Here is a 55,203-nt window from a genome sequence, read left to right on the forward strand (position 1 = left end):
AGTAATGCTATTATTTAATGAAAATCTGTTGCTGAAACCTCCAAATGCTTTTGGCTGTGTATTTCCAATTGGCTCCCAGTCTGCATTTGTAAATAACTGACTGTATGTTGCAGAATCGTAAACTTGACCATTTTTTCTAATAAGATCTCTACCAGTTGCAGGATCTACGCCAATCCAGTTTACGCCCCAGATGGTACTTGTACTGTAACCAATTTTTTGTGCTAGAGCGATATTAGCCTGAGAATATTCACTTCCTAATCCTTTTAAATCGGTAACTTTATTTTCTACTGTTGAGATATTAAAAGAGGTTGACCATTTAAATTTTCCTTTTTGAAACCACTTTATTCTCGTAGTAAATTCAAGACCTTTATTGTACATACTTGCAGCGTTTAACTCCAAAGAGCTATAACCATTTTCTACCGGAATATCTCTGCTAACGATCAAATCAGATAAATCGTCATAGTAATATTCTAGAGACATTTCAATAGTATTGAATATATTAAAATCGACCCCTGCATTAAATTTGGTATTTTTCTCCCAGCTTAAATTTCCGTTAGGAGCGTCGCCTACAGTAGCATAATTATCACCATTATATCCGTTTTGCGCAATATTGTACAAACCTTTTGAGCGGTAAGACCCAATTCTAGAGTTACCTGTTGAGCCATAACTCACTTTCAATTTTAAGAAGTCAATCCAAGAAGAGTTGTTTAAGAAATCTTCGTTAGAAATAATCCATGCTAAACCTGCACCGCTATTTAAAGCGACATTAGTATCATCTCCAAAAACAGAACTTTCGTCACGTCTAATATTTCCTAAAACAAAGTATCTCTTTTTGTAATTGTAATTGATTTGAGAAAATAAGGATACTCTCGAATTATTGCTGATATCAGATCTATACGTTTGTTTTTTGAAGGTTTCGTCTTCTACTGTTAAGAGGTTATCATCTTGTATTGCATCTGCTACTGCATTTACAATATTCGGATTAACAAATCCTGTAGCCTGAGCATAGTGAAACCTTCCTTTTTCTTCAGCTAGTTCAAAACCTAAAACACCGTCTATGGCATGGTTTTCAGTAATTTTTTTATCAAACAATACTTGTCCCTGCCAGTTCCATTTGGTAGAGTTACGGTTATTGATAGCTCTTCGTCCCCAACTAGGATAAGTCTGTCCATCTAAAATAAAAGTACCACTGTTTCTACCGCTTTCATTTTCTCCAGAAAAATAGCGGTCTTGTTCTTTATCTTTATAATCAATTCCGAACAAGGTTTGAAACTTTACAGCCTTGTTTAGCTCGTAGCCTAAATTAATGCTTCCCAATAAACCGTAAGTATCTGTTATATTTCTATTTTGAGCAATAGCTGCCAAAGGATTTCCACCAGTAATTCCCGTCACACCAGATAAAGCATAAGATCCGTCTGCATTATAAGGTGACATTGTCGGAATATAAGCATAAGAGAAATAGGTGTTAGGCGCATCTTTTTTGATGTAACTTGGGTTCAATGACAAATTCACATCCCATTTAGAATGTCTGTAACCAAGATTTATTCCTGCATTCAATTGTTTTGTCGAATTGCCAAGTTGCGGTTCATCAATATCTAAATAGGTAATATTGGTTCTATATGAAAATTTAGAATCAGCTCCAGAAACATTAAAATTATATTTATTGTATATTCCTGAATTGTTTAAAAGATCAAACCAATCAGTATTGACTCCGCTATAAGTAAGCAGGGCGCTGTTTGGAGACGTATTTCTTAAATATTCGTTTCTCATTTCAGTATACTGCTCTCCGTTTAAATATTTGATCTGATTGATAGCAGACGAAACGCCCAGCTGATTCGAAAAACCGAATTTAGCTTTACCCATTTTTCCTTTTTTGGTAGTAATTAAGATTACACCATTTGCACCATCTGCACCATAAAGTCCAACGGCTGCGGCATCTTTAAGAACTGTAAAAGTTTCAATATTTTCAGGAGCAATTTGCGCTAGCGGATTTGATAAATCTTCAGAAAATGAAGTTTGTCCATTAAAAAAAGAACTGTCAATATAACTTTCTTCAGACATAATAACCCCATCAATAATAATAAGCGGTTGTGTCGAAGTTCCAAAAATTGTATTTCCCAAAGGTTTTAAAGTACCTTGCCCACGAATATTGATTTTTACAGGTCCGCCAACTCCAGAAGTGTTTTCGATAAGCACGCCGGCAACTTGTCCTTCTAACATTTTATCAACACTTTCAGAAGCCTGATTTACTGGAATATCTTTTGAAGTTATGGTCGAAATACTTCCAACAATTTCTTCTTTCAACTTTGTAGTTCCATAAGAAGAAGTAATAATTACAGGATTTAATTCATCTGTAACTTCCTGAAGATAAAAAACAAAATCTTTTTTATAGCCAGCTGTTTGCGATTGCGATTCCATTCCTAAATAAGCAACTTCAAGAATCTGGTCTTTAATATTATTTCCTTTCAATTCATAAGCAAACTTTCCGTTAGCGTCCGTTATAGCGCCCATTCCGGTTCCGCTTATGCGAATAGTTGCACCAGGAAGTGGCTGTCTATCTTTTGCACTGTAAACAGTTCCTTTTATAACACGCTCCGTTTCTTGAGCAGCGTCATTAGATCTGTCAACACGAGTAGCATCTGTAAGCAAAACTTGCTTTTTCTGAATATAGTACGAAATATTGGTGCCTTTTAATAACTTCTTTAAAACAGTTTCTAAAGCCGCATTATCAACATCCAAATCGGCTAATTGCTCTGTATCTACTTTTTTTGCGTTATAAATAATTCTAAAATCGCTTTGTTCTTCAATTGATTTTATGATAGAACTGATTGGTTTATTTTTAACATGTATGGTTATTAATTTATTTTGCGAGAAACCTTTAAAACCGGATATAAGGAGGGCTAAGAAAAACAAAGTTTTTCTTAAGTTATTGGGTATCATTAAAGTCATGTTTTATTTAGTTATGGAAAATTGGCGTAATTGTAATTGTTTTTTGTTTAATAGAATAATTAAAAGGCGTGTCGCGTTTTAGCAGGTCTAAAATGTTTTCGACACTAGATTCGCTAATTTTAATGGTACCCGTAAAATTCTGTCTGGCCAAATCAGAATTTTCGTTGATAATCTCAACGTCGTAGGTACGCTGAATAATTTTAGCGATTGTAGAAAATGGGGTGTCTTTAAAAGCAAGTTCGCCTTTTGTCCAGGCAGCGTAAAAGGCAGGATCGACTTCTTTTAAAACCAGTTTTTTTGAATTATTTTGCCATGTCGCCATTTGATTTGGCTCCAGCAAAATAGCGTTAGAAGGATTAATAGCTTCAGACATTCGGATACTTCCTTCAATTAATGTACTGTTAACTGTAGGGTTTTCAGGATAAGCGCTCACATTAAAAGTTGTCCCGAGAACTTCGATGTCTGCCTGATTCGCATGTACAATAAACGGATGGGTTTTGTCTTTGGCAACTTCAAAAAATGCTTCACCGGTTAAGTAGACATTTCTGTTTCCGTTTAAACCAAATTGCTCTGGATAACGCAAAGTTGTTCCCGAATTTAAACTCACAACAGTACCATCTGAAAGTTTAAGCTTGAAACGTTTTCCGTACGGAACCGAAAGTGTATTATAAATTACTTTCTCATCCTGAACTTTACCAAAGTAAATAATTTGAGTCGGAAATTTTTTGGCAACCAAATCTCCTTTGTCATTTAACAAAGTAGTCTGCGTTTTTCCAGAGAAATATTCCATACGGCCGTCGCCTAATTCTAGAACAATTTCTTTTGGAGTTTCAGATCTGCTGTTAAACAAGTAAAAAGTCGTTCCTAAACCCAGAAACACTAAAAAAATCGCAGCGTACTGTAAATACGATCTGATTTTGTTTTTTGGTTTCATCTGGATTACCGGAACAGTTTGAATAGATAAATCAGAAGTAAGAGTGGTTAATGCCCAAATCTTCTTCATTTTTATAAATTGCTCCTTGTTTTCTTCTGATGCTTCGATCCAGTCAAAAAGTGCCTGAACTTCTTGCTCTGAAGCTTCGTTAGAAAGGTATTTGTTTATTATTTCCGATGTCATATATGCGTTTTAAAACTTCTCGCCATTATAAGTACACTTCAGAATTAAAATACCCTACCTTTATTCTTAATTATTATAAATAAGGATAAAAATTAAGAACAAATAATCGGATAATTTCGTCTTTAAAATCTTCAAAGCCTTTGTCATATGGGCTTCTACAGCTTTTAAAGAAACGCCTAATTCTTCTGCGATTTCTGCATTTTTTTTATTCTCAAAGCGTTTTTTAATAAAAACTTCTCTGGTTTTTGGTGGCAAATCACTGATAGATTCCTGAATTATACGTTCTAATTCGGTTAGTTCTAAAGTGTCAAACTGGATCGAATTTAAAACTTCGATATCCAATTCTCTTTCTTTGTGGTTTAAGAGGTCATTTTTGAATTTATCCTTCACTTTATTGTGACGAATTAAATTCAAGCATTTTGATTTGGCATACGTAAATAAGAAAGCTTGGATTCCGTTAACAGATTCCACATTTTCTTTACTTTGCCAGAGGTGTAGTAGGGCTTCTTGAGCGAGGTTTTCAGCTTCGTCTTGATCATAAATAAATTGGACGCTGAAAGATTGGATTCTTCTAAAATATTTATCGTAAAAAAACTTAAATGCAGTTTCGTCGCCTTCCTTAAAGGAATGGAAAAGATCTGATTCGAAACGGGCATTATTATTCATTAAACGAAATTTTGGAGAAAGCAATATTAAAGTTAATTTTAAAAAATACTCAGTTTTGCTCAGAAAGCGGCAAATATAAAAGTTTATTTAAATTAATTCTAAATAAAATAAAATTATTGAATGATTCTCGAAAAATTATTCAGAAAAGGTTTGGTTTAGGTGTTTTTAAATGTTTTTTTACCGCAAAGGGCGCAAGGATTTTTGATATGCTAGGTCTATAAATAAACGCAAAGTTCGCAAAAGCTTTGTGGGTACGTTTTGTGATTTTCTTTGGGAATAATTTTTTTTCTCGCAGATTTAGCAGATTTTGGGGATTTTGTTGCGGTTGAAAGATTTACGCAGATTTTCCCAGATTATGTGGATCTTTTTTATTTTTTTAAGCTCAATAAATAAAGGCAGAGTAAATAAATTTTAGGAGTCAAGCAGATTTTGTTGCAGTTAAAAAATCTGCGCAAATCTTCTCATCTCAGTAAAAATCCCCAAAATCTGCTAAATCTGCGTGAGAAAAAAATCTAGAGAAAGAGTAAAAAAATAACCGCAAATATTTTGAGTATTTTATTGCTGCTGAAAGAATTACGCAGATTTTTGAATAAACGCAGAGTAAAGAAATTTTAGGAGATCGAGCAGATTTTGTTGCAGTTAAAAAAATCTGCGCAAATCTTCTCATTTCAGTAAAAATCTCCATAATCTGCTAAATCTGCGTGAAAAAAATCTAGATAAAGAGTAAGAAAAAATAACCGCAAAGAACAAAAAATCTCAAAGTAAACAATGAGAAATTTCTTCACGTCCTTTGCGATTACAAATAATTTAAGCAGTCGTAAGACTTTCTTTAAAAAGCTTTCGCAGCTCCCAAATTAAAATGAACTTATATCACTTATATGGTTTAAAATAATTTAAACAGTCTTACGATTAAAATTAAACCATCCAAAACCAATCAAAAGCAAATTGAAAAGCAACAACGGAACAAAAGCTTTTGCAAAACTTATTTTTGTGCTATCGTTAAAAGTTTCGACTTTAAATTTGCCCCAATTTTCTGCGTTTACAGCAGCATTGTCAAATATTTTCGGATAGAAATACAATCTCAGTTTTTCGTGAAATTTAGAAGTTTCTTTCAAAAATAAAAGCTGATTTCCTAAATCGGCATGAGCAATTTCATTCAGTTGCAATTGAGTATGCAGTGTCGGAATAAATTGTGCAATGCTTTGACTGGCAAGGTTTCGCTGCTGTAATTTGCTTTCTAATTCTCGAGATTGCACTGCCGATTCGTCGTCGCCCATTTGCTGCATGGCATAATACCAAAGCCAAGTAAATTCTTTGTCTGCCGGAATTTTATATGATCTAAATTGCGGATAATGTTTGTAAAACTTCTCCATAGTTTCATTTTTGTCCGTATCCCATTTTTCATGATATGCATTTCGCTGTTTCAAAGTCAACTCCAAAGCTTCTGGAACTTTATATTTCGTAACTATATAAGCATTAATTCCAGCAGGAACGATAATAATTAGAAACAACCATATTGTTAGCAAAATGACAGCATTAAAGTTGGAATGTTTTTGAAGTGAAACAATAAAGAAACAAACGGCAAACCAAAACAGAATGTACAAAATACCAAGTCCGTAAAAGACAAACAAGGAGGTATCGAATGGAATATTTAAGAATAAAACCGCTATAAAAAGCAAGATAGTAAGCAATGCGATTAGACTTAAAATCCTAACATAGAATAGTTTTAAGATGTAGAAAAAGGTATTCTGGCTTTGCGTTGCTACAATTTTCCAAGTGCCACTTTCTTTTTCTTCAGAAATAAGATTGTAGGAGAAAGCAATGATCAGAAGCGGAAAAAGATAAATAAGAACAAAACTAAAATCAATGTTTCCAGCCAAAAGATTGTTCGGATTATTGAGTTCAGCATCATATTTCTGACCTTCTAATCCGCGAATTGTTACATTTTGAATGGAAGGATTAACATCGCGTTGTCCGATGGCTAAACTATTTATAGGCAGTGTTTTATTGACTAAAGAAAATTTGATGTAATACAATAAAAGCCCGATTTCGTCTTTATGAAATGCCGCATTTCGAGCAATATGTTCTTTCTGATAAACCGTTGCTTGTTCGATAGTTTGGATTTGTTTATCCTGAAACTGTTTTCCGATCAATAAGCTGATAAAACCAATGCAGAGTAAGAAAAGCAAACCAATCTTAGTGCCTTTTGATCGAATGAAATTTTTGAATACTAATGATAACATATTAAATGGCTTTAAGTTTTTGTGCTGCAATTCGAATTAAAACAAAAAGCAGTGTAATCCATAGAACAATAGAAATGATCGAAATGATTTCGTTTTCCAGCACTGTTCCGATTTTTTTAGGTTCATAATGAAAATCTTCAACATCTGCCCAATGTTCCTTGCTGATTGAATACGGTTTATCTCCCGCTGAAGGCTTTTTATTGCTGATGTATTTGATTTGCAAGCCGTTCATTTTCTGCGCCATCATATAACGATAATCTTCCGCCTGTTGCTGAAAATCCACATAAGATTCATAATCAGTATTCGACAATCCCATCGATAGATTTTTCATTGCGATGTAAGGATTCAAAAAAGAAACCGTTTTAGAAAAACTATTCTGTTTTTTGTAAATCTGAAGCAATTCGGCTAAATGTTCATTGTAAATTCTAGAACTTATTTTCTCGCCCTCGGTCATAATAAAACCAGAATAATTAAACGGAAGTTTCTGTACAGAATCGACTTTGTAAACGCTTAGGAGCGAATCTTTTATAGCCTTATAATGCGGATCATTCGGATTATGGCTGTCGCCTTGCTTTAAAATATCTTTCTCAATATCACTAGTAAACTGTATTTTAGAAGGCGCTTCGTAAATATAAGCTCCAATGGCTTGTGTAGTTCTTGGGAGAATAATCGTAAAAAGAAGCCAGATGCCAATAAGCGTGATAAGCGCTTTTTTGGAAGTTTTGCTAATTGCGGAAACTAAAACCGCAATAACGCAGAAAAACAGAAGATAAACCAAATGAAAAAACACAAATAAAATCATCTTAACCGTTTGATCTGCCGTGATAGAAAAGTCTTGAAGCAGCAGCCAAACGAAAATTAAAATCACAATAGCAGGAACAAAAAGCATCATAATAACACTTGCAATTCCTAATGTTTTTCCAATTAAAAGCTGTTTCCAGTTAATTCCTTGCGTTAAAAGTATTTTTAAGGTACCATTTTCACGTTCGTAAGCAATCGAATTAAAACCTAGAAAAAAGATTAACAAAGGCAGTAAAACCTGCAATACCAAAGCGATACTGATTTCACCAAATCGGAGCATACTGTTAGAAAAGCCTGCTTCGGAGAAATTGGCTGTGTTTTGCTTGTGGGCTTCCAAAAAAATGGCATTTCCAAAAAAAGGTTCCATTCCGAATTCAAAAACACTTAACGGAGTACTTTTTCTAAAAGCAAAATTCCCGTAATGCGCCATTCTATGCGGATTCTTATCTGGATTTTTCAACCAGTCTTCTCTCGATTCGTGCTGGTATTTTTCGCTCGTTTCGTTTTGGCTTTTATAGTTTTCCCAACCCGAAAATGTGGCGTATAAAAGCAAAATGCCTATAAAAAGCGTGATAATAAAAACAGCGGCGTTTTTAAAAACAGAATGCCTTAAATGTCTGGCAATTAAAAGTTCTGAGTGTAATATTTTCATATAAATTAGAATTTATAAGTTACGGTAAGGCTCGCATTTCTTGGACTTCCAGGAAATAATCTCAAATAATTCTGAGCGCCTAACCAATAGGTTTTGTTTAGCAGATTTCCTGCATTTACAGCAATTTGTATATCGCTATTATTGGGTTTGTAATAAAGCGCAGCATCAAAAATGGTAAAATCAGGAAGGGTAAAATCTCTAGTAAACCAAGGCACTTTACTGCTTTGGTACTGCATTCCGAATCCAATTCCGAAATCGTCTAGAACTGAATCTGAAGAAAAGTTATAGCGCGTCCATAAATTGGCGCTGTTTTTTGGTGTGTTTTGTTTTCGCTGTCCTATTAATGAAGCATCTGCATCATTCGTAATTTTAGCATCGATATAGCTGTACGAAACGTTAATTTGCCAATCTGGAGTGATATATCCAGCTAAATCACATTCAAAACCACGACTTCTTTCTGAACCTCTTGTTACCAGCAAATCGGGATTCACAGGATCATTCGCATTCATCAAAATATTACGCTGATTGATTTCGTAAACCGCAGCATTAAAACTTACGCTATTGTTGAAGAAAACAGCTTTCATTCCAAATTCCTTTAAATCACTTTCCAAAGGTTTAAATAGACTTCCAGCAGGCAGACTTCCCGTTTGCGGCATCAAAGTAGTGGTATTCGATTGTGGCTGATAGCCTTCTAGATACGTTGAGTAGACGTTTATCTCGTTGTTTATGGAATAAGTAACCCCAATTCTAGGCAATAAAGCCGATTTTTTAACGGTCAACTCGTTACTAGATTCATAATTTGTAATATCCTCAAACCATTCGCTTCTTAATCCCAATAAAAAACGAAACTTTTCCCATTGAATCTCATCCTGAATATAAACCGCATTGGTCGTTGTTAGGGCAGAAGGAAGCGCTGTACGAACATTTAAAACATAAGATTGTGTATCTCTTAAAGCGTACGAAGGATTATTCAAATCAAAGAAATTGACATTTGGTTTTGGCAAAACAACTCCGTTTACCGTAATCGTCTGATAGTTGGATGCATTTGCAGGAACAAAAGAACTCGCTACAGTACCATCATTCAATAAATAGCCTCTCGCAGCGTTTTGTCCGCCTCCTATATTTTTATTCCAACTGCTTAAATCGTAACCCGTCAATAATTTATGATTGAGTTTTCCGGTTTTAAAGTCAAAGTTGAAATAAGCGCTCAAATTGTCAATATCCCAATATTGTTTGCGCTGTACATACTGCATCATCGCCAAACTTGTAACAGGCTGATTGTTCATATCTACCGCAAAACCGTTTGTTGTGCGATGTTCTTGAAGATCTTCTGTCCAGGTTTGCTTCATATATGAGGCATTGAAACCAATTTTTGACGAAAATTTATGCGCTAAATTCGTCATGAAAATCATTTCTTTCGATTTAAAATAATCGCCAGAAGCGGCCAAATTTAAGCTAATTGGCGTTTGCTTTAAATTGGTTACGCCAGCAACAGCTCCAAAAATAGGCTGTCCGCGATCTAGTGTTCCTGTCATGTCGCTCAGAATCAGTTCGGTGTTAATTGCCGTTTTCTCATTTGGAACATAGCTGAACGAAGGAGAAATTAGAAAAGACTTATTGTTTACAAGATCACGAAATGATTTTGCTTCCTGATACGCTCCGTTTACGCGGTATAAAAGTGTTTTCGATTCGTTTAAAGGGCCTGTAAAATCCAAAGTACCACGAATCGTACTAAAACTTCCCACCATCAGACTTACTTCTTTTCGGTCGGTTGCCAAAGGTTTTTTGGTCACCATATTAATGCTTCCTCCTGGATCAACAGAAGAAAACGTAGCGCTAGATGGGCCTTTAATAACTTCAACGCGCTCGATATTGCTTGTTAATGGTTGCAGGAAATAATATTGTCTAGTGCGCATTCCGTTAATAATCTGGCCTTCTTCATTTTGACTAATTCCTCTTATGGTATATTGATTGTAAAAACTCGAAGGAATAACTCCACTAGCCATTTTGACAACATCGGCGAGATATATAGCACCTTTATCTGCAATTAATTCTTTTGTAATGCTTGAAATAGACTGCGGAATATCTTTGTTTAAAGAAGCTGTTTTGGTTGCCGAAAACGAATAATCGCTGTTGTATTTTCGCGTGGAGCGCCCAACAATTTCAACAGTTTGCAGTTCGTTTCGGTCAATTTGTAATTCGATATTTAAGAAATTGGAACTCGATTTTATCTGAATGGTTTTAAAACCCGCAGCAGAAATTTGAAGTGTTCCCTGACCTTCCAATGAAAATGCTCCATTTTGATCGGCTGTGGTTTCTTTATTCGAATTTAATAATTGAATAAAAGCATTCGGAATCGGTTCTTTAGTTTCTGCATCAATAATTTTTCCGCTGCTGTTTTGGGCATTTAGAAAAGAAAAACTGCTTACTAAAAAGAGTAAGGAAAAAACATGTTTCATGGTATGGAATGGAAAAACTAGGTTTCCTTTAAACCGTTTGTAAATACAAATTTTCTAGTTCGTTTGCCGAAATTTTCTCGGCCTCAATTACGGTTACCAAGTTTCCTTGTTTCATAATTCCGATATGAGAAGCCACTTCACGCGCTCTGAAAATGTCGTGAGTTGCCATTAAAATCGCCGTTCCGTCTGCAGAAAGCTCTTTTAGAATCTGAGAAAATTCATTAGAAGCTTTCGGGTCTAAACCGCTTGTAGGTTCGTCGAGCAAAAGCACTTTTGCTTTTTTAGCAATGGCAATCGCAATTCCGACCTTCTGGCGCATTCCTTTAGAATAACCGCCCAAATTCTGATCGTGTGCTTTAGGCTGTAATCCTGCTTTGTTTAAAAAATAGGTAAGTTCTCCTGTAGAGTATTTAAAACCTGCCAGAGAAGAGAAAAATTTTAGGTTTTCTAATCCAGTCAGATTTGGGTAAAGCATTACCGTTTCTGGAATGTAGGCAACAAATTCTTTCGTTGTTTTGGCATTCAGTGTAACGGGTATATTGTTGATTGTTAAAGTTCCGTCGGTTGGTTCTATAAAACCTAAAAAAAGATTAATTGTAGTGGTTTTTCCAGCACCGTTTTGACCTAAAAGCGCGAAGATTTCGCCTTCTTTAATCGTTAAATTTAAAGCATTCAAAGCAGTATGATCGCCATATTTCTTGGTCAGATTTTCAGCTGTAAGCATAGTGGTATTTTATTTGGATTAAATATTCGGAAAATAATAATTCAGACTTCAGAGCATACAGTATGAATGCCTGAAATTCTTTTTTTCTAATGAAAGGGAAAGTCTACAGTTGATTATCCGCGAAAGCGAAATAAGAAAACACAAAATGCTTCTTACTCTTTGCACTGAAAGCGAGAGTTTCTAAAAAGAGATAATCAAGTGACTAGAATAGAGCAGGAGGTGCCCTTAAAGCAAATAAACTGCCTTTGAAGAATGTGGAAACCGACTGTGTAAAAACATAGATCGGTTTAATGGTTATTTCTGTTTTTTGAAAAACTACCGTTTGAAAAGTACTGGGAATGTAAGTGCTGAAAGCAAAATGACAAATATGGCATTGCGTATCTGTCGCGTGGCTATGTGTTATTTCCTTTTGATTTTCGCTGGTATGATGTTCACAAGGTTTTTCTGAAAACTGTTTGATAACATGCTCATAGGAATGTACGGTCTGAAACAGCATTGAGGCCAATACTATTAAAGACATTAAAAAATTAACAGCGATAATTCTTTTTTTCATTCCAGATTTATCTGTCCGTTTTTTATTAAATTAAAACGCAACAGTGTTGCAAAGGTAGCGATCTAAATTTTAAAACCTAAAAAATAGGCGATAATTTTAAATTTGATAACATTGCAAAGCCTTGTTTTACGCCCACTTTACAGGTTATTGTATAATAATTGAAGGGTATGGAAATCAGAAGAACCGTCAAAATGTTTATGAAGAACTTCCTGAAAAATAGACTCTGAATTTTGTACGCTTGCAAATAAAGTCATGCAAGATTGCAATCTTTCTACATCAAGACTTTCGAAAATATCAGAAACATTTTCTTCTTTTTTAATAAGTTCTGAAGTAATTTCTACAAGATGTTTTCCTAAAATTGGATGTTCAAGAAAAGCAATCGCTTCGTCGGCATTTTTGATTTCGTAAAATTTGGATGTATCGCTTGAACCCATTCCTTTTATCTGTGGAAATATAAACCACATCCAAGGAGATTCTTTTTTGCCATTTTTGATTTCGTCCAGAGCCGTTAAATACAATTTGTTTTGAGCATCTAAAAAACGAAGTAATTCATTGTTATTGTAAGCCATTATTTACGATATTAATTTGGGGATATCAGGTGATAAATCTAGTTAAAATATGTTTACTTGTATGTGATGAAATCTTTTTTTTAAAGTCATTTTTTAACATTTTCAGCAGAATAATTTAAAAGGATGATTAGATGCAAAATAGCATGTCGGAATTTTGTATTAACAGAAAAAGTAGTACTAATAAGAGTTTTTATTGTTATAAAACAAAGTTTTTGTTGGCTATTCTGTTATGATTTTCCTATTTTTATGGACAGACGGTTTTACAACTGTCGCAAAAAAATAAAATTAAGATTGATATTGACCACTTTACAATATCAATATTTTCAACCGGGCACGCTTCGCCCATAAAAAAATACATGCTTATGAAAATAGGATTAATCGGATTCGGAAAGACTGGAAAATCAGTAGCTTCAATATTATTAGAAAATAAAAAATTCTGCTTAGAATGGGTTTTAAGACAAAGTACCGTTTTAGAACACAGATCGGTTCCAGAATTTTTTGGAGTGGAGTCAGAAGAACCCGGTTTAATCTATTCTAGTTCAAAAACTTCAATAGAAGAATTATTAGAAAAGCATCCTGTTGACGTTATTATCGATTTTTCGTCTCATCAGGGAATTTATACGTATGGAGAAGCTGCGGCAAAAAAAGAGGTGAAAATTATTTCTGCGATTTCACATTATAAAGATAAAGAGCTGGCATTTCTTAAAAAATTGGCTCAAAAAACTACCGTGTTTTGGTCACCAAATATTACGTTGGGTGTAAATTATCTTTTATTTGCTGCGAAATTTTTAAAGAAAATTGCGCCGTGGGTTGATATCGAAGTGAATGAAGAACATTTTAAAACCAAACAAGGAACGTCTGGAACAGCAGTAAAAATTGCAGAAGCGCTAGATGTTGACAAAGAAAATATTAATTCGGTTAGGGCAGGGGGAATTGTCGGAAAACATGAAGTCATTTTTGGTTTTCCTTTTCAGACAGTACGTTTAATACACGAGTCTATTTCGAGAGAAGCTTTTGGAAACGGGGTTATTTTTGTTGCCGAAAACCTAAAAGAAAAAGAAAAAGGACTTTATAATTTTGAAGATATTTTGTCGCCTTATTTTACGGTTTAGTTTTTTTGAAGGTGCTAAGGTTCTAAGATGCTGAGATGCTAAGGTTTTTGCCACGAAGGCGCTAAGACACAAAGATTTTTATCATAGACATTGTATTGTAGAGACGCACTGCAATGCGTCTACGCAACGAGAGCAAATACCTGAATGGTTTAAATCGCGCAAAGTCGCGAAGTCGCGAAGTTTTTTTAGCTTCTGAGATTTTAAGCCACGAAGTTTTTTTGCCACGAATTCACGAATTTTCGCTAATTAATGCTTTGCGTTAAAATTGCTGACGATTAATTTCTCAAATTTTTATCACTCAGAATGGTAAACACAACGTTTGTCATCCTGAGCTTAGTCGAAGCACACGGACGAAACTCTACAAAGATTGTCGAAATGCATTGCGGAGCTACTTGCGTGTCCTTCGACTCCGCTCAGGATGACAAAAAATGAGAATATATATTTAGTTTTTTTGATTATAAGGCTAAAAGAAAAATCCTATTTAATCATTTAATCTGTGGCAAATGAATTTCATAAAAAAAATTCGAGAAATATATTTGCAGTATAAAATTAGTGCAATTAGTGAAATTCGTGGCAGAAAAACACACAGCATAGGAACTTTAAAAAACTTCGTGCCTTAGCGCCTTTGTGGCAAAAAAGTAGCGTTTTAGCAGAAAACCTTAGCACCTTAGTATCTCAGAACCTTAGCACCTTAAAAAATTACTTCTCAATAATCATCGTAACGCCTTGTCCGCCTGCAGCACAGATCGAAATTAATCCTTTTCCAGAACCTTTTTCGTTGAGCAATTTGGCCATTACACCAATAATTCTTCCACCGGTTGCAGCAAAAGGATGCGCAGCCGCTAAACTGCTTCCTTTTACATTTAATTTATTTCGGTCAATTGCTCCTAAAGCTTTCTTTAAACCGATTTCTGCACTCAATTCTGGACTTTCCCAAATTTTTAAAGTGGCTAAAGTCTGAGCCGCAAAGGCTTCGTGAATTTCATAAAAATCAAAATCCTGAAGATTTAGTTCTGCTTTCTCCAACATTCTAGAAACCGCAAATAAAGGCGCCAATAAAAGATTCTGCTGATTTTTGACATATTCTATAGCCGCAATTTCGCCAAAAGTAATGTAAGCCAAAACAGGAAGACCTTGTTCTTTAGCCCATTCTTCGCTTGCCAATAGAACACAAGAAGCGCCATCGGTAAGGGGAGTTGAGTTTCCTGCGGTTAAGGTTCCGTTTACTTTATCGAAAGCTGGTTTTAGTTTAGCCAGTTTTTCAAGTGTAGAATCGGGTCTTAGATTATTGTCTTTTGCAAGACCGTTAAAAGGAGTAATCATATCATCAAAGAAACCTTCATCGTAGGCTTTTGCCATATTCAAATGACTTTTTAATGCCAATTCATCTTGTTCTTCGCGAGGTATTTTATAGTATTTGGCTGTAATTTCGGTATGTCCGCCCATCGAAAGTCCAGTTTGAGATTCTTCGTTTCTAGGAACTAATGGAGTAAAATCTTTTGGACGAAGTTTCAAAAACGTTTTAATTTTAGCGCCCAAAGATTTAGCCTGTCTGGCTTCTAACAACGTTTTTCTTAATTTTTCGCTTACCGCAATTGGCATATCACTGATAGAATCAACACCACCGGCAATACCAGAATCAATTTGTCCTAATGCAATTTTGTTGGCAATATAAAGAGCGCTTTCAATTCCCGTGTCGCAGGCCTGCTGTAAATCGCAAGCAGGAGTGGCAGGATCTAGAGTCGTTTTTAGAACACACTCTCTAATAAGATTCATATCATAAGAATGTTTTATCACGGCACCACCTGCAACTTCGCCTAAAAGCTTTCCGTTCAAATTGTATTTGTCAATAAGACCATTGAGTGCTGCAGTCATCATTTCTTTGTTTCCTACATTAGAATAAGCGGTATTAGCTCTTGCAAAAGGAATTCTGTTATAGCCTACAATGGCAACCTTTCTTATCGTATTTGATTTCATACAAAGTGTTTTTACGTGGATTTATTTTTATTTTTTGGAATGATAAAGATAGAAATAGAATTCGGTTTTAAACTTAATCTAGATTAATATTAGAAAGAAATAACTTAAAAAATCTGGGTTTTTAAATTTATTTCTTTGTTAAAGTATTACAAATTGTTAGATTAATTTAGAACGAATAAAAATAATTTGGAAAACCCAATATTTGAATTTACTTTTGCCGAACAATTATAAAATCAATCCAAAATGAAAATAATTTTTAATACCAAAGCTTACTTTTTAATGCTGCTTTTAAGTTCATTGCAAATGATGGCTCAGCAGGATTTTGGAAAAGTAGCTGGAAAAATTTCGTTAAGCGGTAATACTGCTGCTGAGAATATTTCAGTAACACTTAAAGGAACAAAATATTCTGACGTAACAACAGTTTCAGGACAATATGAAATTACAAGAGTAAAACCAGGAACTTATACAATTGTGATTCGTGCTGTAGGTATTGCACCATTAGAAGATAAGGTTGTAGTAACAGCAAAACAAACTACGACAAAGAATTTTTCATTAAACGAAAGTCAAGAAGATCTTCAAGAAGTTGTAATTACAAAAAATAAATACAAACAAGACAAACCATCAATGTCTTTGCGTCTTCAGACTCCAGTACTTGAAATTCCACAGAATATTCAAATTGTAAGCGGTCAGACTTTAAAAGACCAGCAGATTACAAGTATGAGCGACGGAGTTATCCGTAACGTGAGTGGTGCTGTACGTTTGGAGCACTGGGGAGATTTGTATACTAATATTACAATGAGAGGTTCTCAAATTCAGGCTTTTAGAAACGGATTTAACGTAGTTTCTTCTTTCTGGGGACCTTTAACAGAAGATATGAGTTTTGTAGATCATATCGAATTTGTAAAAGGACCAGCAGGTTTTATGCTTTCAAGCGGTGACCCAGCCGGATTATACAATGTGGTGACTAAAAAACCAACAGGAGTTACAAAAGGAGAGGTTAGTGCTTTGGTAGGAAGTTATGATTTCTACAGAGTAAGTGTAGATCTTGACGGAAAATTAGATAAAAAAGGAAAATTATTATATAGATTTAACGGAGCGGCTCAGAAAAAAGGTGCTGTACGTCCGTTTGAGCACAATGACCGTTATGTAATTGCTCCGGTAATTTCATATCAGTTTGATGACAAAACAAAATTGACATTTGAGTACAATTTCCAATATGCAAATATGACTGAAGTTGGTTCTTACTATGTTTTTGGACCAGAAGCGGGCGGATATGCTACACTGCCACGCAGTTTTACAATGACAGCGCCTGGGTTGCCAGATACAAATATTCAGGATCATAGCGGTTACTTGCAATTTGAACATAAGTTTGATGATAACTGGAAATTGACTGCACAGACTTCTTATTTCAAATATATTCAGCAAGGGTACAGCTCTTGGCCTGGAGTTGTAGGACCAGGGCCTGCTGACAGAGATTTTGATGGTGTTCCAGAAGGTAACCTTGCTTATGGTGAAATCATCAGAAATGTTGGAATCTGGGATGCAGAAAGTAATATGTACTTAGGACAGATTTTTGTGAACGGAAAATTTAATACAGGTTCTATTTCTCATAAAGTATTAGGGGGAGTAGATTTGGGAGATAAAGACTATATGGCAGATTGGGGACAATCTCATGATTTGGATACTGTTGATAATCCTTTTAATGTTTACAATCCAAATTATGGAACTCCTTCAAACGGATTCCCGCAGTTTGATCACGAAACACCTTTAAGCCAGAGAGCAGGAGGGCTTTACGGTTCGCAGTATGCAGCTGGATATTTGCAGGATGAACTTGGTTTTTTTCAAAATAAATTAAGATTGACTCTCGCTGCAAGATATACATGGATTAGCCAGACTAGTGCCTATGATGTACCTCAAGAAGACAGCCACATTACACCTAGAGCAGGTTTAAGTTTTTCTATTACTGATGATTTTGCGGTTTATGGACTATATGATCAAGCCTTTACACCTCAATCTGGAATTACTCAAAATGGAGATCCTATAAAGCCACTTACAGGTAATAACATAGAATTTGGTATCAAAAAAGACTGGTTTGACGGCTCATGGAATACTACTTTGTCCGCTTACAGAATTATAAAGAAAAATGAGCTTACTGCCGATCCAACAAATGGCCCGAATGATATTTATAAAGTTATCTTGGGAGAAAAAAGGGCAGAAGGTGTGGAGTTTGATGTTAGAGGAAAACTTTTTGAAGGTCTTAATTTAATTGCCAACTATGCTTTTACAGAATCTATTGTAACAGAATCAAGATTAAGCAGTATTGCTGTGGGAAGCACAGTTCCGGGATACGCTAAACATACTGCAAATGCATGGTTAAACTATACAGTGCAGTCTGGAAAAATTAAAGGTTTCGGAGCTTCTATCGGAGGAACTTTCCTTGACGGACGTCAAACGGATACTTGGAGCGAAGGACTTCAAAGATTGCCTTCTTACTTCAGACTTGACGGAGGTTTATCTTATGAAATTGGTAAAGTAAAAGTTACAGCAAACGTATTTAATATTTTAGACAAATACTTATACAGCGGTTCATACTATTCTTGGTTAAGTGCTTACTACTGGCAAGCAGAACCAGGAACAAACTTCAGAGTTGGTGTTTCTTACAAATTCTAATATGGTTTGTTTTCGTTGAAAAATTACAAATCACAAAAAAAAAGCATCTGTTAATTCAGGTGCTTTTTTTTTGAGGTTCTAAGGTGCTGAGCTTCTAAGATGCTAAGGTTTTTTCCTCTTTTTTGTCATCCCGAGGAACGAGGGATCTCCATGAGTAGCTCGGCAAAGATTGTCGATTTAGATTGTGGAGTTTCTTGTCGAGACCCCTCGTTTCTACGGAACTAATTTCTGATTCGGAAATTTTTCATCAACGGATTAAAAATCGTCGCTACAAAATTCGTCATTACTAACGGAATTCTTTAAAGAGCCATCGGCTCGATTTATATTGTAGCCCGGGATTTTAATCCCGGTTAGGTGAATTCCCAAATTAAAAGATCGTTAGGATCGAAACATTTTATTTATATTTTTCGATTTAGATTGTGGAGTTTCTTGTGGAGATCCCTCGTTCCTCGGGATGACAAATTATGCGATTAAAAATGCGTAAAACAAAATTGCGTGTTTATGTCAAAAAAAACTTAGGACCTTAGCATCTCAGCATCTTAGAACCTTTAAAAAGCTATCCTTTTCTAATCAACGGAATCAATTTTGTTCCAATCAATTCTATGGCGTTCATTAATTGAGAATGAGTCAATCCAGCGTTATCCATTTGGAACGTAAATCGATCAACGCCGCCAAGAGCTTCACTATGACGCAGGATTTTATCTGCTGCACGTTCTGGGCTTCCTACGATTAAAACGCCTAAATCATCAATTAAGCCGTCAAATTTTCCTTTTGTGACAGGAGGCCATCCTCTTTCGTATCCTAATTTTGTCCATAATTCGGCATAACCTGGATAATAATCGGCAATGGCGCTTTCTGTTGTTGTGCCCACATAACCAGGCGAATGCAAACCGACTTTTAATTCGTCAGGCGAAAAACCTGCTGCTTTTCCAGCTTCACGATACAAATCGACTAGAGGTTTAAAGCGATGCGTTTGTCCGCCAATAACAGCCACCATTAACGGAAGTCCGAGCGAACCTGCTCTAACAAAAGATTCAGGTGTTCCGCCAACGCCAAGCCAAATCGGCATTTTTTCCTGTAAAGCTCTCGGATAAACAGGCTGATTGTCTAAAGCTGGACGAAATTTTCCTTCCCAAGTTATAAATTCATTGTCGCGAATTTGTAATAGCAATTCCAATTTTTCGCTGAAAAGCGCATCATAATCTCGAAGATTATATCCAAAAAGAGGATAAGCTTCTATTGCAGAACCACGTCCCGCTACAATTTCGGCTCTTCCTTTAGAAATCAAATCTAAAGTCGCAAAACTCTGATATACGCGAACAGGGTCTGCTGCGCTCAAAACCGAAACAGCACTTGCCAGTCGGATATTTTTGGTTCTTGCCGCCGCCGCACTCAAGATGACAGCCGTAGCAGAATCTAAAAATTCTTTTTTATGATGTTCACCAATTCCGAAAACATCAAGACCAGCCTGATCTGCAAATTCAATTCGCTGCAACAACTGCTCCATGGCATCAACACTACTCAAAGTGTTGTTATCGCCGTACATTGCCGAAGCAAAACTGTCTATTCCTATTTCCATAAAATTTTCAATTTTATAAATTCCAATTTTTAAATTCCAAATTCCAAATTCCAAATTCCAAATTCCAAAAATCTCAAATTACCTGATATGCAATTATTTTTCAACACATAGAATCATAGGATTGTTGGTGCGTAAAAAGGCGTTTCACTTATTTAAAATCACATAGCTATGTGTTAAAATCTAGATTTTTTTAATTTACTCTTTTAGAAATCTAAATCTATGTTTCTATGTGTTGAAAATTGCAATTCGTTAATCTCAAATTCCAAAAATCTGCAATCTTAAATCTAAAATCTACAATCTTTATTAATGCGAGAATCCGAACGAAATACTCGTAATGATAATCATTATTACAATTAAAGTAATGCCAACATACAAATAATCTTTCTCTAATAAAAACGAGAAAAGCGAAAGTAAAACCCTTAAAACAGGCGTTAAAAACAAAAATATAATTCCTGTAAAAATTAGCGATTCACCGTTCCCTTGAATTGCTCCGTTATAAATTGCGGCGATAACTTCAAATATATTTCGGTCGTTTTCTTTGAAAACAGAATAATCTTCAATCTGGTTTCCGTTATGAAGCAAATAAACAATTCCGCCAAGAAAGGCTACTGATAATGAAATCCAAACGCCATAACGGAGTAAGTTTCCGATAATGGTTTGAAAATCTTTTTCTCCAAATTTTTCTTCCTGTCCCATATTAGATTTTTCCATTTAGTCCGTTATAAATCATGTTAATTGCCAAAACAAAAATCAGGCAGGCAAAAAATATTCTCAATTTCTTCGGATTCGTTCTCACTAAGATTTTAGCTCCAGCCATTGCTCCGAACAAAACGCCAATAACAACCGGCATACAGATCCCAGGTTCGATATATCCTTTCTGAATATAGATTACAGAACTCGCCATTGCCGTAACACCCATCATGAAATTGCTGGTTGTGGTCGAAACTTTAAACGGAACTCGCATAATATTATCCATTGCAATAACTTTAAAAGCACCAGAACCAATTCCGAGCAAACCAGACATCATTCCGGCAACGCCCATCATACTAAAACCGCCAATTACATTTTTGGTTCCGTATTTTACAACTTCGCCGTCGTGCGTTGGATATGTTCCTTCTAATTTTAATTTTTTAGCCAGCGGACTCGATTCTAAAACGATATGTTCTTCTTTTTTTCGAAGCGAATTAATAGCCGAAAAAATCAAGGTTAAACCAAATAAAACAGCAATAAACGAAGTAGGGGCGATCGTAGAAAGTAAAGCGCCACAAACTGCTCCGATAGTAGTAGCGATTTCGAGGAAAATTCCCATTCGCATGTTGGTAATTCCTTCTTTTACATAAGCAGCGGCAGAGCCTGAAGAAGTGGCGATAACAGAGACCAAAGCGGCTCCAATAGCATAATGAATATCGACACCGAGAAGAATAGTAAGAAGCGGAATAATAATGATACCGCCTCCTAAGCCTGATAATGAACCAATAAAGCCTGCTAAAAAGGCACCGAGAATCATGATCAGCGTAAAGGTAAGTATTGTCATTTAAGAGATGTTTTTGTAATTGCTAATTTACGAATACAAATTTGTTCACGGAAAAATTAGGGGCTTAATAAAAGCTTAAAAATTATTTTTAGTGGTCAGTGGTCAGTTCTTTAGTGTACAGTTTATCTTGGACTCTAGAACTAGAAGCTTTGTCAAAGTTTCAAACTTTGACAAAGTTTGTATTTACTGACTACTAAAAAACTGTACACTGAACACTCAAAAAGTGTTTATATTTGAAAATACAACGATTAAAAAATGAAGAATCAAATCCTGACTTATTCCTTAACGCATCATAAGAGTTTGTTTTCTCATGCCGATCAGAAGGAATATTTCTATATCCAGACGAGTGAGCATCCTTATATAAGCGAACCGTATCGTGCAGAAAGTTATGCGATTGAGTTTCTACGAAAAGGAAGTATAGTGATGCATATGGGACTTGAAAAAAAAGTAGTTCAAGCTCCAGCCATTATCACTTTAGGGCCATCGGTTATTAGAAGTTTTTCTAAAAATGAAGAAAAAATTTTAATCGATATTCTATTTTTTAAACCGCAATTCTTTCTAGAAAATCAGGCCAATGTGTTTTTTCTAACTCAATATGATTTCTTCGAAAACAGTTCTAGCCACTTCTCTGAGCTTACCAAAACAGATGAAAGCAAGTTTGAACGCATTTTTAGTTTAATTCAGGAAGTATCAGAAAAACAGTCTAAACATCAGTCGGCTATTTTGAGAAGTTATCTTTACATTTTAATTTATGAGATAGATGCGATTCAAAGAGAAAAAGAAATTGCTGAAGCGCAAAATCCTTTGTTTGTAAAGTTTAAAGCACTTCTTTTTAAAGATTTTCTAAGTTTTAGAAACGTACAGCATTACGCTGAACAATTAAATGTAAGTAGAAAGTATTTGTCTGAAGTCATAAAAAAGAACAGTGGTAAAACGGCAAGTGACTGGATTAACGAAATGGTAATTTTGGAAGCCAAAGTTTTACTGCAGAATAAAAATATGTCAATCAATCAGATTAGCGATATGCTTCATTTTTCTGATCAATCTATTTTTGGAAGATTTTTCAAAAACTCCGAAGGCATTTCGCCTTTAGAATATCGAAAAAAGCAGATATACTAAAACACCAACGGACATTTTGCACAAAATTCAAGCCGTATAGCTCTTTTTTTAGATTGCGAATCTCTTCAATTTTGCTTTTTTATTATTAAAGAAAAGAAATGAGTAAAATTGCAAAATTTGTTGTCATCATTAACGATAATGTCTTTTGGATGGAAGACAAAGCCGTTCAGTTTTATACCAATTTATTTGGAAAGGATTTAGGAGAAAAATATGCCGAAAAGCATTTGTCTCAAAAAGAATTGTTCGGGATTCAGAATGATTTTTCGATTGAAATTTTGATGGCTTTTCTCGGTGAAACTCCACAAGCGTATCTTAAACTGGATTCATCGAGAATATTAAATGAAAACCTTGGTGCATCAAAAGCAATCAATCTCAGCGAGATTATTTATTTTGATGAAGAAGATTTAACAGCACTTATTAAAAGAGCAGAAGAGATTGCTTTTCAGCGAAAACATGATTTAGTTTGGGTGAAAGCTTTTCCCGCAGATATTGGCTTGATCGAAAAATTACGATCATTAGATTACGAAGAATTTGACTGGACAGAAAGTGCTGAAGATCAATTTCCAGAACGAATTTACTTTCGAAAAGAAATGAAAAAGTAATTTTTAGTGTTCAGTGGTCAGTTTTTTAGTGTTCAGTTTATCTTGGATTCGAGAACTCAAAGTTAGAACATACGACTGAATACTAAAAAACTGAACACCGGCCACTAAGCCTATATTCTATTATCAACCGCAAAAGAGGTTTTTCCAATATTAGCAAGCAGTAAAGCAGCTGCGGCGCTTGTCCAAACCGAATAGTCTAGGGGAGCTTTTACCGAAACCGAAACCGACATGGCAAATGCAAAAGCGCACATTAAGAATGTAGTTCCAATAGCGGCAAGACGCGTTTTAAAACCAAATAACAATAACAAGCTTAGCAAAACTTCGAAGAAAGTGGCAATTCCGCCTAGAATTTCTGCTGTGGATTTGTTTGCCCATGGATTAAGAGATTGTATGTAGATTACAAAATTTTCCCAATTTCCCCAAGCAACGGCGTTAGATCCCGGTGCGCCCCAAACTCCAAATCGGTCTGCTACGGCCGATAACATTGTGATTCCTAAAACAATTCTTAAAATTAAACCTGCTTCTAGTATTGTGATATTTTTCATTCTATAATTAATTTTTTATTTGGAGGTGTTCGAGGTTTTTTTTGACCAAGGTTTTGTTTCCAACTACTTTAAAACCAAGTTTTAAGTACAGTTTTTTAGCACTCGGATTGTCTTCTTCAACCAATAGTCCTAAAACCTCTTTATTTTTATGAACGTATTTATCAATTAAAAATTGCAATAATTGAGAACCAATTCCTTTTCCTTGATATTTCGGATTTACGCCCAATGAATCGATATAATATTCTCCTTCACGCGTTTCAAACTCTGGATCGAACTCTGGATTATAATGTTTTCTGACGTACTCAATAATCGGATTTCGTAATTTCTCAATGTCTCCTCCATTATAAATATTGACGGCGCCAATAATTTCGTTATTTTCCTCCGCCACAAAACAGTTTTGATACGAATATTGGTTGTTTTCCCTCTCAATAAAGTATTGCAGAAAATCTTTCGCGCAAGCGTAATCTTCCTTCGCAATAAATTTGTAGATGATATCTTCCATCGCCAATAATAATATAGGAGCGATATATACTGCGTCTGTTTTTTCTGCTTTTCTGATATTCATTTTGAAGTGTTTTTAGCAAATTTAATGCTTTCTATAGGATCGTTTAAGTAGTTGTGAATAGTTTTTTTTAACGCAAAGCACGCAAAGTTTTTTTTTGCTGAGTGTAAGTTTTGGCAGTAATAAGAACGCAAAGTTTCCTATTGGGTCTATATAAAGCTTTGTCAAAGTTTTAAACTTTGACAAAGCTATTAATGGTTTTCTCTCATTTTATGTCATCCCGAGGAACGAGGGATCTCCGCAAGAAACTCCATCCAGCACTTCACCAATCTTTGTAGAGCTACTTTTGGAAGTCCCTCGTTCAAGATGGCAAAAATGAGAATAAACTTTGCGCCTCTGCACCTTTGCGAGATTAAACAAAACTTTGTGCCTTAGCGCCTTTGTGGCAAAAAATTATCATTTAAAATCTGCTCAAATCAAAATAAATCTGCGTGAAACAAAAAAAGCCGAATATCTACCAATATACACTCAATATATACCAATCAAGAGATTTTAACTACGCTTATATTTGTAGTATAATTTTAATTTAAAAATTAAAAAAGAAATGAAAGCAATAGGATTTAAAACCTCATTCCCCATAGAGAACCCAGAAAGTTTTATCGAATTTGAAACCGTAAAACCAATTCCGGGGCCATACGATTTATTAGTTAAAATTGATGCGATTTCGGTAAATCCAGTCGATTTTAAAATACGACAGAATAGTGCAAAAGATACCGTTTTAGAAACGCCAAAAATAATTGGTTGGGACGCTGTGGGCATTGTGCAGGCTGTCGGACAAGACGTTACTTTGTTTGAAGTCGGAGATCCTGTTTATTACGCAGGAGATATTACCAAACAAGGGAGCAATGCCGAATATCAGATTATCGATGAAAGAATTGTCGGCAGGAAACCAAAATCATTGAGCATTGAAGAATCAGCTGTAATTCCGCTAACTGCTTTAACGGCTTGGGAGATTTTATTTGACAGAATCAGGATTAGTGCCGATAAAGACAAAGGAAAATCAATTTTAATTATTGGCGGAGCTGGTGGAGTAGGTTCGATTGCCATTCAATTGGCCAAGAAAATTGCGGGTTTAACGGTAATTGCAACCGCGTCGCGCCCAGAAACAATTGATTGGTGCAAAGCGCAAGGAGCAGATTTTGTAGTAGATCATAAAGACCTAATTTCGTCAGTTCGAGAAGCTGGTTTTGAGCATGTTGACTTTATTCTGGATTTTGTAGATACCAATGCCTATTGGGATATTATGGTAGAATTGATAAAACCTCAGGGACATATTGCTTCTATTACAGGAAGCAGCGATCCTGTTGCATTAACCAAACTGAAAAGTAAAAGTGTTTCTTTTTCTTGGGAATTGATGTACACACGTTCGATGTATCAGACCGAAGACATGATCGAACAGCATAATATTCTAAATATTGTAGCCGATTTATTGGATGATGGTATTCTAAAAACCACTTTAAATACTACTTTAAACGGACTTACAGCCGAAAACTTGAAAAAAGCGCACGAACTTTTAGAATCTGGAAAAACCATTGGGAAAATTGCGATAAAATTTTAAGCATAAAACCTGTCTGTGATAGCTGTAGAAAGGTTATTTGGAATTGATTTAAATAATATTGTTGTTAGATAAGAAAATTTTGTATTTTAGTCCGCTTACAAGCCAAATTTGTATTTCATTTTTTTAACCTAAACAAAATTATTTATGATTTCAAAAAACACAGACCTCGGATTATTGCTATTGCGTATCAGCACTGGCGGATTAATGCTTTTTCACGGTGTTTCTAAACTGATTCACGGAATTTCGTTCTTAGTAGAAAACATGGGCGCATTTGGATATGCGGTTTATATTGGAGAAGTTCTAGCACCAATTGCTATTTTATTAGGATTCAGAACTAGAATTGCTGCGGTTCTTTTGGCTATCACTTGTGTAGTAGCAGTTGCAACGGCGCATTCTAAAGAAATTTTCTCAATTAGCGAACACGGAGGTTATGCTTTAGAATTATTAGCACTGTACTTTTTTGGCGCTCTTGCTTTGTTTTTTACTGGAGCTGGCAAATATGCCGTTTCTAAAAACAATCAATGGGACTAATTTAAGGTTCATAATATAAATTATTAGAAAGCTCTAAATTTCGATTTAGAGCTTTTTTGTTTTCATTCCTTTCATTCTGATAGACGATCTTATCATTTTGATAAGCTTTTATAAATCAATTATAATCTGATATTTTTATTTGTCTTATAATGAGTTGTTTATAAATGGCTCAAATGCTCTGGCATGCCTTTTGTTTTTTACGGTTAACATAAAAAGTATAAGCAATATGAAAACGAATAACAGAAGAAGCAAAGAAATCAGTAAGACCTATTTATCAAACAAATCAAGACGAAATAAAGATCGGTTTGTCAATTTAATGGTATTTACTACCGTTCTTTTTATTACTATTATGATAATTGCTAAAATAGTTTAGCTTTTACTATGAAAACAGCTCAGCTTAGAATGGAAACAGTCGTTTTTCCTTTTGATGAAAAGAGTGCAGAAACTCCTGATTTTATTATTGAGGAAACTAGCGTCGAACATGTTTTTTATATGAATGAAATCTGTAAAGAAACGCTGTTGTCTGCAGCAGCTCGCGGAACAGGAATTTCTGGACGTCCGCCTGAACTTTTGGCAAAAAAGATGAAAGAAGGTGAAGCCGTTATTGCTTTTGCACCAGACGGTAAATGGGCGGGTTTTGCTTTTATATCTTCGTGGGAAAACGGCCGTTATGTTTCGAATTCAGGATTAATTGTCGCACCCGAGTTTAGACATACAGGTCTGGCTAAAAGAATCAAGAGAAAGATTTTTGAACTTAGCCGTGAAAAATATCCAAATGCTTTGATATTTAGTCTTACGACAGGTCTTGCCGTTATGAAAATGAATCATAAACTCGGTTTTGAGCCTGTTACGTATGCTGAATTGCCTAAAGATGAACAATTTTGGGAAAACTGTAAAAGCTGTATCAATTGTCCGATTTTAGTAAGTAAAGGCAGGAAAAACTGTTTGTGCACTGCTATGCTTTATAATCCGAAAGAGAAGTAAATCTGCTAAAAATAAAGATTTTGTAAAATTAACAGGAAAAAATACTTTTTTATGCTATGTTTGCGCTCAAATTATTCAATCGGTTATCAAAATAGCAATGAAATCTGTATTCGCACTTATTCTTTTTGTTCTTTCTTTTTCTACTCAAGCGCAATCTGTAAATGGTATTGTTAATGACGCAGACGGAAAATCTGTCTCAGAAGTATTAATTCGTGATTTAACTTCCAAAACACACGCACATACCGATGGAGACGGAAAATTTACATTAGAAGGAGTGCAGGTTAATGACAGTTTAGAAATCACTAAAAAAGGATTTGTAGCTCAAAAGATAAAACTGGCTTCTTTTGATTTTCTGACAATTTCCATAGACGAAAAACCATTTTTACTAGAAGAAGTTAAGATTAGCAACAATCTAAAGTACTTGAATACCATTTCTAAAATTGATTTGGAAATTCAGCCCATTTCAAACTCTCAGGATTTATTGCGAAAAATTCCAGGACTTTTTATAGGTCAGCACGCGGGCGGTGGCAAGGCAGAGCAGATTTTCTTAAGAGGTTTTGACTGCGACCACGGTACAGACATAAATATCACCGTAGACGGAATGCCAGTAAATATGGTGTCTCACGCACACGGACAAGGTTATTCTGATCTGCATTTTGTAATTCCTGAAACCGTTGATAATATTGATTTTGATAAAGGAGCTTATTTTGCAGATAAAGGAGATTTCACAACTGCTGGATATGTTGGTTTTAATACCAAAAATGCGTTGCAAAACAGCTCTATTTCTTTTGAAGGTGGGCAATTTGATACTTTCCGTACTGTTGCCATGTTTAATTTATTGAATAAAGAAAACCAATCGGCTTATTTTGCGGGAGAATACATGATGACTGATGGTTATTTTGATGCGCCTCAGAACTTTAACCGAATTAATTTATTTGGAAAATATAGTGCTAAAATGGACAATGGAGACCGTTTGGCGTTATCGGTTTCGCATTTTAAGAGCCAATGGGATGCCAGCGGACAAATTCCAGATCGCGCTGTAAATGATGGAACAATCTCGCATTACGGAGCTATTGATTCGAATGAAGGCGGAAATACAGACAGAACCAACTTCAATTTGCAGTATGACGCTAGAATTGATGAAAACACGCATATAAAAAGCAGTGCTTATTTAAGCAAATATGGTTTTGAACTGTACTCTAACTTTACTTTTTTCTTAAACGATCCTGTAAACGGAGACCAGATTAAACAGAAAGAAAACAGAACTATTGTTGGTTTTCAGTCAGAATACGATCAGAAACTAAACGAAAAATGGCGTTTTAAACTTGGAGCTGGATTAAGAAATGATAATAATAAAGATGTAGAATTATCGCATACGCTAAACAGAAAAACGGTTTTAGACTATTTGAGTTTAGGAAATGTGAACCAAACCAATCTTTTTACTTATACTAGTTTTGATTTTACTTCTGGCAAATGGCTTATCAATACAGGCTTGCGTTTGGATTATTTCAAATTTGGATATGAAGATCAATTGCTGGAGACTTATGCCAATCAAACGCAGACAAAAGCGATTGTGAGCCCGAAATTGAACTTTTTGTACACGCAAAATGATAAACTGCAATATTTCTTAAAACTTGGAAAAGGATTTCATAGCAATGATACGCGCGTAGTTGTGGCTCAAAAGGGAGAAAAAATTCTGCCAGAAACGTATGGAGCAGATTTAGGAATTAATTGGAAACCCTTTCCAAGAATGATTATCAATTCGGCAGTTTGGTATTTGTATTTAGCGCAGGAATTTGTGTACGTTGGAGATGAAGCTGTTGTAGAACCAAGCGGTAAAACGGAAAGAAAAGGATTTGATTTTGGTTTTAGATACCAATTGACCAACTGGCTATTTTGGAATACCGATTATACGTATACGCACGCTAGAGCAATTGACGAACCAAAAGGTGAAGACTATCTGCCTCTTGCGCCAAAAAACACTTTAATGAGCGGACTTTCGGTAAAAGATTTAAAAGGTTTTTCGGGTAGTTTAAGAACTCGTTTCTTAGGCGACAGACCTGCAAACGAAGACAATTCTGTTGTGGCAAAAGGCTATTGCATAACTGATTTTTCTGTGAATTATCAGATTAAGAAAGTTTCTATCGGCGTAAACATCGACAACATTTTCAATACAAAATGGAAAGAAACACAATTCTTAACTGAATCTAGACTGGCAAACGAAACAGACCCTGTTGAAGAAATTCATTTTACCGCTGGAACACCTTTTAATGCGAGATTGATTTTGAAATATGCTTGGTAATGTGCCAATTTGTTAATTAGAAAATTAGATAATGAATCAATTAATTAGTTTTTTATTGATAAAGAGGGTCTGGTTCGAGAGTAAGGTCTTTTGAACGTGAAGGTCATTTAAATTTTTTCTTTTCTAACCCCCGGCTGTTTTTATTTTTTTGTGAGATTATCCTATATTTGGTTGGTGGTTAGATTCTGGTTGAGAATAATTTGGCCGATTTTTTTTTAATGGAACATCTTCAGCGTATGAAATTTAAAAGTAAAATAAAAGTCTTTTTGGTAGTGCTTTTTATGATTCAGTCCATTCATAGTTCTGCACAGCTACCTTCGGAAACTATGAAGATCTCCCTGTCCTATCCAGAAATCGAAGGAATGATTGTTGGAACCATTGCGGTAAAGAACCAGAACAATAAAAAATATAAAAAAGTATTTTCTCTGAAAAGATGCCATTTGCCTTTTAAGGAATCAAGGAGGGCTACGGATTCTTTACGAAAAAAAGGCGTACTGTCTGATATTTACGACAGCGTGACATTCAGTGCTAAAAAATGCGATTTTGAGCAGGATGGCCAATCGGTCTATTTTTTCAGCATTGTAAAACCCAGAGGAGATTACAGGTTTTATGTCCTGCAGATTATAGGGAGCAGAGGTTTTATTGCCCCTGTAGATCTTATAAATCTTGACATATCTTTTTCAATTGAGCCAGGGACAATCAAGTATCTGGGAGAAATAAGCTATGATGAGAAAAATGGTACAATTGAAGTGATTGACCAAAGGCAGCGGGATCAGTTGGTGCTTAAGGAAAAGTTTCCGATGCTGAAGTTTTAAAGGTCATAGTTTACTAGAGCTCCATGCTAAGTAAGTGCATTTGTTACTAAGAATTTTCTTTTATCATTTTGTTGAATTGATTTTTTTGATGTACTTTTAACATTATAATCGTTAAAATTTCTTCATTATGAAAAAGATTGGAATGTTTTTAATGTTTACAGTTGCATTGTCCACAAATTACTCTTGCAGCAAGCATGATGACGAGGTAATTATAAATTGCTTTGCGGAATCTGTTTATATTAAATTGCATAATTCTACTGACGCTGCTAATCCAAAATTAATGAACTATTCCGTTGAATATTCTGGGACAGGAACGTTGACTTCAGTAAAATGGAATTTTGGAGATGGAACTACAGGAACAGGAGCTGCGGTTACCCATACTTATACCGCTGCAGGGGAGTACACAGCTACAGCTGAAGTAACGGTTAAAGTAGATGGATCTGAATGCACCTCAATTCCGAAAAGAACTGTCACAGTGAATTAATTATTTAGCTTAAAGAAAGCTTTGATTGATGGAATCACTGAATTAAAGTTAGAAGATTTTTTCTTTCTTTAGTTAACCAATCATTACATTATCTAATTTTCTAATTGGCAAATTGCCACATTAACTAATTATACTTATCGGATAAAACAACACTTTCACAGATAAAAGCACGAGTTCTACCGACTGGACTTTAAATTGATATATTGTAGATATACTTTTGATTCAAATTAAAACTTTAAAATCAAAATTATGTCACTATTTACGCCTTTTCTGTGGATTTTATTAATTGCTCCGCTAATTGTTGCTGCTTATTTCAAATCAGAAAAAACAAATCTGAAATATTTAGGATTTTTCATTTTATACTTTTTGGCCGATGTGTTTTTGCAGGCCTCAGGAAAACAATTGATTGATCTTGATTTAAAGTTCAATTGGATTGGAAAATTTTTGAGTTTATTTTTAGGGCTCATTATCATTTTTTCCGTTTCTAAAGAAGAAAGAATCAAAATCGGATTTACTTCTCAAACCAATTCCAAAAGCAATGTAAAATTCGGATTATTGGTTTTCTTCGGATTTACTTTTTTCGATATTATTTTCAAACTGATTTTATTTCCAAAAGGAGCACCATTTCATTTAGAAACCTTTCTTTTTCAAGCCACTATGCCAGGATTGACAGAAGAAATCCTTTTTAGAGGAATCTCTTTATGGCTTTTAGATAAGGCTTTTACACCAAAATGGAGCTACCGCGGTGTACAATTTGGCTGGGCGTTTGTAATTGTAACGGTTTTATTTGGCGTTTCTCACGGAGCTGTTTTAGATCAAGATCTGCATTTAAAATTCGATATCATGACGATGGTTTATCTGACTTTAATCTCCTCATTTAGCGTCGGAGTTTTAAGAATGTTTTCTGGAAATCTTATTTATTCTATTCTGGGGCATAACACCATTAATTTGATCAATGCTGTTATCAGAATTCTATAAAACTTGCCAAATTAAAGTTATATTTGAAACTGCTTTATCACTCAACTAAATGCCAAATACCACAACAACTTCAGGATATTTTTTAGATAAAATCGCTTCGCTGAATTTTGATCACTTTTTTACCAGAAGAAATCGAATTTTACTGCACGTTTTCATGTGGTCAGCGTTTTCAATACTGCTTTTTTTGAGTTATGTAATAGGTTATAAACTCCTATATTTTGATGCCGTTTTGCTAACGATAAGAATGGCATTGGTCAACATGATCGTATTTTATATGCTGTTTTATCTTTTGTTGCCAAAGATATTTGCGGGAAGTAAGAGCAGAATCATAATCCTGTTACTGCTTGTTTTTCCAATTTCGATTTTCGTTTGGATGGCTGCAACGTACTTTATTTCATTGGTTTATTACGCTTTAGGTCTCGAAATTACTTTTGGAGAATTAAAAGGCGTTATTAAAATGAGTGCGCAACAGACGTTTCTAGAAGCAGTTTCTCCCAAAAGAATGCTTTCACAGACGATTATTATCATTTCGCTTCTTTCGCCTTTTTGCTTTGCTAAAATTTTAGTCGAAATCACAAAACTGTATAACAAGAAATTTCAAATCGAAAGAGAAAAAACGGCTTTAGAAATTCAGAACATTCAAATTGAGAAGGACTTTTTGAAAGCACAGTTAAATCCGCATTTTTTGTTTAATACGTTGAATAATCTGTATGGACTGACGGTTCGAAAAGACAATCTAGCTCCAGAAGTAATCTTGAATCTTTCGGATATCATGAGTTATACGCTCTACGAATCGAATACCGAAATTGTGCGTTTGGAGAAAGAATTGGATTTCATTAAAAATTATATCGCTTTAGAAAAAATGCGTTATGATGACGAAACGGATATTCAAGTTATTATGGAAGGGCAAACCGCAGGACTTTTTGTTGCGCCGCTTTTGACTTTTACTTTTATAGAAAATGCTTTTAAATATGGTTTAAAAAGCAAAAATGCCTTTATAAAACTAGATATCAAAATTGAAAACAATACATTTTGGTTTAGTTTGGAAAACGATTCGGAAGACAAGACAAATGATTCGAATTTTGGTGGAATAGGAGTAGAGAACGCCCGAAAACGCCTAGAATTGTTATATCCGAATCAATATGAATTAGAAATTAAAAGACTTGAAAATACGTTTAAAGTCGATTTAAAAATAGTTTTAAGATAATAATGGAAAAGTTGAAATGCATTGTTGTTGACGATGAACCAATTGCAAGAGATATTATTGAATCTTTTATTGCTGAAATTCCGTTTTTGGAATTGAAAGCTTCGTTTGGAGAAGCCTCAAAAGCTTTGTTATTCTTGCAGGAAAATGAAATTGATATTATTTTCAGCGACATCGAAATGCCTAAATTTAATGGTTTAGAACTGGCGCAATCGCTTACCAATGCTCCCGTTATTATATTTATAACTGCTCACCGTAATTTTGCTTTGGAAGGTTTTGAAACCGGAGCGGCAGATTATCTTTTAAAACCCGTTCGTTTTGATCGTTTTCTCAAGGCGGTCAATCGCGCCAAAGAATATCTTTCGTTAAAGAAAACAACTTCTGTCCATCAAATCAATTCGGATCGTATTTTTATCAAATCGGAAGGAAAATTAATTAAGATTCTCCTAAACGAAATTCTGTATGTAGAAGCGCAGGGCGATTATCTGAAATTTGTCATTAATGGCGCTTCGTACACAACTCTAGGGACTTTAAAATCTATGGAAGAAGTATTGAAACTGCCAATATTCTTTCGCGTTCAGCGTTCTTTTATTCTAAATCTCGAAGCGGTCAGAAGCTTAAACGGAAATATGGTAGAACTGACTGACGGAAAAACTATTTCGGCAGCTCTTAATAAAAAAGACGAATTGTATCAGCTGTTAGGAATAAAATGATTCTAATGCAGCAAAATGATGTTTCAAATTATAAATTGAAACATCATTGGCAACTTCGGGATTTTCTTATTTGGTAAATTTGAGATTGTTATTTCAAGTCCCACATTATGAGAAATTATTTTTTATGCCTTGTTTTCTTTTTTAGCTTTCATTTTGCAAATGCACAGTCTGATGATAATCAAGAACTGACTTTAGAAGAAATGAATAAAAAACGTCAAAATCCTGTTGAAGGACTTAGGAGTTTTTTTCTGCAAAGTGTTTTAATCCCAGACACAGGCGAGGGCGGAACGGCGCAATCGTATAGTATTCAGCCTGTTTGGCCATTTAAAGTTTCTGAACATGTCAAGTTAATGACATATACTATTATTCCGCTCCAATACATCCCAAAATTAGAACCCGCAGGCGAATCTGCATTTGGTTTAGGAAATATTCTTTTTAACGGATTTTTCACTCCTGTAGAAAAGAAAGGCAAATTTGTTTATGGTGCAGGGCCAGCAATTCAAATTCCGACTCGTACAGATGCCAATTTGGGTTCGAATACCGTAAGTTTAGGGCCATCATTATTACTATATTATGCTGGAGATAAAATTTCTGGTGGTGCTGTTGTGCAGAATTATTGGTCATTGGGAGGAACGGGCGCCAACAAAGTAGATCTTTTTAGTGTCCAGTATATGGGATATTATAATTTTTCGAAAGGCTGGTTTGCATCTGCCAATAGCACAATCGAAGCCGATTGGCTAGCGCCTTCGGATCAGCGATGGCTGGTGCCGGTGGGAGGTGGAGCCGGAAAAACGTTCAAGCTGGGGCAAAGTAAAAAGTTTTACTGCGGAACGGCACAGCTTTTTTACAACGCTATAAAACCAGACTATGTGGGGCGTTGGGAAATTATTTTTCAACTTCAAGTCATTTTATGATTTGAATTCACTAATTATCATTACATCAGCGATTTGCATTGATATAATCCGTTGGCGACATATTGAAATGTTTCTGAAAATTTCGTCCAAAACTTGTTTGCGATTTATAGCCTACCATTTCTGCGATTTCATACATTTTAAAGTTCTCGTTTAACAGCAATTCTGCAGCACGTTTAAGGCGTACAATATTGATTAATTCGTTCGGACTTAAATTCGTAATGTCTTTAATTTTTCGATATAAAGTCGAACGGCTCATATTCATGATTTCGGCAAGCGATTCTACACTTAAATCTTGATCGGTAATGTTTTTAAGGATTTCGTCGTCGAGTTTTTTCAAGAACTTTTCGTCTGTTTTATTGTGCGCAATGCTTTTAATGTGCGAAAGAGGCGAACTCGCATAATAATTCATAATCTGTCTTCGGTTTTCAATCAGATTATTGGCTTGCACTTTTAGATAATCCATTGAAAAAGGTTTTGCAACATAAGCATCGGCGCCGACTTCAAGTCCGTCGATTTGTGATTTTAGAGAGTTTTTAGCCGTCAATAAAATGACAGGAATATGGCTCGTTTCGAGATTGGTTTTGATTTTTTTGCACATTTCAATTCCGTCCATAATTGGCATTGTAACATCCGAAATCACAAGCTGAATGTTTTCGTTATGAATGATTTTCAGTGCTTCTTCGCCATTTTCTGCTTTTAAAATAGCATACGTTCCCGCCAATTCGGTTGTAATAAACTGCAACAGATCTTCATTGTCTTCGACTACTAAAATCTGTGCTTTTTCGTTTTTAATTTCAACTGGCTCTTTTGGCTTTTCGTTTTCGGTTTGTTCTTTTTCAGCATCGGCGTAAAGCATAAATTCTTCTTCTTGATGCAAAGGCAAGATTAATTCGAAAATATTAAAATTCGGATCTTCGACTAAATTCAAACTTCCGTTATGCAATTGCGCGAGTGAATGCGCCAACGAAAGTCCGATTCCAGTTCCAGAAGCCGTACTGCTATCGTCTACTCTAAAGAAAGGCTCAAATATTTTGTCTTTTAAATGAATCGGAATCACATTTCCATCATTTTTTACGATTAAAGTCAGTTTCTTTTCATCTCTAAATAAAGAAATGGATACTTTTTTGTTCGAATATTTGATCGCATTATTAATCAAATTACTCAAAATCTTCTTGAAAGCTTCTTTGTCCACAAAAGCGTGAATGTCTTTTTCGCCCAATTCCAGATCAAATTCCAGTTTACGTTCTTCAATTAACTGGCTGAATCTCAAATGGAAATTTCGAACCATCGAAGAAATATTCGCTTCGACGAAAGTCAATTTCAATCCGCCAATTTCCGATTTTCTGAAATCAAGTAATTCATTCACCAATTTCAACAATCGCGAAGTATTTTTCTTCATAATCGAAAGATGCTGCGGTACTTCTTCCGATTCGTATTTCATTCCCAAAAGCTTTTCCAGCGGCCCTTTAATCAAAGTCAGAGGCGTTCTAATTTCGTGCGCTACATTGGTAAAAAAGTCAATTTTAGCCTGATAGATTTCTTTTTCTTTTTCGTCATTCAAATGCTTGATTTTGCGGTTATTCTTGATCTGAGTCAGATTTTGAGAATAACGGATGATGTAATAAAAACCAGCGCAAATCAATATAAAATAGAGCAGATAAGCATAAGTGCTCGCGTACCAAGGCGGCAAAATTCTAATTTTCAGTTTTACTTCTTTGCTCCAAACCCCAAAGCTATTTAGCGATTTTACTTTAAAAACATAATCGCCTGGCGCTAGTTCGGTAAAGAAAACTTTGTTGTTTCTTCCCAAATAAACCCAATCGCTATTTACGTTTTCCAACTGAAACCAATATTCCGTCAATTCTGGCGCGGTATAATTTAAAGACGCAAATTCGAGATTAAAAGACGACTGGCTGTTGTTCAATTCCAATTCGTCCAAAAAAGAAATAGACTGCGCAATAGGCGATTCTGGGCTATTTACCTCAATATCTTTATTGTTGATCTGAAGATTGGTGATGTAAATAAAAGGCGTGTATTTGTTTTTACTGAAATGCTTCGGATTAAAACTGATCATTCCGTTCAGGTTTCCAAAATACATATCGCCGTTTGCATCTTTAAAAGCGGAATTGTAATTGAATTGATCGCTCAATAAACCATTGGCAGTGGTAAAAATTTTGATCGATTTATGATCGGGGCCAAATTTCACCAAGCCTTTAGAAGTCGTCAGCCATAGATTTTTGGCATCGTCTTCTAAAATAGAATAGAAAACATTGCTCGGCATTCCGTTTTTGGTTGTGAATTTGGTAAAAGTATGCGTTTTTCGGTCAACGAGATTTAGACCGTTTTCTGTCGCAATCCATAAATTTCGTGACGAATCTTCAAAAATGGCGTTTATAGTATTATTGCTAATGCCTTTCGGATTTTTATAATCATACGTAAAAACCTCTTTTTTCTTAGTTTTTGGGTTATAAAAGAGCAATCCGTCGCGGTAACTTCCAGCCCAAAGATTTCCGTCGCTGTCTTCCCTCACATTGGTGTAATGATACGTTTCTGGAAAGAATTTCAGTATTTCAAAATTATCCGCCTGTTCATTATAACGATACAATCCAAAAGTGGTGACTACAATCAGGTCGCCATTTTTCATTTCGTAAAAAGAAAAAATAAAATTGCTGTGCAGTCCGCTTCTGCCATCGTTGGCGCTATAATGTTTGAGAACCGCACCCGAATTTCGATCTAAAACATCCAAGCCATGCTCAAAAGTTCCGACCCAGATTTTGTCTTTTCTCGGCATTAAAGCGTGAATGTTGTAATACGAAACATTATAAGAAGTGAATTTTTGCGTTTTCGGATTAAAACGATTCAAACCTGCATCTTCTGTTCCGACCCATAAATCGCCGTAATCGTCTTTATGTATTTCTCTGACTGCGCTTCCGCTAATGGAGTTTTGATTGTTCTTTGGGAAATACTTTTTAAACTGTGTATATTGTTTCTGATGGTAATTGACACCGCCAAAATAAGTTCCAATCCAGATTCCGTTTTCTTTGTCAATCGTAATCGAGTAGGCCGCATTGTCTGAAATGGCGTAGGGATCGTTGTAATTCTTTTTAAGATTTACAGCGGTTTTAGTTTTTAAATTATAAACATAAACGCCAGATTCGCTCGCAATCCAAAGTTCGTCGTTTCCTTTTTTTCTAAACTGGCGCACAAAAACAGGCTCTTTTATTCCAAATTGCAGTTCAGACGTAGTTTTGTTTTTCCTATTATATAGGAGCACGCCGTGATCTTGCGTTCCAATCACAATATTTTCCTGATCGACAGCATAAATTACCGTAATTCTAAAGTTAATTTTATCCGAAGGCGGATTTAACGGAATGTTTTCAAACGAAAAGTTTTCTTCAGAATAATGATAGATTTTATTTAATGAAGAAGCCCAAATTTCTCCTTTATAATCTTTGGTAATCGAAGTGGTGACAAAATATTTGTTCGGGTTAAAAGTGGTCGTTTCTTTCTTTTTTGGTGCATACTTATACAAAATGTTGCCCGAAACAAACCAAATGTTGTCTTTTTGGTCGTGATTGATGTCGTTGATACGATCGTTTATGGCTTCGTTCAAAATGGTAAAACGATCCAATTTTTTATCATAATGATACAAACCTTTATCGGTTCCGACCCAAATAGTGCCATTATGTTCGTGCAGCGATTGTATATAATTGCTCCCTAAACTATGAACGGGATCTCCATTATTTCTATATGTTTTAAATCGATAGCCATCAAAACGGTTCAGTCCATCTTTGGTTCCAAACCACATAAAACCGTCATTATCCTGTATAGAAGTCAAAACGGTGTTGTTAGAAAGTCCTTCTTCAACTTGATAATGTTTAAAATAATAGTCTTGCGCATTCGAAAAATGTATCGAAAAAATGCTGGCACATAAAAAAAGAAAGAATTTACGCATAGTTGTGTTTTTTAGGCTAAAATCTAATTTTCTGCAAATCGTCTCAATATTCTACAAAATGTTGCAGCTGAATGAAATTGGGCTGTTTTTAATACAATTTGAATCATTTGAGAGAGATATTGACACAAATGAAGCATTTTATTTTGAATAAAAAGCGTCTACTTTGAATTTTCAAATAAGAGATATTGATAAAATTTTAAGTATAAAAATATACTATCAATAAAATTAAGTTTGAAAAAATCAACCATTACTAATTTTGAAACAAAATGAACAATTTATTACAACTAAAGAATATTAGTTCTTTTTTTGTCCGCGTTCCGGACGATTAAATAATTCAATATTTCATTTAACCAAACCACAAAAAGAAATAAAACTATCTAAAATGCAAAAATCAATGAAAACAAAGTTCACTCACTTTTTAACGAAGAGATATTACCTCTTGGTTTTCTTTAGTTTATTACTGCAGTCCGCTTTTGCCCAGCAAATAACCGTTACGGGAAAAGTGACTACCGCAGATGGACAGGCAGTTCCTTTTGCGAATGTTTTAATAAAAGGATCCCAGAATGGTGCTGTTACCGATTTTGACGGGAGCTATAAAATTACAGCCAGTGGGAGCCAGACCTTAGTTTTTAGTTCGCAAGGCTATAAAACAGTAGAAGTTGCTATTAATAACCGAACAGCTGTAAATGTTACCATGGCAGAAGACGCCATGAAACTGGAGGAAATAGTTGTTGTAGGTTATGGATCACAACAGAAAAAAGACCTTACAGGAGCCGTGGCTTTAGTTAAACCTGACGAAATTCAGAAGAGACAAGTAACCACAGTAGCAGACGGACTTCAAGGTTTAGTGACGGGAGTTAAAGTTCGCGGAGGCGGACGCCCAGGACAAGAAGCGAATGTTGAGATTCGCGGTCTTAAGAATCTTCAAAATACAAATCCGTTATACGTAATAGACGGTTTAGTGACTTCTGCAAATCGAGATTTTAACCCGAATGATATCGAATCGATTCAAGTTTTAAAAGATGCTTCTGCAGCAGCAATCTATGGTTCTAGAGCGGCAAATGGAGTTATTATCATTACAACTAAAAAAGGTAAAAAAGGACCGCTTCAAGTTGAAGTGTCTGCAAAAAGCAGTTTTACCGTTATGCCTCGCTATGACTTAATGGGAACTGAAGAGTTTGCCAAATACAACAATATGGCATACGACAATGCTGGATTTACGAGACAAAACTTGAATATGGCAGTAGATACAGACTGGCAAGATGCGGTTTTTCAAACAGGAATGATTCAGGATTATAATGCGAGTTTTTCTGGAGGAAGTGAGAATTCGAGTTTCTTTATGTCTGGAAATTATTTTGGAAACGAAGGAACTGTAATCGGAACCGATTTTGACAGAATTTCATTCCGTGTCAATTCTAGCGGTACAAAAGGAATTTTCAGTATTGGAGAAAACTTAGCGATCAGCAATTCTAAAACAGATGAAATGTCTGGAAATCCAATTATTGATGTGTACAGAATGACGCCAACGATTCCGCTTTACGATCCAGCTAATCCAGGTGGATACGGATATGGAAAACAGGGAGTTGCCGATACTTTTGGAACAAACCCTTTGGCATTGGCTGATTTTTCTAATGTAAATAATGAAAACTTCAGAATTAGAGGAAATATCTGGTCAGAATTAAAATTTGTGCCTTGGTTGAAATACCGTTTCAATTTTGGGTATGAAACGAGTTTTGATTCGTATAAATACATGAGAAAAAAAGGAAGCTGGACTTTAAACCAGCCGCAAGATCCTTCTCAAACCGATCAAAACAAAGGAAGATCTGAAACGATGTTATTTGAAAACACACTGACTTTCAAAAAAGAATTTGGCAAACATGACATCACTGTTTTAGTGGGGCAGACGTACCAAGAAGACAATTACAACCAAATTTATGGAACAAAAAGAAACCTTCCGATGAATTCTGGAACAGGAGAATATTACGAAGTTTTAAATCAAGGAGATTCGCCAGTTGTTGGAGGTTTCATCAACGAAGCGGCTTTAACGTCTTATTTAGGAAGGTTAGAGTATAATTATGACAATCGTTATTTATTTAATGCAGTAATCAGACGCGACGGTTCGTCAAAATTCAGCGATGGCAATAAATGGGGCAATTTCCCTTCTCTTTCTGCGGGATGGAGAATCAGCAATGAATCATTCTTCAAATCAGAATTCATTAAGGATTTAAAAATTAGAGCAAGTTACGGAGAATTGGGGTCTGGAAATATTAGAGAATATGAATCTAAAAGCTTTATTAATAATTTCGGACAAATTGTTTTAGGAAAAGACCAGACTTTATATCCTTCTGCGGCTCAAGTAAAATTATCAAACTCGCAATTGCGTTGGGAAAAACTAAAACAAACGAATATCGGATTGGATTTAGGGGTTTTGAATAATGATTTACGTCTTACTGCAGATTACTTTATTGCACGTACAGAAGATGTATTATTTGGCTTCCCAATTTTATTGACTACTGGAAATGACGGAGGAAACCCAATTTCGAACGCTGCAACGGTAGAAAATAAAGGTTTTGAATTGGAATTGGCTTACAGTAAAAAAATCAATGATTTTTCTTTTAATGCCTCTGTAAACTTCACAAAAGTAAACAACAAACTGGTTTCTTTAGGAAACGGTCAAAACGAGAACATTATTGGAAACACCATGACTCGCAGCGGAAGTCCGGTTGGAATGTGGTATGTATTGCAAACAGATGGATTATTTCAAAATCAGCAGGAAATTAACGACTACAAAAATGCTGAAGGTAAAGTGATTATGCCAAATGCGGTTCCTGGAGATATTCGTTTTAAAGACAATAATGGAGACGGACAAATTACAAACGAAGACAAAACAATTGTGGGAAGTCCGTGGCCAGAATTTGAAATGGGTTTAAACGCTGGTGCTGAATATAAAGGTTTTGATTTTTCTATGAACTGGATTGCTGCCAACGGTGCTACAGTTTACAACGGATTTAGAAGTGTGGTTGATCGTTTTGATGACAATAGTAATTATAGAAAAGGGATTCAGCCTTGGACACCAGAGAATCCAAATACCGATTTTCCTAGAGTTACAAAAGGTTCTACTTTAAATTCAAGAGGAGATAGCGACCGTTTCTTAGAAAGTGGCAATTTCATTAGACTAAAATACATTGGTTTTGGATATAACTTGCCAAGCAGTGTTTTAGAAAAATCAGGAATTACAAGAGCAAGATTAACCTTGTCTGCACAAAATGTTATTACGATTACTAAATACAAAGGCTTGGATCCTGAGTTTAGCAATACCGGCGATAACAGAATTTTTGAAAGAGGTGTTGACAATGGTTCTTTCCCGAATCTTAAGACGTATTCTTTTGGTGTAGAATTTAGCTTTTAATTAAAAAAACAGCGTAATGAAAAAAATAATCATAATAACAGCCGCTTTTTTAGGTCTTGTTTTTACAGCTTGTGAAAACGAATTGGATCTGAACAGCCCAAATGATATAACAGTTGACCAATATTGGAAAACGGAAAGTGATGCGCAAGCCGGTGTAAACTCGATTTATGCCATGTTTTACAAAGATGGATTGTGGGCACGATGGATGTATTTCCGTTTAGATCTTACTTCTGATGAAGGTTATAGCGTGAGCCCGTGGACAGAATTGGCAGATTGGACAAGATTCAACTACATCAATTATAATTTTTGGGAAGGAAATGCCGTAACGTGGAGAGATACTTATAAAGCTATTTTTAGATGTAATCAGGTTTTAGCCAATGTTCCAAATATTACTTTTCAAAATGAAGAGGACAAAAAGAAAGTTATAGCGCAGGCTAAATTTTTTAGAGCCTTACATTATTACTATGCAGCGGTGATTTGGGAAGATGTTCCGTTGGTTTTAGATCCGTCTACGCCAGCAGATTTGCCACAGCAGAAAAAAGTAGCTGAAATCTGGGCTCAAGTTGAAAAAGATTTGAACGAAGCTTTTGAAGATTTGCCAAGAGATTGGGCAGCTGACCAGTTAGGAAGGCCAGATAAAGGTGCTGCAAAAGCTTTTCTTGCAAAAACATATATGCAACAGCGTAAATGGCCAGAAGCAAAAACAGCTTTGGAATATTTAATTACAGGAGCGGGAGCTAAATATTCTTTAGTTTCTAATTACCGAGACAACTTTACAGATGTAAATGAGAATAACGGAGAATCTGTTTTTGAAATTCAATTTGGAGACCAAAGAAAAGGCGGAACTGACGAAGCACAAAATGCAGCAGTTTCTAGCAACCGTTCTCAATTTTTTGCGCCAAGAGGAATTGGATGGTCAGACGGACAAGCGCGTTTGTGGCTGGTAAATGCCTTTAAAGAAGAAAAAAATAAAGATGGCAATTTGGATATTCGTTTAAGATGGACTTTATATTATCCGCAACTATTGGCTGATTTCGGAGACAAAACCTACGATAGAAATTGGGAATGGAACAATGACGAAGCTTGGTTTAGAAAAGGAAGCCGTGATTATTACAGAAATAACGAAGATTACTACAGTCAGGTAAATTACAGATTGGTTCGTTATGCTGATATTTTATTGCGTTACGCAGAAGTGCTGAACGAAACAGGAAATACCGCTGCGGCATACCAATATGTAGATATGGTGAGAGCTCGTGTAAACATGAATGGATTGGCAGCAGCACATCCTGAAATCGGAAACGATCACGATAAATTCTTAGAACGCCTGAAAATGGAAAGAGTTTTAGAATTGTGTGGCGAAAGTGTTCGTTGGGAAGATTTAAAACGTTGGGGCGATTTAGACACTCAAGCTTCTGTTGACAAGATTGCGCTTCGTGATTCTGATTTTAAAAACTTTACAGTTGGTAAAAATCACAGAATGCCAATTCCGCAAAGCGATGTAGATAATAATCCAAATCTAGAGCAGAATTCAGGATATTAAATAATCTGAGAGTGTGAAAATTTAAACACATAGAAACATAGATTTTATTGCTAAAGGGATTAGAAAAAAGCTCGCTTTTCACACATAGCTAAACTATGTGAATTAAAGCAAAGTGAAACGCCTTTTTACAGACAAAGAAAAACTATGATTCTATGTGTTTAAAAAAAACACCCAGCAAATTAAAAGCTATTTATTAAGGAATCGGAAAATCACCAAATTCCGATTCCTTTAATCACCAAAGAACATTTGTTCTAAAATAATAAACCTATAATGAGAAAAGTAAAATTGTATCTGACACTTGTGTTGGCAGGGCTCGCATTGCTTAGTTGCAACAACAAAAAAAGTAATCCCGAAGAAAAGAAAAGCGAAACTACTTCTGTAGAAAAAAGAGAAATTTGGACCAAAGATCAGGCCAATAAATGGTATGCAGAACAGCCTTGGTTAGTAGGGGCAAATTATTCTCCTAGCACAGCTATAAATCAGTTAGAGATGTGGCAGGAAGATACTTTTGACCAGAAAAGAATCGATCAGGAATTGGGCTGGGCAGAAAATCTGGGTATGAATGTAATGCGTGTGTATTTGCACGATTTATTGCATGAGCAAGATGCGGAAGGTCTTTACAAAAGAATGGATACTTTTTTAGGAATTGCAGATAAACACCATATTAAAACGCTTTTTGTATTGTTTGATTCTTGTTGGGATCCGTTTCCTGCTTTAGGAAAACAACGTGCTCCAAAACCGCATACACACAACTCAGGCTGGATGCAGAGTCCGGGACAAAAAGCATTGCAGGATAAAACACAATATCCTCGTTTGGAGAAATACGTAAAAGAAACCGTAGCAAAATTCAAAGACGATAACCGTATTTTAGGTTGGGATGTTTGGAACGAACCAGATAATATGACGGGGCCATCTTACGAAAAAGTGGAAATTAAAAACAAAGCGGATTTGGTTTTGCCACTTTTAAAAGATGTTTTTGCTTGGGCTAGAGAAAGCAATCCGTCGCAGCCATTAACTTCTGGAGTTTGGGTTGGCGATTGGAGCGATGAAGCTAAAATGAAACCAATGCACAAAATGCAGATCGAACAATCTGATATTGTTTCTTTTCATAATTATGACAAGCCACAGGATTTTGAAAGAGTTATCAAACAATTACAGCGTTACGGAAAACCATTAATCTGCACAGAATATATGGCAAGACCAAACGGAAGCACTTTTGAAGGATTCTTGCCAATCGCCAGAAAATACAATGTTGGTATGATCAACTGGGGATTTGTTGACGGAAAAACACAAACCAAATACGCTTGGGACAGCTGGACAAAAAAATACGATTCAGAACCAAAATTATGGTTTCACGAAGTGCTTCATACAGACGGAACGCCATACATCAAAGCCGAAACTGATTTGATCAAGAAAATGACGGCTGAAGCGAATCCGAAGAGGTAATTAGAAAATGTGGCAATTTGATAATTTGATAATGAGAAAATGTGCCAATTAGAAAATTATTTAGCCACTCCCGATGGGTATCGGGATAAAATGATTAAATGGATTTTTTCTCAAGCTATATAAAACATAGCCCAAGGTTTCAACCTTGGGTACGCAACGTAAACATAACGTGATTTACAATACGTTTACCAAGGTTGAAACCTTGGGCTATGTTTGAAAAAGATAAAATAATTAGATAATGTGATAATTAGATAATGTGCCAATTTAATAATTAGATAATTTTCGGAATGCACTAATTGACTAATTACCACATTATCTCATTGTCTAATTAAATAATTGGCACATTAAAAAAACAAGCTTATGAAAACATTAAAAAACATATTTTTTCTAGCAACAATTTTAGTTGGTTTTTCTGCGAATGCCCAGCAGCCAGATCCGCCGGGGCAGGTAAAAGGAAACGAAAAAGCTAAAAACGAAGCCTATTTGTTTGCGCACATGACGCACAACGATTACGGAAGATTATATTATTCGGTTAGTTTGGACGGACTTCATTGGCAAAATCTAAACAGTGGGAAAAGAGTTTTTGAAGACTATAAAGGTCATCCTGATATCTGCAAAGGTCCCGACGGGAAATATTATATCGCAGGAAATACAGGCGATGATGCAAAAGCGATCAATATCTGGATTTCGGATGATTTGATTACGTGGAAAAAACATGCCGATTATACGCCAGATTTAAAAAGCACACCAGATTATGCAAACGCTTTACAGCGAATAGGGGCGCCAAAATTATATTACGATACGCCTTCAGGGAAATTCATCATGACTTGGCATACGCCGCATTTAGAAGGAACTAAAGAAGACGGCGAGCGCTATTGGGCGAGTCAGCGAACATTATATGTTTTGTCTAAAGATTTAAAAACTTTCGAAGGAACACCAAAACGCTTATTCGATTGGGATATGGGAACCATCGATGTTTTTATTCGTAAAGTCGGCGATTCCTACTACGCCGTGATTAAAGACGAAACCTACCCAACTCTGTATTGGACAACTGGAAAAACCATCCGAATTGCCAAATCAAAATCCCTTTTAGGACCTTATTCTTTGCCCCAGCAATCTATCAGTCCGAACTTTAGAGAAGCGCCAATGCTGATTCCTTCTCCAGATGATAAAATATGGTACATGTATTATGAGCAATATCCAGGAGTTTCGTACGGTCTATCAATCGCAGATAACCTAAACGGACCTTGGTATCAAGCCTCAGGCTACACTTTTTTCTCCGATTGGGACAAATACAGTCTCCCAGAAAAAGTACGCCACGGCTGTATGATTACAATCTCTAAAAAAGAATACGACACTTTGGTTAAGAAATTTGGCTTGACTGAGAAAAAATAAAAGTTTTGAACCATATAAGTCATGTAAGTTCATATTAAAGTTTTTTAATTGGCATGATAAATAAAAAACTTATATGCTCTTGACATAGTTTCAAGCAGCAGCTTAAATTAAAATGAACTTATATGACTTATATGGTTCAAAAAAATAAAAGAATTGGTTAGTTAAGTTAGTTTAGTTCTGTAATTATCGGGCTTATGTGGAGATGAGCCCGGTAATTCATTTTGACTTAGAAATGCAAATATTTTTACCATATAAGTCATATAAGTTCCTATTAAAGTTTTTTAATTGGCATGAAAAAAAACTCATATGCTCTGGCGTAGTTTCAAGCAGCAGTTTAAACTAAAATAAACTTACATGACTTATATGGTTTAAAAAAAAATAAAAAAGATGAAAAGAAAAAATATACTTTTTGTAGCCTTGTTTTCTGTTTTTATTGCCAATGCGCAATGGAAACCGCAAGGAGATAAAATAAAAACGAAATGGGCTTCGGAGATTAATCCTGCAAAAGTGCTGCAAGAATATCCGCGTCCGATTATGGAGCGAAGCCAATGGAAAAACCTGAATGGATTGTGGAATTACAGCATTCAAGAAGCTGGAAAAGCAGCGCCATCGAAATACGACGGACAAATTTTGGTTCCGTTTGCGGCAGAATCGAGTTTGTCTGGCGTAATGAAAGAAGTAGGTGCTAAAAATGAACTGTGGTATGAAACCTCTTTTTCTATTGAATCGACTTGGAATGGGAAAAACATTCTGTTGCATTTTGGTGCTGTCGATTGGAAAACAGAAGTTTTTATCAATGATGTAAAAGTCGGTTCGCATACTGGCGGATATACGCCGTTTTCGTTTGATATTACACCATTTATCAAAAAAGGAAGCAATCAGAAATTGGTTGTAAAAGTTTGGGATCCTTCAAACGATGGGCCTCAGCCAAGAGGAAAACAAGTTAAAAATCCAGAAGGAATTTGGTACACTCCCGTTACCGGAATTTGGCAGACGGTTTGGATCGAACCTGTAAATGTCAAAAACATTACTTCATTACAAACCACTCCAAATATCGATCAAAACACCATTAGCATAAAAGCAGCTGTTTCGGGAGCAGAAAAAGGTGATTTGGTAGAAATAGCAGTTTTGGATAGCGGAAAAGAAATCGCAAAACAAAAAGCTGTTATAGGCGAAAGTAATGATATTGTTTTGAACACGCCAAAATTATGGTCGCCAGAGAATCCGTTTTTGTATCAGACTAAAATTCGCTTAATCAGCAAAAATAAAATCGTTGATGAGGTGAAGAGTTATTTCGCTATGCGTAAAATTTCATCCAAAAGAGATGAAAACGGGATTATGAGAATGCAGCTGAACAACAAAGATTATTTCCAATTCGGGCCTTTAGATCAAGGCTGGTGGCCAGACGGACTGTACACGGCTCCAACTGATGAAGCCTTGAAATACGATATCGTTAAAACGAAAGAATTAGGTTTTAATATGATTCGCAAACACGTAAAAGTAGAGCCAGAGCGCTGGTATACACATTGCGATCAGTTAGGAATTCTGGTTTGGCAAGATATGCCAAGCGGAGACGATCAGCCGATTTGGCAAAATAGAAAGTATTTCGACGGAACAGAATTGCAGCGTTCGCCAAAATCAGAAGAAATTTATAGAAAAGAATGGAAAGAGATTATGGATCATCTGTATTCTTATCCAAGTATCGTGGTTTGGGTTCCGTTTAATGAAGCTTGGGGGCAATTTAAAACAGTTGAAATTACAGAATGGACTAAAAACTACGATCCAAGCCGATTAACAAATTCTGCAAGCGGTGGAAATCACTTTCAAACAGGCGATATTTTAGATCTGCATAATTATCCTGGACCAGAAATGTATTTGTATGACGCCAGAAGAGTAACCGTTTTAGGAGAATATGGCGGAATCGGTCTTCCGTTGGAAGGACATTTGTGGAGAGCAAATGATAACTGGGGTTACATTAAATTTAAAAATGCGAACGAAGTTACCGCTGAATACATAAAGTACGCTGAAATGCTTCGAAAATACGTTAAAACAGGATTCTCGGCTGCGGTCTATACTCAGACAACAGATGTTGAAGGCGAAGTGAACGGTTTTATGACTTACGACAGAAAAGTGGATAAAATGGATTTTAAAGCCGTGAACAAGATTAATACTGAGGTTATAAATGCTTTGAATTAAAAATGATCTTTTTTCTCTCGCAGATTTAGCAAATCATGCAGATTTTTTTATCGGCTAAATCTGCCAAATCTGCGGGAGAAAATTAAACACATAGAAACATAGATTTTTAAAGCTTGAAAAAGAGTGTAGAAAGAAACTAGTTTCTAACACATAGCTTTGGAGAACATAGCCCAAGGTTTCAACCTTGGGTACGCAAGATTAGCGATTATACAATTGACAGCTTTGTCAAAGTTTTAAACTTTGACAAAGCTTACCGCAAAGGTAGGTCGCAACGCTATGTTAATTTTAAACAAGTGAAACGCCTTTTGCAGACAAAGAAAAGCTATGCCTCTATGTGTTAAAAAAAATCAAGCCAAAAAATATTAAAATGAAAAAACACCTAATCCTTCTGCTACTCACAACCATAAGTTTTGCGCAGCAGAAAACCTTCACGAATCCGATTTTGCCATCGGGAGCAGATCCTTACAGCACGTACTACAAAGGCTATTATTACTACACCAATACACTTGGCAATAAATTGACTTTATGGAAAACAAAAGACCTTTCAGACATCAAAAATGCAGAAAGCAAAGTCATTTGGACTCCGCCAAAGAACACTAATTATTCCGCTGAGATTTGGGCGCCTGAGTTTCATATCATCAACGGAAAATGGTATTGCTATTTTGCTGCAGATAATGGCGATAACAACAACCACCGCATGTATGTTTTAGAAAATAAATCATCAGATCCGTTTAAAGGCAATTTTGAATTTAAAGGAAAAATAGCAGCCAAAACCGACAAATGGGCAATTGACGGAAATGTTTTCGAATACAAAAAGCAATTGTACATGATTTGGGCAGGCTGGGAAGGAGACAAAAACGGACAGCAGAACATTTACATTGCCAAAATGAAAAATCCGCTTGAGATTGATGGCGATCGCGTTCTGATTTCTGCACCCACACACGACTGGGAAACGCACGGAGCATTGCATGATGAGGTAAATCCGCCGCAGGTAAACGTAAATGAAGGGCCTCAGTTTTTAGAAAGAAACGGTAAAATCTTTATTGTCTTTTCTGCCAGTGGATGTTGGACAGATTTCTATGCTTTAGGTTTATTATCGTTTAATGGCGATGATAATTTATTAGATCCAAAAGCATGGGTAAAAGCGCCAGAACCGATTTTTAAACAATCAGAAAAAAACAAAGTATATGCTCCAGGCCATAATTCCTTTTTTAAATCGCCTGACGGAAAAGAAGATTGGATTTTGTATCACGCCAATTCAAATCCGGGAGAGGGCTGCGGAAATAAAAGATCGCCGAGAATGCAGAAAATCAGCTGGGATGCCAACGGATTTCCAGTTTTGGGCGAACCAGTAAGCGAAGGAACTCGATTGGCAATTCCTTCAAATTAATTAATCAGAGGATTGCTTCGTTCCTCACAATGACATAAAAAATGAAAAATATCCAAATAGCTGCAGTTTTGTTGCTGACAGTTTTTCAGTTTAGCTGTAAAGACGGCAAAAAAGAAAATGAAATTTCAAAAGAAACTGTTGAAATCAAATCAGATTCGTTAAATACGGTTTTAGAAGCCAAAAATTTCGATACCATAATCGACGGTAAAAAAGTTGGTTTGTATTGGATCGAAAATAAAGGCATAAAAGCTGCTTTTACCAATTATGGCGGGCGATTAGTAGGTTTATGGATTGCTGATAAAAACGGAAAACAAACCGATATTGTTGTCGGAATGAATAGTCTAAAAGGCTTTAAAAACTCGACTGAACCTTACTTTGGAGCTACAATTGGGAGAGTTGGCAACAGAGTTGCATTAGGTAAATTTACGTTGGATGGAAAACAATATCAGATTCCGCTTAACAATGGTAAAAATGCTTTGCATGGTGGTGTAAAAGGCTTTCAAGATGTAGTTTGGAATGCAGAAAAGAAAGGTGAAAACACTTTGGTTTTTACTTACGTTTCCCCAGATGGAGAACAAGGTTTTCCTGGAAACTTGAATGTAAAAGTGACGTATACGCTTACAGAGGACAAAACCGTAAAAATGGAATATGAAGCGACAACAGATAAAACGACCATTGTAAACCTGACGAATCACGCTTTTTTCAATTTGAATGGAGAAGGAAGCGGAACGATTTTAAATCACGAATTGCAGATTTACGGAGATCAATTCACTCCAGTTGATGAAGGTTTGATTCCGACGGGAGAATTAAAATCGGTGAAAAACACACCGTTTGATTTTACATCAAAACATACCATTGGAGAAAGAATCGAAACGAAAGACGAACAGCTGAAATTTGGTAAAGGTTATGACCATAATTACGTGCTGAATTCTAATAAAAAAGACGGTTTTGTTCATGCCGCAACTATAAAAGGTGATGTTTCAGGTATTGCTTTAGATATTTACACAGAAGATCCTGGATTACAGTTTTATAGTGGAAATTTTATGCAGAGTAAAAATGTCTTTAAATCAGGTGCTAAGGATGATTTTAGGACTGCTTTTGCTTTAGAAACGCAGCACTTTCCAGATGCTCCAAATCAGCCGAAATTTGCTTCGATTGTTTTGAAACCGGGAGCGAAATATCATACGGTTTCTTTGTATAAGTTTTCTGTTTCGATGTAGAGGCGCACTGTAGTGCGTCTAACGCAGCGATTAATTTTACCGCAGAGTTCGCTAAGGATTACGCAAAGATTCGCAAAGTTTTTTGTTTAATGAAGGTCGCAAAGACAATGTCGAGGCGTACTGCAGTGGTTTCCGCAAAGATTTTTGTTTATTGAAGGTTATGTAGAGGCGCACCGCAGTGCGTCTCACGCAAAGTGAATCCGCAAATGTAATTGTAGAAATAAATTGCTTTTTAGGATCGCAAAAAAATGAAAGAATAGGAGCGTGCAGATTGTCAATTTTTGAAGAAACAAAATCAGATTTTTATCAAAAAGTAAACGGAAATAGTTTTCCGAATTTGTAAAACAATTTCTGCTGTAATTACGAGAAAAATATCTGAAAGGTGTAAAAAAATCGCTATAGTTTTTATCTATATTGAAAATTTAACTATTTAATTGTTAGTAATTAAAATGATTTTAATTCAATTAAAAAATTAACTTAAAATGAAAAAATATTTTAGCATTATAAGTCTGCTGTTTTTCTTTGTTTGCTGTTCGCAAGAGAAAGAAAATGACAAAAAAACGGCTTCAAAAGACAGTTCAATCTTGTTGGCGGATCCGACCATTTTTTATGAAAATGGAGTGTATTATTTGTATGGAACCACAACTGGAAATTTTCCTAACGGAGAAGGATTTCAAGTTTACACTTCTACAGATTTAAAAAAATGGAAGGGTCCTGTCGGAGCGCAAAATGGTTTGGCTTTAAAAAAAGGCGATGCTTTTGGAACGAAAGGCTTTTGGGCGCCTCAGATTTTTAAATTCAATGGAAAATATCAAATTATTTATACGGCTGACGAAAATATTGCGATTGCAAGTAGTGATAGTCCGTTGGGGCCATTTAAAAACGATTCTAAGGCTCCAATGTTTAATTCGGGCAAACAGATCGATCCTTTCGTTTTTGTTGATCAGGATGGCAAAAAATACCTTTATCACGTGCGTTTGACTAATGGTAACCGAATTTTCGTCGCGGAATTAAAAGATGATTTGTCTGGAATTAAAGAAGAAACGCTTAAGGAATGCATTTCTGGAGTTCTTCTTTGGGAAAATACGCAAAATGTACCTTGGCCAGTGACAGAAGGACCAACGGTTTTGAAACACAACCATTTGTATTATATGATTTATTCGGCAAACGATTTTAGAAATCCCGATTATGCGGTTGGCTATGCAACGGCAAAAAGTCCGTATGGGCCTTGGGAAAAAGCTGCGGATAGTCCGATAATCAGTCGTAAGGATGTTGGAATAAATGGAATTGGGCACGGAGATGTTTTTTATGATAAAAATGGAAAAATGAAATATGTCCTGCACACGCATTACAGCAATAGTGGGGTTTCGCCTAGAAAAGCGGGAATCATTGATATTGATTTTGAAGGAAATAAAATCAAAGCAAATGCTAAAAGTTTTGTCTTGCTACAGGAGTAAAACTTGTGATTTTAGAGTTTGGTAACTTGAAAAGAGATGCTTCGGTGTCTCTTTTTTTTTTTTGTAATTAATAATTCGTTGATTTGTAAAGTTTTGGGGTTATATTGTTAGCGAATCTTTAATTTGAGTATAAACAAATTTGTTTATATTTGTACTATGGAAAAAAAGTTTGAAAGATATAAAGGAATCCATCCAGGAGCTGTTCTTAAGCGTGAATTAGATAAACGCAATTTGGCACAACGCCCATTTGCGCAATCTGTTGGTGAATATCCGCAGACACTCAACGCTATTATTCAGGGCAGACGAAATTTAACTACCAGTACCGCACTTAAAATAGAAAATGCTCTTCATCTTGAAGAGGGAACACTAATGATTCTGCAGGTATATTTTGATATTGAAAAGGAAAAGAAGAAACAGACAGTTTTGCATTATTATCCTAATGTAAAAAATTTAAGAAAAAGTTTGTTTTGGGATACAGATATTAATAAAATAGAATGGACAAAGCAGTCTAATGCTGTTATTAAGAGGGTTTTTGAGAGAGGAAATATTAGCGAGAAAAAAGAAATGGTAAGATTTTATGGAGCTTCCAAAATAAGACCAGTGCTGGATAAAATGATGGGTGAAAAAGAAGTTCGAAATACTAAAATGAAAAAGAATGATTCATTGGGAGACAGTTAATGATTTGCTTAAAGAGAGTCTTCAACAGTTAATGAAGGCTGAAGAATTGAAAGATTTCCGTTTGGTAGGCGGAACCGCGCTGAGTCTTCATAGAGGTCATAGAATGTCTATCGATATTGACCTTTTTACAGATGAAGACTATGGATCTGTAGATTTTGAATTAATTGAAAAGTATCTATTTAAAAACTTTGGTTACGTAGATCCAGGTTTTGGAGGTATTGTCGGAATCGGAAAATCATTTGTTATAGGAACTGACAAGGAGAATACTATCAAGCTTGATGTTTATTACAGTAATGACAAGTTTATTTATAAGCCTATCTTAACAAATGGAATAAGACTGGCGACCGTAGAAGATATTATTGCAATGAAACTTGATGTTGTTTTATATGGAGGTAGGAAGAAAGATTTTTGGGATCTTCACGAATTGTTGCCAGATTACACGATTTCAAATATGATTGCACTGCATAAACAACGCTGTGAATTTACTCACGACGAAGTAGCTATTTTAAGTAATTTTGTTGATTTTAGTTCTGCAGATGAAGATTTAGATCCTATATGTCTTAAAAACAAATACTGGGAATTTATTAAAGAAGATATTGAGGAAGCGGTTAAAAGAGAGAATTTATAAAATTGGACAATGCTTAATAATTTTTAAACAGAGATATAATTTAAAACGTTGCTTATTTCGGGTCAGATTCGTACATTGTTGCAAATTACAGAAACATGACTAAAAAAATAGAAGATTTAATTCCGCATAGGGCTCCGTTTCTCTTTGTTGATGAAATTATTTCTTATACAACGGAATCAATCATTGGTTTAAAGACATTTACAGAAAAAGATGCCTGGCTTCAGGGCAGTTTTCCAGATTTTAATTTTGTGCCTGGAACTATTTTAATCGAAGCAATGGCGCAGTGTGGCGGTGCCGGAATTAAACTTTTAGGAATTGCAGACGGCGTTTTTGGTTTAGTAAGTATGGATAATGTGGAGTTTTTTGGTGGTGTGGAGTTTAATAAACTGGTGAAATTTGTCGTGAAAAACATTCGCACAAGCGAAAAAATAATCAAGCAGTCGGGTGAGGCTTTTGATGAAGATAGGCTGATTATGAAAGGGGAATGGATGTGTGTGAAGCTTCAGTAGATAATAGAGACAAGATGTGAGAGGCAAGAGAATAGATTAAAGAGAATAGAGAATAGAGAATAGAGAATAGAAAATAGAGGCAAGAGGCAAGACTTCTGCAAGACTTTAGATAAAGAAAAAGCGTCCTAGAATTATCTAGGATGCTTTTTTACATTTTGGTGATGATGAATTCGCTTCGGCGATTGATTTGGTGTTGGGCTTCGGTACACGGAACTCCGTTTGAGCAGTTATTGATTAATTGGGTTTCGCCGTAACCAATGGCGCTTTCAATTCGTTCTGGTGCTACGCCTTGAGAAATTAGATAATCTCTCGTTGCTTTGGCTCTTCGGTCAGAGAGTTCTAAGTTGTATTGGTCGTCTGCGCGGGAATCGGTATGTGATTCTATTTTAATCACTACGGAGTTATACTGATGCATTAAGAGAACTACTTTATTTAATTCTATTGCAGCATCATAACGGATATCG

The 55,203-nt window shown here is 35.5% G+C and carries 41 protein-coding genes (1 of these 41 running past the window's edge); 25 read left to right on the forward strand and 16 right to left on the reverse strand.

All coding sequences use genetic code 11. The annotated features are described in order from the left end of the window. The 8 genes from ACWA1F_RS06300 to ACWA1F_RS06335 all read right to left on the reverse strand — a co-directional run. On the reverse strand, positions 1-2,940 hold the 5' portion of the coding sequence (locus ACWA1F_RS06300; protein WP_456892525.1) for a SusC/RagA family TonB-linked outer membrane protein. The gene continues 411 nt to the left of window position 1, outside the view; 2,940 of the gene's 3,351 nt are visible here — the first part of the coding sequence; its start codon is at positions 2,938-2,940; its stop codon lies off the left edge, out of view. A gap of 16 nt (positions 2,941-2,956) precedes the next feature. Further along, a complete protein-coding gene (locus ACWA1F_RS06305) occupies positions 2,957-4,066 on the reverse strand; it encodes a FecR family protein (RefSeq protein WP_456892527.1) in 1,110 nt (369 codons plus the stop codon). A gap of 66 nt (positions 4,067-4,132) precedes the next feature. Beyond that, the gene (locus tag ACWA1F_RS06310) at positions 4,133-4,732 is read right to left on the reverse strand and encodes an RNA polymerase sigma-70 factor (RefSeq protein ID WP_306160081.1); all 600 of its coding nucleotides are present in this window, start codon (positions 4,730-4,732) and stop codon (positions 4,133-4,135) included. Between the two features lie 893 nt (positions 4,733-5,625). After that, complete coding sequence (locus tag ACWA1F_RS06315; protein ID WP_456892529.1) at positions 5,626-6,975, reverse strand: DUF3526 domain-containing protein; 1,350 nt, start codon at positions 6,973-6,975, stop codon at positions 5,626-5,628. A 1-nt stretch (position 6,976) separates the two neighbouring features. Beyond that, a complete protein-coding gene (locus tag ACWA1F_RS06320; protein WP_456892531.1) occupies positions 6,977-8,428 on the reverse strand; it encodes an ABC transporter permease in 1,452 nt (483 codons plus the stop codon). Between the two features lie 5 nt (positions 8,429-8,433). Then, positions 8,434-10,887, reverse strand: a complete 2,454-nt coding sequence (locus ACWA1F_RS06325) for a TonB-dependent siderophore receptor (RefSeq protein ID WP_456892533.1) — start codon at positions 10,885-10,887, stop codon at positions 8,434-8,436. 28 nt (positions 10,888-10,915) lie between these two features. Next, complete coding sequence (locus ACWA1F_RS06330) at positions 10,916-11,611, reverse strand: ABC transporter ATP-binding protein (RefSeq protein ID WP_456892535.1); 696 nt, start codon at positions 11,609-11,611, stop codon at positions 10,916-10,918. Positions 11,612-12,301: 690 nt separating this feature from the next. Then, positions 12,302-12,733 carry a DUF1810 domain-containing protein gene (locus tag ACWA1F_RS06335; RefSeq protein ID WP_306160092.1) on the reverse strand — a complete coding sequence of 144 codons (432 nt, stop codon included), beginning with the start codon at positions 12,731-12,733 and terminating at the stop codon, positions 12,302-12,304. 362 nt (positions 12,734-13,095) lie between these two features. Here ACWA1F_RS06335 and ACWA1F_RS06340 point away from each other — a divergent pair, with 362 nt between their 5' ends. Next, entirely contained in the window at positions 13,096-13,845 is a 750-nt protein-coding gene (locus ACWA1F_RS06340) for a 4-hydroxy-tetrahydrodipicolinate reductase (RefSeq protein ID WP_456892538.1), read from the forward strand. A gap of 699 nt (positions 13,846-14,544) precedes the next feature. Here ACWA1F_RS06340 and ACWA1F_RS06345 read toward each other — a convergent pair. Further along, positions 14,545-15,822, reverse strand: a complete 1,278-nt coding sequence (locus ACWA1F_RS06345; protein ID WP_456892540.1) for an acetyl-CoA C-acetyltransferase — start codon at positions 15,820-15,822, stop codon at positions 14,545-14,547. Between the two features lie 243 nt (positions 15,823-16,065). Between ACWA1F_RS06345 and ACWA1F_RS06350 the strand changes: the two genes are divergently transcribed. After that, positions 16,066-18,492, forward strand: coding sequence for a TonB-dependent siderophore receptor (locus ACWA1F_RS06350; RefSeq protein WP_456892542.1), 2,427 nt, complete (start codon positions 16,066-16,068; stop codon positions 18,490-18,492). 556 nt (positions 18,493-19,048) lie between these two features. On the opposite strand, the gene ACWA1F_RS06355 is transcribed toward ACWA1F_RS06350, so the two are convergent. The 3 genes from ACWA1F_RS06355 to ACWA1F_RS06365 all read right to left on the reverse strand — a co-directional run bounded on the left by ACWA1F_RS06355 (position 19,049) and on the right by ACWA1F_RS06365 (position 21,605). Continuing rightward, positions 19,049-20,071 carry an LLM class flavin-dependent oxidoreductase gene (locus ACWA1F_RS06355; RefSeq protein WP_456892543.1) on the reverse strand — a complete coding sequence of 341 codons (1,023 nt, stop codon included), beginning with the start codon at positions 20,069-20,071 and terminating at the stop codon, positions 19,049-19,051. Between the two features lie 303 nt (positions 20,072-20,374). Continuing rightward, positions 20,375-20,782, reverse strand: coding sequence for a DUF1634 domain-containing protein (locus tag ACWA1F_RS06360; RefSeq protein ID WP_456892545.1), 408 nt, complete (start codon positions 20,780-20,782; stop codon positions 20,375-20,377). Further along, positions 20,769-21,605 carry a sulfite exporter TauE/SafE family protein gene (locus ACWA1F_RS06365; protein WP_306160104.1) on the reverse strand — a complete coding sequence of 279 codons (837 nt, stop codon included), beginning with the start codon at positions 21,603-21,605 and terminating at the stop codon, positions 20,769-20,771. The genes ACWA1F_RS06360 and ACWA1F_RS06365 overlap by 14 nt, the downstream gene beginning before the upstream one ends. A 255-nt stretch (positions 21,606-21,860) precedes the next feature. On the opposite strand from ACWA1F_RS06365, the gene ACWA1F_RS06370 reads away from it, so the two are divergent. Together ACWA1F_RS06370 and ACWA1F_RS06375 are read left to right on the forward strand one after the other, a co-directional pair. After that, positions 21,861-22,724 carry a helix-turn-helix domain-containing protein gene (locus ACWA1F_RS06370; RefSeq protein WP_456892548.1) on the forward strand — a complete coding sequence of 288 codons (864 nt, stop codon included), beginning with the start codon at positions 21,861-21,863 and terminating at the stop codon, positions 22,722-22,724. Positions 22,725-22,822: 98 nt separating this feature from the next. Beyond that, a complete protein-coding gene (locus tag ACWA1F_RS06375; protein ID WP_456892550.1) occupies positions 22,823-23,326 on the forward strand; it encodes a hypothetical protein in 504 nt (167 codons plus the stop codon). A gap of 110 nt (positions 23,327-23,436) precedes the next feature. Here the strand turns inward: ACWA1F_RS06375 and ACWA1F_RS06380 are convergent, their stop codons facing one another. Both ACWA1F_RS06380 and ACWA1F_RS06385 read right to left on the reverse strand, forming a co-directional pair. After that, positions 23,437-23,871, reverse strand: coding sequence for a DoxX family membrane protein (locus ACWA1F_RS06380; RefSeq protein ID WP_456892551.1), 435 nt, complete (start codon positions 23,869-23,871; stop codon positions 23,437-23,439). A gap of 7 nt (positions 23,872-23,878) precedes the next feature. Then, positions 23,879-24,436, reverse strand: coding sequence for a GNAT family N-acetyltransferase (locus ACWA1F_RS06385; protein WP_456892553.1), 558 nt, complete (start codon positions 24,434-24,436; stop codon positions 23,879-23,881). A gap of 541 nt (positions 24,437-24,977) precedes the next feature. On the opposite strand from ACWA1F_RS06385, the gene ACWA1F_RS06390 reads away from it, so the two are divergent. The 10 genes from ACWA1F_RS06390 (at position 24,978) to ACWA1F_RS06435 (ending at position 34,916) form a co-directional block, all read left to right on the forward strand. After that, positions 24,978-25,991, forward strand: a complete 1,014-nt coding sequence (locus ACWA1F_RS06390; RefSeq protein ID WP_456892555.1) for a zinc-binding alcohol dehydrogenase family protein — start codon at positions 24,978-24,980, stop codon at positions 25,989-25,991. A gap of 144 nt (positions 25,992-26,135) precedes the next feature. Beyond that, positions 26,136-26,522: a DoxX family protein gene (locus tag ACWA1F_RS06395; protein ID WP_456892557.1), complete on the forward strand. Its 387-nt coding sequence runs from the start codon at positions 26,136-26,138 to the stop codon at positions 26,520-26,522. 492 nt (positions 26,523-27,014) lie between these two features. Then, the gene (locus tag ACWA1F_RS06400) at positions 27,015-27,506 is read left to right on the forward strand and encodes a GNAT family N-acetyltransferase (RefSeq protein WP_456892605.1); all 492 of its coding nucleotides are present in this window, start codon (positions 27,015-27,017) and stop codon (positions 27,504-27,506) included. A gap of 97 nt (positions 27,507-27,603) precedes the next feature. After that, entirely contained in the window at positions 27,604-29,808 is a 2,205-nt protein-coding gene (locus ACWA1F_RS06405; protein WP_456892559.1) for a TonB-dependent receptor, read from the forward strand. A gap of 236 nt (positions 29,809-30,044) precedes the next feature. Beyond that, entirely contained in the window at positions 30,045-30,623 is a 579-nt protein-coding gene (locus ACWA1F_RS06410) for a hypothetical protein (RefSeq protein WP_456892561.1), read from the forward strand. A gap of 127 nt (positions 30,624-30,750) precedes the next feature. After that, positions 30,751-31,107 carry a PKD domain-containing protein gene (locus tag ACWA1F_RS06415; RefSeq protein WP_456892563.1) on the forward strand — a complete coding sequence of 119 codons (357 nt, stop codon included), beginning with the start codon at positions 30,751-30,753 and terminating at the stop codon, positions 31,105-31,107. A gap of 249 nt (positions 31,108-31,356) precedes the next feature. Next, positions 31,357-32,085, forward strand: coding sequence for a CPBP family glutamic-type intramembrane protease (locus tag ACWA1F_RS06420; protein WP_456892565.1), 729 nt, complete (start codon positions 31,357-31,359; stop codon positions 32,083-32,085). 49 nt (positions 32,086-32,134) lie between these two features. After that, a complete protein-coding gene (locus tag ACWA1F_RS06425; protein ID WP_456892567.1) occupies positions 32,135-33,292 on the forward strand; it encodes a sensor histidine kinase in 1,158 nt (385 codons plus the stop codon). A 2-nt stretch (positions 33,293-33,294) separates the two neighbouring features. Beyond that, on the forward strand, positions 33,295-34,002 hold the full coding sequence (locus ACWA1F_RS06430; protein ID WP_456892569.1) for a LytR/AlgR family response regulator transcription factor: 708 nt from the start codon (positions 33,295-33,297) through the stop codon (positions 34,000-34,002). A gap of 107 nt (positions 34,003-34,109) precedes the next feature. Further along, positions 34,110-34,916 carry a hypothetical protein gene (locus ACWA1F_RS06435; protein WP_456892571.1) on the forward strand — a complete coding sequence of 269 codons (807 nt, stop codon included), beginning with the start codon at positions 34,110-34,112 and terminating at the stop codon, positions 34,914-34,916. Between the two features lie 25 nt (positions 34,917-34,941). On the opposite strand, the gene ACWA1F_RS06440 is transcribed toward ACWA1F_RS06435, so the two are convergent. Beyond that, positions 34,942-38,871 carry a hybrid sensor histidine kinase/response regulator transcription factor gene (locus ACWA1F_RS06440; RefSeq protein ID WP_456892573.1) on the reverse strand — a complete coding sequence of 1,310 codons (3,930 nt, stop codon included), beginning with the start codon at positions 38,869-38,871 and terminating at the stop codon, positions 34,942-34,944. 394 nt (positions 38,872-39,265) lie between these two features. Here ACWA1F_RS06440 and ACWA1F_RS06445 point away from each other — a divergent pair, with 394 nt between their 5' ends. The 11 genes from ACWA1F_RS06445 to ACWA1F_RS06495 all read left to right on the forward strand — a co-directional run bounded on the left by ACWA1F_RS06445 (position 39,266) and on the right by ACWA1F_RS06495 (position 54,739). Further along, a complete protein-coding gene (locus ACWA1F_RS06445) occupies positions 39,266-42,280 on the forward strand; it encodes a SusC/RagA family TonB-linked outer membrane protein (protein WP_456892575.1) in 3,015 nt (1,004 codons plus the stop codon). Between the two features lie 16 nt (positions 42,281-42,296). Beyond that, on the forward strand, positions 42,297-43,820 hold the full coding sequence (locus tag ACWA1F_RS06450) for a RagB/SusD family nutrient uptake outer membrane protein (protein ID WP_456892577.1): 1,524 nt from the start codon (positions 42,297-42,299) through the stop codon (positions 43,818-43,820). Positions 43,821-44,090: 270 nt separating this feature from the next. Next, the gene (locus ACWA1F_RS06455; RefSeq protein ID WP_456892579.1) at positions 44,091-45,266 is read left to right on the forward strand and encodes a cellulase family glycosylhydrolase; all 1,176 of its coding nucleotides are present in this window, start codon (positions 44,091-44,093) and stop codon (positions 45,264-45,266) included. Positions 45,267-45,626: 360 nt separating this feature from the next. Further along, positions 45,627-46,661 (forward strand): glycoside hydrolase family 43 protein, encoded by a 1,035-nt coding sequence (locus ACWA1F_RS06460; protein ID WP_456892581.1) that lies wholly within the window; start codon positions 45,627-45,629, stop codon positions 46,659-46,661. Positions 46,662-47,048: 387 nt separating this feature from the next. Then, positions 47,049-48,857, forward strand: coding sequence for a glycoside hydrolase family 2 protein (locus tag ACWA1F_RS06465; RefSeq protein WP_456892583.1), 1,809 nt, complete (start codon positions 47,049-47,051; stop codon positions 48,855-48,857). Positions 48,858-49,224: 367 nt separating this feature from the next. Further along, positions 49,225-50,247: a glycoside hydrolase family 43 protein gene (locus tag ACWA1F_RS06470; RefSeq protein ID WP_456892585.1), complete on the forward strand. Its 1,023-nt coding sequence runs from the start codon at positions 49,225-49,227 to the stop codon at positions 50,245-50,247. 41 nt (positions 50,248-50,288) lie between these two features. After that, a complete protein-coding gene (locus tag ACWA1F_RS06475; protein ID WP_456892587.1) occupies positions 50,289-51,467 on the forward strand; it encodes an aldose epimerase family protein in 1,179 nt (392 codons plus the stop codon). A gap of 482 nt (positions 51,468-51,949) precedes the next feature. Then, a complete protein-coding gene (locus ACWA1F_RS06480) occupies positions 51,950-52,924 on the forward strand; it encodes a glycoside hydrolase family 43 protein (RefSeq protein ID WP_456892589.1) in 975 nt (324 codons plus the stop codon). Between the two features lie 156 nt (positions 52,925-53,080). Continuing rightward, the gene (locus ACWA1F_RS06485; protein ID WP_456892591.1) at positions 53,081-53,602 is read left to right on the forward strand and encodes a helix-turn-helix transcriptional regulator; all 522 of its coding nucleotides are present in this window, start codon (positions 53,081-53,083) and stop codon (positions 53,600-53,602) included. Beyond that, entirely contained in the window at positions 53,580-54,230 is a 651-nt protein-coding gene (locus tag ACWA1F_RS06490) for a nucleotidyl transferase AbiEii/AbiGii toxin family protein (RefSeq protein ID WP_456892593.1), read from the forward strand. The genes ACWA1F_RS06485 and ACWA1F_RS06490 overlap by 23 nt, the downstream gene beginning before the upstream one ends. A gap of 95 nt (positions 54,231-54,325) precedes the next feature. Next, positions 54,326-54,739, forward strand: coding sequence for a 3-hydroxyacyl-ACP dehydratase FabZ family protein (locus tag ACWA1F_RS06495; protein WP_306160152.1), 414 nt, complete (start codon positions 54,326-54,328; stop codon positions 54,737-54,739). 148 nt (positions 54,740-54,887) lie between these two features. Here ACWA1F_RS06495 and ACWA1F_RS06500 read toward each other — a convergent pair. Then, on the reverse strand, positions 54,888-55,203 hold a 316-nt coding region (locus ACWA1F_RS06500; protein ID WP_456892595.1), incomplete at its 5' end, for an OmpA family protein.

The organism is Flavobacterium erigeronis, assembly GCF_054075165.1.

Bases quoted from the DNA above. Each gene is read 5' to 3' on its own strand.
- ACWA1F_RS06305 (WP_456892527.1), bottom strand. From the start codon at position 4,066: ATGACATCGGAAATAATAAACAAATACCTTTCTAACGAAGCTTCAGAG.
- ACWA1F_RS06310 (WP_306160081.1), bottom strand. From the start codon at position 4,732: ATGAATAATAATGCCCGTTTCGAATCAGATCTTTTCCATTCCTTTAAG.
- ACWA1F_RS06315 (WP_456892529.1), bottom strand. From the start codon at position 6,975: ATGTTATCATTAGTATTCAAAAATTTCATTCGATCAAAAGGCACTAAG.
- ACWA1F_RS06320 (WP_456892531.1), bottom strand. From the start codon at position 8,428: ATGAAAATATTACACTCAGAACTTTTAATTGCCAGACATTTAAGGCAT.
- ACWA1F_RS06325 (WP_456892533.1), bottom strand. From the start codon at position 10,887: ATGAAACATGTTTTTTCCTTACTCTTTTTAGTAAGCAGTTTTTCTTTT.
- ACWA1F_RS06330 (WP_456892535.1), bottom strand. From the start codon at position 11,611: ATGCTTACAGCTGAAAATCTGACCAAGAAATATGGCGATCATACTGCT.
- ACWA1F_RS06335 (WP_306160092.1), bottom strand. From the start codon at position 12,733: ATGGCTTACAATAACAATGAATTACTTCGTTTTTTAGATGCTCAAAAC.
- ACWA1F_RS06340 (WP_456892538.1), top strand. From the start codon at position 13,096: ATGAAAATAGGATTAATCGGATTCGGAAAGACTGGAAAATCAGTAGCT.
- ACWA1F_RS06345 (WP_456892540.1), bottom strand. From the start codon at position 15,822: ATGAAATCAAATACGATAAGAAAGGTTGCCATTGTAGGCTATAACAGA.
- ACWA1F_RS06350 (WP_456892542.1), top strand. From the start codon at position 16,066: ATGAAAATAATTTTTAATACCAAAGCTTACTTTTTAATGCTGCTTTTA.
- ACWA1F_RS06355 (WP_456892543.1), bottom strand. From the start codon at position 20,071: ATGGAAATAGGAATAGACAGTTTTGCTTCGGCAATGTACGGCGATAAC.
- ACWA1F_RS06360 (WP_456892545.1), bottom strand. From the start codon at position 20,782: ATGGAAAAATCTAATATGGGACAGGAAGAAAAATTTGGAGAAAAAGAT.
- ACWA1F_RS06365 (WP_306160104.1), bottom strand. From the start codon at position 21,605: ATGACAATACTTACCTTTACGCTGATCATGATTCTCGGTGCCTTTTTA.
- ACWA1F_RS06370 (WP_456892548.1), top strand. From the start codon at position 21,861: ATGAAGAATCAAATCCTGACTTATTCCTTAACGCATCATAAGAGTTTG.
- ACWA1F_RS06375 (WP_456892550.1), top strand. From the start codon at position 22,823: ATGAGTAAAATTGCAAAATTTGTTGTCATCATTAACGATAATGTCTTT.
- ACWA1F_RS06380 (WP_456892551.1), bottom strand. From the start codon at position 23,871: ATGAAAAATATCACAATACTAGAAGCAGGTTTAATTTTAAGAATTGTT.
- ACWA1F_RS06385 (WP_456892553.1), bottom strand. From the start codon at position 24,436: ATGAATATCAGAAAAGCAGAAAAAACAGACGCAGTATATATCGCTCCT.
- ACWA1F_RS06390 (WP_456892555.1), top strand. From the start codon at position 24,978: ATGAAAGCAATAGGATTTAAAACCTCATTCCCCATAGAGAACCCAGAA.
- ACWA1F_RS06395 (WP_456892557.1), top strand. From the start codon at position 26,136: ATGATTTCAAAAAACACAGACCTCGGATTATTGCTATTGCGTATCAGC.
- ACWA1F_RS06400 (WP_456892605.1), top strand. From the start codon at position 27,015: ATGAATGAAATCTGTAAAGAAACGCTGTTGTCTGCAGCAGCTCGCGGA.
- ACWA1F_RS06405 (WP_456892559.1), top strand. From the start codon at position 27,604: ATGAAATCTGTATTCGCACTTATTCTTTTTGTTCTTTCTTTTTCTACT.
- ACWA1F_RS06410 (WP_456892561.1), top strand. From the start codon at position 30,045: ATGAAATTTAAAAGTAAAATAAAAGTCTTTTTGGTAGTGCTTTTTATG.
- ACWA1F_RS06415 (WP_456892563.1), top strand. From the start codon at position 30,751: ATGAAAAAGATTGGAATGTTTTTAATGTTTACAGTTGCATTGTCCACA.
- ACWA1F_RS06420 (WP_456892565.1), top strand. From the start codon at position 31,357: ATGTCACTATTTACGCCTTTTCTGTGGATTTTATTAATTGCTCCGCTA.
- ACWA1F_RS06425 (WP_456892567.1), top strand. From the start codon at position 32,135: ATGCCAAATACCACAACAACTTCAGGATATTTTTTAGATAAAATCGCT.
- ACWA1F_RS06430 (WP_456892569.1), top strand. From the start codon at position 33,295: ATGGAAAAGTTGAAATGCATTGTTGTTGACGATGAACCAATTGCAAGA.
- ACWA1F_RS06435 (WP_456892571.1), top strand. From the start codon at position 34,110: ATGAGAAATTATTTTTTATGCCTTGTTTTCTTTTTTAGCTTTCATTTT.
- ACWA1F_RS06440 (WP_456892573.1), bottom strand. From the start codon at position 38,871: ATGCGTAAATTCTTTCTTTTTTTATGTGCCAGCATTTTTTCGATACAT.
- ACWA1F_RS06445 (WP_456892575.1), top strand. From the start codon at position 39,266: ATGAAAACAAAGTTCACTCACTTTTTAACGAAGAGATATTACCTCTTG.
- ACWA1F_RS06450 (WP_456892577.1), top strand. From the start codon at position 42,297: ATGAAAAAAATAATCATAATAACAGCCGCTTTTTTAGGTCTTGTTTTT.
- ACWA1F_RS06455 (WP_456892579.1), top strand. From the start codon at position 44,091: ATGAGAAAAGTAAAATTGTATCTGACACTTGTGTTGGCAGGGCTCGCA.
- ACWA1F_RS06460 (WP_456892581.1), top strand. From the start codon at position 45,627: ATGAAAACATTAAAAAACATATTTTTTCTAGCAACAATTTTAGTTGGT.
- ACWA1F_RS06465 (WP_456892583.1), top strand. From the start codon at position 47,049: ATGAAAAGAAAAAATATACTTTTTGTAGCCTTGTTTTCTGTTTTTATT.
- ACWA1F_RS06470 (WP_456892585.1), top strand. From the start codon at position 49,225: ATGAAAAAACACCTAATCCTTCTGCTACTCACAACCATAAGTTTTGCG.
- ACWA1F_RS06475 (WP_456892587.1), top strand. From the start codon at position 50,289: ATGAAAAATATCCAAATAGCTGCAGTTTTGTTGCTGACAGTTTTTCAG.
- ACWA1F_RS06480 (WP_456892589.1), top strand. From the start codon at position 51,950: ATGAAAAAATATTTTAGCATTATAAGTCTGCTGTTTTTCTTTGTTTGC.
- ACWA1F_RS06485 (WP_456892591.1), top strand. From the start codon at position 53,081: ATGGAAAAAAAGTTTGAAAGATATAAAGGAATCCATCCAGGAGCTGTT.
- ACWA1F_RS06490 (WP_456892593.1), top strand. From the start codon at position 53,580: ATGATTCATTGGGAGACAGTTAATGATTTGCTTAAAGAGAGTCTTCAA.
- ACWA1F_RS06495 (WP_306160152.1), top strand. From the start codon at position 54,326: ATGACTAAAAAAATAGAAGATTTAATTCCGCATAGGGCTCCGTTTCTC.